General features: G+C 67.3%; 42 protein-coding genes, 1 tRNA gene and 1 other RNA gene (1 of these 44 only partly in view). 23 read left to right on the plus strand and 21 right to left on the minus strand.

Annotation, left to right across the window (positions count from 1 at the left end; genetic code table 11):
- The 4 genes from DGN21_RS02005 to bioB all read right to left on the minus strand — a co-directional run.
- Nucleotides 1-170, minus strand: the 5' portion of a protein-coding gene (locus DGN21_RS02005) for an SDR family oxidoreductase (protein ID WP_046346173.1). It extends 613 nt beyond the left edge of the window; 170 of the gene's 783 nt are visible here — the first part of the coding sequence; its start codon is at nucleotides 168-170; its stop codon lies beyond the left edge, outside the window.
- 43 nt (nucleotides 171-213) lie between these two features.
- Entirely contained in the window at nucleotides 214-975 is a 762-nt protein-coding gene (gene bioH / locus DGN21_RS02010) for a pimeloyl-ACP methyl ester esterase BioH (RefSeq protein ID WP_160955112.1), read from the minus strand.
- A gap of 235 nt (nucleotides 976-1,210) precedes the next feature.
- Entirely contained in the window at nucleotides 1,211-2,416 is a 1,206-nt protein-coding gene (gene bioF, locus DGN21_RS02015) for an 8-amino-7-oxononanoate synthase (RefSeq protein WP_016903255.1), read from the minus strand.
- 97 nt (nucleotides 2,417-2,513) lie between these two features.
- A complete protein-coding gene (gene bioB / locus DGN21_RS02020; RefSeq protein ID WP_154831294.1) occupies nucleotides 2,514-3,548 on the minus strand; it encodes a biotin synthase BioB in 1,035 nt (344 codons plus the stop codon).
- A gap of 49 nt (nucleotides 3,549-3,597) precedes the next feature.
- On the opposite strand from bioB, the gene DGN21_RS02025 reads away from it, so the two are divergent.
- Nucleotides 3,598-4,323 carry a ComF family protein gene (locus DGN21_RS02025; protein WP_184428944.1) on the plus strand — a complete coding sequence of 242 codons (726 nt, stop codon included), beginning with the start codon at nucleotides 3,598-3,600 and terminating at the stop codon, nucleotides 4,321-4,323.
- 115 nt (nucleotides 4,324-4,438) lie between these two features.
- Here DGN21_RS02025 and ubiA read toward each other — a convergent pair whose 3' ends face one another.
- A complete protein-coding gene (gene ubiA, locus DGN21_RS02030) occupies nucleotides 4,439-5,344 on the minus strand; it encodes a 4-hydroxybenzoate octaprenyltransferase (RefSeq protein ID WP_102255503.1) in 906 nt (301 codons plus the stop codon).
- 228 nt (nucleotides 5,345-5,572) lie between these two features.
- On the opposite strand from ubiA, the gene DGN21_RS02035 reads away from it, so the two are divergent.
- Nucleotides 5,573-5,649, plus strand: a tRNA-Arg gene (locus tag DGN21_RS02035).
- Between the two features lie 163 nt (nucleotides 5,650-5,812).
- On the opposite strand, the gene DGN21_RS02040 is transcribed toward DGN21_RS02035, so the two are convergent.
- Nucleotides 5,813-6,154: an HPF/RaiA family ribosome-associated protein gene (locus tag DGN21_RS02040; RefSeq protein ID WP_024938247.1), complete on the minus strand. Its 342-nt coding sequence runs from the start codon at nucleotides 6,152-6,154 to the stop codon at nucleotides 5,813-5,815.
- 350 nt (nucleotides 6,155-6,504) lie between these two features.
- Between DGN21_RS02040 and DGN21_RS02045 the strand changes: the two genes are divergently transcribed.
- Nucleotides 6,505-8,928, plus strand: a complete 2,424-nt coding sequence (locus DGN21_RS02045) for a DUF3772 domain-containing protein (RefSeq protein ID WP_160955114.1) — start codon at nucleotides 6,505-6,507, stop codon at nucleotides 8,926-8,928.
- A gap of 300 nt (nucleotides 8,929-9,228) precedes the next feature.
- Here the strand turns inward: DGN21_RS02045 and DGN21_RS02050 are convergent, their stop codons facing one another.
- Nucleotides 9,229-11,337, minus strand: coding sequence for a phosphoglycerol transferase I (locus DGN21_RS02050; protein WP_160955109.1), 2,109 nt, complete (start codon nucleotides 11,335-11,337; stop codon nucleotides 9,229-9,231).
- A gap of 472 nt (nucleotides 11,338-11,809) precedes the next feature.
- Nucleotides 11,810-13,534: an AarF/UbiB family protein gene (locus DGN21_RS02055; protein WP_024938244.1), complete on the minus strand. Its 1,725-nt coding sequence runs from the start codon at nucleotides 13,532-13,534 to the stop codon at nucleotides 11,810-11,812.
- Nucleotides 13,535-13,772: 238 nt separating this feature from the next.
- Between DGN21_RS02055 and DGN21_RS02060 the strand changes: the two genes are divergently transcribed.
- Complete coding sequence (locus DGN21_RS02060; RefSeq protein WP_053046019.1) at nucleotides 13,773-14,714, plus strand: DUF808 domain-containing protein; 942 nt, start codon at nucleotides 13,773-13,775, stop codon at nucleotides 14,712-14,714.
- A gap of 154 nt (nucleotides 14,715-14,868) precedes the next feature.
- Here the strand turns inward: DGN21_RS02060 and DGN21_RS02065 are convergent, their stop codons facing one another.
- The gene (locus tag DGN21_RS02065; RefSeq protein ID WP_024938243.1) at nucleotides 14,869-16,488 is read right to left on the minus strand and encodes a GGDEF domain-containing protein; all 1,620 of its coding nucleotides are present in this window, start codon (nucleotides 16,486-16,488) and stop codon (nucleotides 14,869-14,871) included.
- A gap of 486 nt (nucleotides 16,489-16,974) precedes the next feature.
- Here DGN21_RS02065 and glgA point away from each other — a divergent pair, with 486 nt between their 5' ends.
- From glgA to DGN21_RS02105, 8 genes are all read left to right on the plus strand, one after another.
- Nucleotides 16,975-18,558 (plus strand): glycogen synthase GlgA, encoded by a 1,584-nt coding sequence (gene glgA, locus DGN21_RS02070; protein ID WP_047127915.1) that lies wholly within the window; start codon nucleotides 16,975-16,977, stop codon nucleotides 18,556-18,558.
- Nucleotides 18,555-20,786, plus strand: a complete 2,232-nt coding sequence (locus DGN21_RS02075) for a 1,4-alpha-glucan branching enzyme (protein WP_215825100.1) — start codon at nucleotides 18,555-18,557, stop codon at nucleotides 20,784-20,786. Before glgA ends, DGN21_RS02075 begins: the two co-directional genes overlap by 4 nt.
- 2 nt (nucleotides 20,787-20,788) lie before the next feature.
- The gene (gene treZ / locus DGN21_RS02080) at nucleotides 20,789-22,546 is read left to right on the plus strand and encodes a malto-oligosyltrehalose trehalohydrolase (protein WP_215825101.1); all 1,758 of its coding nucleotides are present in this window, start codon (nucleotides 20,789-20,791) and stop codon (nucleotides 22,544-22,546) included.
- Nucleotides 22,543-24,492, plus strand: a complete 1,950-nt coding sequence (malQ, locus tag DGN21_RS02085; RefSeq protein ID WP_160955105.1) for a 4-alpha-glucanotransferase — start codon at nucleotides 22,543-22,545, stop codon at nucleotides 24,490-24,492. Before treZ ends, malQ begins: the two co-directional genes overlap by 4 nt.
- Nucleotides 24,489-27,092, plus strand: coding sequence for a malto-oligosyltrehalose synthase (gene treY, locus DGN21_RS02090; protein WP_215825102.1), 2,604 nt, complete (start codon nucleotides 24,489-24,491; stop codon nucleotides 27,090-27,092). Before malQ ends, treY begins: the two co-directional genes overlap by 4 nt.
- A 13-nt stretch (nucleotides 27,093-27,105) precedes the next feature.
- Nucleotides 27,106-27,279 (plus strand): DUF2934 domain-containing protein, encoded by a 174-nt coding sequence (locus tag DGN21_RS02095; protein WP_160955103.1) that lies wholly within the window; start codon nucleotides 27,106-27,108, stop codon nucleotides 27,277-27,279.
- A gap of 124 nt (nucleotides 27,280-27,403) precedes the next feature.
- Nucleotides 27,404-29,566 (plus strand): glycogen debranching protein GlgX, encoded by a 2,163-nt coding sequence (gene glgX / locus DGN21_RS02100; RefSeq protein WP_016901662.1) that lies wholly within the window; start codon nucleotides 27,404-27,406, stop codon nucleotides 29,564-29,566.
- A 16-nt stretch (nucleotides 29,567-29,582) separates the two neighbouring features.
- Nucleotides 29,583-30,215: an NAD(P)H-binding protein gene (locus DGN21_RS02105; protein ID WP_184578088.1), complete on the plus strand. Its 633-nt coding sequence runs from the start codon at nucleotides 29,583-29,585 to the stop codon at nucleotides 30,213-30,215.
- A 381-nt stretch (nucleotides 30,216-30,596) separates the two neighbouring features.
- Here the strand turns inward: DGN21_RS02105 and DGN21_RS02110 are convergent, their stop codons facing one another.
- Entirely contained in the window at nucleotides 30,597-31,373 is a 777-nt protein-coding gene (locus tag DGN21_RS02110; protein WP_126965375.1) for an SDR family NAD(P)-dependent oxidoreductase, read from the minus strand.
- Nucleotides 31,374-31,585: 212 nt separating this feature from the next.
- Here DGN21_RS02110 and DGN21_RS02115 point away from each other — a divergent pair.
- Both DGN21_RS02115 and DGN21_RS02120 read left to right on the plus strand, forming a co-directional pair.
- Nucleotides 31,586-31,662, plus strand: a non-coding RNA gene (locus DGN21_RS02115) — sX9 sRNA.
- 243 nt (nucleotides 31,663-31,905) lie between these two features.
- Nucleotides 31,906-33,315 (plus strand): FAD/NAD(P)-binding protein, encoded by a 1,410-nt coding sequence (locus DGN21_RS02120; RefSeq protein WP_104543873.1) that lies wholly within the window; start codon nucleotides 31,906-31,908, stop codon nucleotides 33,313-33,315.
- Nucleotides 33,316-33,392: 77 nt separating this feature from the next.
- Here DGN21_RS02120 and DGN21_RS02125 read toward each other — a convergent pair whose 3' ends face one another.
- Nucleotides 33,393-33,743, minus strand: coding sequence for a hypothetical protein (locus DGN21_RS02125; RefSeq protein WP_215825103.1), 351 nt, complete (start codon nucleotides 33,741-33,743; stop codon nucleotides 33,393-33,395).
- Between the two features lie 110 nt (nucleotides 33,744-33,853).
- On the opposite strand from DGN21_RS02125, the gene DGN21_RS02130 reads away from it, so the two are divergent.
- A complete protein-coding gene (locus DGN21_RS02130) occupies nucleotides 33,854-34,285 on the plus strand; it encodes a VirK family protein (RefSeq protein WP_126965374.1) in 432 nt (143 codons plus the stop codon).
- Nucleotides 34,286-34,487: 202 nt separating this feature from the next.
- Here the strand turns inward: DGN21_RS02130 and DGN21_RS02135 are convergent, their stop codons facing one another.
- Nucleotides 34,488-35,963: a TolC family protein gene (locus DGN21_RS02135; protein ID WP_215825104.1), complete on the minus strand. Its 1,476-nt coding sequence runs from the start codon at nucleotides 35,961-35,963 to the stop codon at nucleotides 34,488-34,490.
- Between the two features lie 88 nt (nucleotides 35,964-36,051).
- On the opposite strand from DGN21_RS02135, the gene DGN21_RS02140 reads away from it, so the two are divergent.
- The 3 genes from DGN21_RS02140 (at nucleotide 36,052) to DGN21_RS02150 (ending at nucleotide 40,978) form a co-directional block, all read left to right on the plus strand.
- Nucleotides 36,052-36,669: a TetR/AcrR family transcriptional regulator gene (locus tag DGN21_RS02140; RefSeq protein WP_039517156.1), complete on the plus strand. Its 618-nt coding sequence runs from the start codon at nucleotides 36,052-36,054 to the stop codon at nucleotides 36,667-36,669.
- Nucleotides 36,670-36,746: 77 nt separating this feature from the next.
- The gene (locus DGN21_RS02145) at nucleotides 36,747-37,892 is read left to right on the plus strand and encodes an efflux RND transporter periplasmic adaptor subunit (RefSeq protein WP_126965372.1); all 1,146 of its coding nucleotides are present in this window, start codon (nucleotides 36,747-36,749) and stop codon (nucleotides 37,890-37,892) included.
- Nucleotides 37,889-40,978, plus strand: a complete 3,090-nt coding sequence (locus DGN21_RS02150; protein WP_160955101.1) for an efflux RND transporter permease subunit — start codon at nucleotides 37,889-37,891, stop codon at nucleotides 40,976-40,978. The genes DGN21_RS02145 and DGN21_RS02150 overlap by 4 nt, the downstream gene beginning before the upstream one ends.
- Before the next feature lie 195 nt (nucleotides 40,979-41,173).
- Here the strand turns inward: DGN21_RS02150 and DGN21_RS20270 are convergent, their stop codons facing one another.
- Nucleotides 41,174-41,308: a hypothetical protein gene (locus DGN21_RS20270; RefSeq protein WP_255419557.1), complete on the minus strand. Its 135-nt coding sequence runs from the start codon at nucleotides 41,306-41,308 to the stop codon at nucleotides 41,174-41,176.
- Nucleotides 41,305-41,739 (minus strand): SDR family NAD(P)-dependent oxidoreductase, encoded by a 435-nt coding sequence (locus tag DGN21_RS02155; RefSeq protein ID WP_202397561.1) that lies wholly within the window; start codon nucleotides 41,737-41,739, stop codon nucleotides 41,305-41,307. Before DGN21_RS02155 ends, DGN21_RS20270 begins: the two co-directional genes overlap by 4 nt.
- Before the next feature lie 113 nt (nucleotides 41,740-41,852).
- Between DGN21_RS02155 and DGN21_RS02160 the strand changes: the two genes are divergently transcribed.
- Nucleotides 41,853-42,185, plus strand: a complete 333-nt coding sequence (locus DGN21_RS02160; RefSeq protein ID WP_046345437.1) for a DUF6172 family protein — start codon at nucleotides 41,853-41,855, stop codon at nucleotides 42,183-42,185.
- Nucleotides 42,186-42,244: 59 nt separating this feature from the next.
- On the opposite strand, the gene DGN21_RS02165 is transcribed toward DGN21_RS02160, so the two are convergent.
- The 6 genes from DGN21_RS02165 to DGN21_RS02190 all read right to left on the minus strand — a co-directional run bounded on the left by DGN21_RS02165 (nucleotide 42,245) and on the right by DGN21_RS02190 (nucleotide 52,097).
- Nucleotides 42,245-43,537, minus strand: coding sequence for a DEAD/DEAH box helicase (locus tag DGN21_RS02165; protein WP_126965370.1), 1,293 nt, complete (start codon nucleotides 43,535-43,537; stop codon nucleotides 42,245-42,247).
- Between the two features lie 816 nt (nucleotides 43,538-44,353).
- Nucleotides 44,354-45,802, minus strand: coding sequence for a dihydrolipoamide acetyltransferase family protein (locus DGN21_RS02170; RefSeq protein WP_126965369.1), 1,449 nt, complete (start codon nucleotides 45,800-45,802; stop codon nucleotides 44,354-44,356).
- Nucleotides 45,799-46,182: an SH3 domain-containing protein gene (locus DGN21_RS02175; RefSeq protein WP_016901649.1), complete on the minus strand. Its 384-nt coding sequence runs from the start codon at nucleotides 46,180-46,182 to the stop codon at nucleotides 45,799-45,801. Before DGN21_RS02175 ends, DGN21_RS02170 begins: the two co-directional genes overlap by 4 nt.
- A 1-nt stretch (nucleotide 46,183) precedes the next feature.
- Nucleotides 46,184-47,257: an alpha-ketoacid dehydrogenase subunit beta gene (locus tag DGN21_RS02180; RefSeq protein ID WP_039515775.1), complete on the minus strand. Its 1,074-nt coding sequence runs from the start codon at nucleotides 47,255-47,257 to the stop codon at nucleotides 46,184-46,186.
- Nucleotides 47,250-48,338 carry a pyruvate dehydrogenase (acetyl-transferring) E1 component subunit alpha gene (gene pdhA, locus DGN21_RS02185; RefSeq protein ID WP_016901647.1) on the minus strand — a complete coding sequence of 363 codons (1,089 nt, stop codon included), beginning with the start codon at nucleotides 48,336-48,338 and terminating at the stop codon, nucleotides 47,250-47,252. The genes DGN21_RS02180 and pdhA overlap by 8 nt, the downstream gene beginning before the upstream one ends.
- Before the next feature lie 177 nt (nucleotides 48,339-48,515).
- Complete coding sequence (locus DGN21_RS02190) at nucleotides 48,516-52,097, minus strand: lamin tail domain-containing protein (protein ID WP_126965368.1); 3,582 nt, start codon at nucleotides 52,095-52,097, stop codon at nucleotides 48,516-48,518.
- Nucleotides 52,098-52,496: 399 nt separating this feature from the next.
- On the opposite strand from DGN21_RS02190, the gene DGN21_RS02195 reads away from it, so the two are divergent.
- The 3 genes from DGN21_RS02195 (at nucleotide 52,497) to DGN21_RS02205 (ending at nucleotide 55,674) form a co-directional block, all read left to right on the plus strand.
- Nucleotides 52,497-53,399: a tryptophan 2,3-dioxygenase family protein gene (locus DGN21_RS02195; RefSeq protein ID WP_047126213.1), complete on the plus strand. Its 903-nt coding sequence runs from the start codon at nucleotides 52,497-52,499 to the stop codon at nucleotides 53,397-53,399.
- A gap of 155 nt (nucleotides 53,400-53,554) precedes the next feature.
- Nucleotides 53,555-55,072: an oligopeptide:H+ symporter gene (locus DGN21_RS02200; RefSeq protein WP_046345443.1), complete on the plus strand. Its 1,518-nt coding sequence runs from the start codon at nucleotides 53,555-53,557 to the stop codon at nucleotides 55,070-55,072.
- 11 nt (nucleotides 55,073-55,083) lie between these two features.
- Nucleotides 55,084-55,674, plus strand: a complete 591-nt coding sequence (locus DGN21_RS02205) for a thioredoxin family protein (protein ID WP_054592411.1) — start codon at nucleotides 55,084-55,086, stop codon at nucleotides 55,672-55,674.
- A 51-nt stretch (nucleotides 55,675-55,725) separates the two neighbouring features.
- Here DGN21_RS02205 and DGN21_RS02210 read toward each other — a convergent pair whose 3' ends face one another.
- Nucleotides 55,726-56,214, minus strand: a complete 489-nt coding sequence (locus DGN21_RS02210; RefSeq protein WP_016905082.1) for a MarR family transcriptional regulator — start codon at nucleotides 56,212-56,214, stop codon at nucleotides 55,726-55,728.
- 122 nt (nucleotides 56,215-56,336) lie between these two features.
- On the opposite strand from DGN21_RS02210, the gene hppD reads away from it, so the two are divergent.
- Complete coding sequence (gene hppD, locus DGN21_RS02215; RefSeq protein WP_046345445.1) at nucleotides 56,337-57,452, plus strand: 4-hydroxyphenylpyruvate dioxygenase; 1,116 nt, start codon at nucleotides 56,337-56,339, stop codon at nucleotides 57,450-57,452.
- The last annotated feature ends 219 nt before the right edge of the window (nucleotides 57,453-57,671 follow it).

Genomic DNA, 57,671 nt, shown 5'->3' on the forward strand with positions numbered 1-57,671 from the left:
GCGCCCGGCAGTGCGCGCAATGCCTGGGCTGACTGCTCCAGGGCAGCGCGGCCGCGCGCGACGATCACCACGTTGACGCCTTCGCTGGCCAGTGCGCGTGCGCAGCCCAGCCCGAGGCCCTTGCTGGCGGCGCAGACCAGTGCCCAGCGCCCGGCGATTCCCAGATCCATGCGTGTGTCCTCGATCAGCGATGCCGCATGATCGACGATCCGCTCATGGCACGGACACAACGAAGCGTTGCAGCGCCTCGGCGACCTGATCGGCATGGCCAAGAAACGGTGCGTGCCCGCCACCGGCAATGGTCAGGGCCTGCGCGTGCGGCGTCAGCGCGGCGGCAGCCTGCATGCCGGCCGCCGGCACCAGCCGGTCGCGCTGGCCGGCGATCCACAGGCTGGGGCGCGCGAGTTGCGGCAGCGCGCGGCGCAGGTCGCTGCGTTCCAGCAGCTGCAGGCCTTGCTGCAGTGCTTCGGCGGCCGGTTCGCCGCGTGCCACCAGCGTCTCGCGCAGGCTGCGCAACTCGCTGCGGGCATGCGCAGAGCCCAGCGTATCCAGCGCCAGAAATCGCTCCAGCGTGCCGCGGTAGTCGCGCGCCAGGTCCTGGCCGAATTGCACGAACACCTCGCGCTCGACGGCGTCGGACCAATCGTTGCCACGCACGAAACGCGGCGTGGCCGCGATCATCGCCAGCCCGCGTACCTTGGGCTGGGTGGCCGCGGCATGCAGCGCGAACAGCCCGCCCAACGACCAGCCGACCCACACCGCCGGCGGCGTGGCGGCGGCAATGCCGGCGACCACGTCCGGCAGCGCCAGCGGCGTGCTGTCGCCACGGCTGAAACCGTGCCCGGGCAGATCCACCAGATGCAGTTGATGCTGCGCGGCCAGGCGTTCCACCAACGGCGCGAACACACCGCCGTGCAACGCCCAACCGTGCAGAAGAACCAGCGCAGGCCCGTGGCCGATGACATCGATATGCATGCGGGGATTGTCGCTGATGGCGCTGACCGGCGCATGGGTCGGCGTGTGCGGCGCAAGGTGTCTTGCGTCAGCCTGCGCTGCGCGTGGAGCCGATCTGCGCGGCACGCCAAGCCGGTTGCGGACACGCAGGACCGCACCGACAGCAGCGATCCGGCAACATCAGCGACGCGACACTGCCACGTCGAGCACCGGCCGCCACCGCGCGGCTATTGCGCAATCGTCTGGATCGTCGCCCTCAGGCAGACGCACGCAGCGGTTGCCGGCTGACCACATCGCGCGCCTGCACGATGGCCTCGATCAATGCCTGCACCTGCTGCGGCGTATGCAGCGCGGACAGGGTCACACGCAGACGCGCCTTGCCTTCCGGCACGGTGGGCGGGCGGATCGCGCCGACCAGGAAGCCGGCCTGTTCCAGCGCGGCGGACATCGCCATCACCGTGGCTTCTTCGCCGCATAGCAGGGGCTGGATCGGCGTATCCGAGGCCATCAGCTCGAAGCCATGCCGGCGTGCGCCATCGCGGAAACTGCCGATCGACTCGACCAGCTTGGCGCGCCGCCAATCGTCGCGACGCGCCAGTCGCACGGCCGCCAACGTCGCAGCGACCTGCGCCGGCGGCAACGCGGTGGTGTAGATGTAAGGGCGCGCGGTTTCGGCCAGATGGCGCACCAGCGCCGCATCGCCGACCACCACCGCGCCATAGCCGCCGAGCGCCTTGCCCAGCGTCACCAGCTGCAGTGGCACTTCGGCCACGCCCAGTCCGGCATCGGCAACGCAACCGCGCCCCTGCGGGCCGAGCACGCCCACGCCATGTGCGTCGTCGACGTAGAACAGCGCCTGCTGCATGCGCGCCACCAGGCTCAACGCACGCAGCGGCGCGACATCGCCATCCATGCTGAAGACGCCATCGCTGGCCAGCATCGCCGCGCCCTCGGGCGAGCCCTTGAGCTGACGCATCGCGCCTTCCACATCCAGGTGCGGATAACGGCGCAACCGGCAGCCGGCCAGGCGTGTGGCATCGAGCAGGCTGGCGTGGTTGAGCCGGTCCTGCACGCAGACATCGTCGTCCTCGCTGAGCAAGGCCTGCTGCACTGCCAGGTTGGCGATGAAGCCGCTGCCGAACAGCAGCGCCGATGGATAGCCGAGCCACTCGGCGATCTCGCGCTCCAGCGTTTCGTGCGCGGTGTGGTGGCCGCAGATCAGATGCGAGGCGGTGGCGCCGGCACCATCGCGCGCGGCGGCGTCCTGCAACGCGGCGACCACTTCGAACTGCTGCGACAGGCCCAGATAGTCGTTGGAGCAGAAACCGGTCAGCCAGCGGCCATCGACTTCCAGCCGCACGCCATCGCGACGGCCCACCAGCCGCCGCACCCGCACCCGTTCCTGGGCCACGCGCAAGGTGCGCAGCGACGAAATCCGTTCGTGCAGATCGGGGCGGGCCATGGGGGCGTTCAACGGCTGAAGGGGGCGTTAGCGTAGCCTGCCGCGCCCGGCACGCCCAGCCGGCACCGACGACCGGTGCCGGACGTTCGATTCGCGGTTAGGCGGCGTGCTCGCAGGCCGTGCTGCGGGTGATTTCCGCATGCACGGTGCCGGGGTGGTCGTGGTCGGCGGCGTCGACGGTGATCTGCATCGGGCGCAGGCCCAGGCGCTGGAACAGAGCCTGGTCGCGTTCGGTGTCCGGGTTGCCGGTGGTGAGCAGTTTTTCGCCGTAGAAGATCGAGTTGGCACCGGCCAGGAAGCACAGCGCCTGCAGTTCGTCGCTCATCGCCTCGCGGCCGGCGGACAGGCGCACCATCGAACGCGGCATCGTGATGCGGGCGACCGCGATCATGCGCACGAACTCGAACGGGTCCAGTTGCTGGGTGCCGTGCAGCGGGGTGCCGGCCACCTGGACCAACTGGTTGATCGGGACCGAATCCGGATGCGCCGGCAGCGTGGCCAGCGCCAGCAGCAGGCCGATGCGGTGCTCGCGGGTTTCGCCCATGCCGACGATGCCGCCGCAGCAGGTCTTCAAGCCGACATCGCGCACGTGCTCCAGCGTGTTCAGGCGGTCCTGATACTGGCGGGTGTGGATGATCGAGTCGTAGTAATCCGGCGCGGTGTCCAGATTGTGGTTGTAGTAGTCCAGCCCGGCGTCCTTGAGCGCGCGTGCCTGGCCGGCGTCGAGCATGCCGAGCGTGGCGCAGGTTTCCAGGCCCATCGCCTTGACCTCGCGGATCATCGCCGCGACCTTGGGGATGTCGCGCTCCTTGGGCGAGCGCCAGGCCGCGCCCATGCAGAAGCGCGAGGCGCCGGCGGCCTTGGCCTGGCGTGCCTTGGCGACGACCTCTTCGGTCTCCATCAGCTTCTGCGCGGTCACGCCGGTGTCGTAGCGCTGCGCCTGCGGGCAGTACGCGCAGTCTTCCGGGCAGCCGCCGGTCTTGACCGACAGCAGCGTGGACACCTGCACCTGCGCCGGATCGAAATGGGCGCGATGCACGCTGGCGGCGCGGTGCAGCAGCTCCGGAAACGGCAGATCGAACAGCGCCTGCAGCTCGTTGCGATCCCAGTCATGGCGTACGACAACAGACATCGGGGTTTCCTGACAGTCAGCGGCTTGGAAGCCAGGCAGTCTGGTGAGCATGGAAGAGGCTGTCAACTTCGAAGAAGCCAACTCGGTTTACAGGTGGCCGCGCCGGGTGTTGCGGTTGCTGCTGCCGAGCCGGTGCCTGGTGTGCGCGGAACCCGGCAGCGCCGATTGCGATCTGTGCCCGTCGTGTCGCGCCGCGTTGCCGGATCACGGGCACGCCTGCCTGTGTTGCGCAACGCAGCTGTACGCCTGCGGTGGCGCGCTGCTGTGCGGGCAATGCCTGCAGCACCCGCCACCGCTGCAACGCGTGCATGCGTGTTTCACCTATCGCTGGCCGGTGGATGGGCTGCTGCGGCGCTTCAAGTTTCATCAGGACCTGGCTGCCGGGCGTTTGCTCAGCGAGTTGATGGTCAGGCGTTGCGCAGGCCTGCCGCGTCCGCAGGCGCTGGTGCCGGTGAGTCTGCACCGGCAGCGCTTGCGCCAGCGTGGTTACGATCAGGCGCTGGAGCTGGCCAGACCGCTCGGCCGCGCGCTGCGGCTGCCCTGCCTGCCATTGCTGCACCGGGTCCGCGCGACCGCGCCGCAATCGGAGCTGGATGCGGCCGAGCGTCAGCGCAATCTGCGCCAGGCCTTTGTCGCGCGTGGCGCCTTGCCCGCGCATGTGGCCCTGGTGGATGACGTGATGACCACCGGTGCGACGCTGCATGCGGCGGCGCAGGCCTTGCAGCGGGCCGGTGTGCAGCGGGTGGATGCGTGGGTATGCGCGCGGGTGCCGTGAGGCTTGGTGGGCTGGGGGTTGTGAGCTGCAGCATGGGGCTTCGCCCCTACCCTCACCCCAATCCCTCTCCTGCTGGGGGAGGGGCTTAAGCCGAGGCGATTGACCTGTCTGCGCGTCAGCGCAATCCCAGCGCCGCGGCGATGCCGACGAAGATCGCCAGGCCCACCCAGTTGTTGTGCAGGAAGGCGCGGAAGCACGGGCCGCGTTCGCGGTGGCGGGCGAGGCGGAATTCGTAGGCCACCAGCAGTGCGGCCACGCCCAGCCCCGCCCAGTACGCGATACCGAGACCGGCGCGCAGGCCGACCAGCGCCAATGCCGCAAACATCGATGCATACAGCAGGCCCTGCGCGATCAGGTCGAACCTGCCGAACAGGATGGCGGTGGACTTGCTGCCCATGCGGATGTCGTCCTCGCGGTCGACCATTGCATACCAGGTGTCGTAGGCCGTGGCCCAGAGGATGTTGGCCGCATACAGCAGCCAGCCCAGCAAAGGCACGCTGCCCTGCACCGCGGCGAAGGCCATCGGGATGCCCCAGCCGAAGGCCATGCCAAGATAGACTTGGGGCAGGTGGGTGTGGCGCTTGAGATAGGGATAGCTGGCGGCCAGGAACACGCCCGGCACGCTCAGGGCCACGGTCAGCCAGTTGAGCGTGAGCACCAGCGCGAATGCCACCAGCATCAGCACCACGAACACCCACAGCGCCTCGCGCCCGGACACCGCCCCGGTGGCCAGCGGGCGCGACTTGGTGCGCTCCACGTGCGGGTCCAGCCAGCGGTCGGCATAGTCGTTGATCACGCAGCCGGCCGAGCGGGTCAGCCAGACCCCGGCGGTGAACACGAACAGTGTCCACAGCGGCGGCAGGCCACCGGCGGCCAGCCACAACGCCCACCAGGTGGGCCACAGCAACAGCAGGCTGCCGATCGGACGATCGCCGCGGACCAACGTCCAGTACTGCCCCAGTCGCTGTGGCCAGGTCAGCGCGGGCGCTGTGGGCAGCTGTTCAACACCATGCTTGCTCATGCTGCAAAGGGTAGCAGCGCGACTTGGCTGCGGTCATGCGCTGGGTGACGATCGAGCCCAGCATCGTCCAGCCTTCCGGACGGCTGCGCGAGCTCGCGCCAGGTGCCTACTCGCCGGCGCTGGCTCCGGACTGGGCTCCATCGGCAATGCAGCGGTGTCCGGCCATTCGGCACTCCCTGTCGCCGGTGTCACGCGCGCGGCGGCGGTTCTGGCATAATGCCCGGCCAGGCGCTCGTAGCTCAGCCGGATAGAGTAGTGGCTTCCGAAGCCATTGGTCGGGGGTTCGAATCCCTCCGGGCGCACCAGATCAAAACGCCATCGGCCCGCTGCAGTGACACTGCAGCGGGCCGATGGCGTTTCTGGATCAGGAGTTGGTGCCGGCTGATGTATCAATGCGTCATTGCGCTGCGGTGCCAACGATGCAGCGGCTGGCAGGGGGCGCCTGGCGCCACCCTGCCCAGGCGCGGATCAGAGCGCTTCCGGCGGCGGTGTGGTGGCCTTGGCGTGCTGCTTGCCACGTGCGTGTTCGATAGCGGTGCGCAGCTTGCGTGCGGCGCCGGTGACGGCCGAGGCGGTGGTTTCGGCGCTATTGGTGGCTGCGATCGGCGGCAGGCCGGCGACGTGCGCCTCGATGCTGCAGGTTCGATCCGCTGCGCCGCCGCGCTGGCCGTTTTCATCGCGCAAATGCACTTCCACGCGGGTGATGTCGTTGGCAAAATGCGCCAGCTGGGCGGAGCAGGTCTTCTCGACATGCTGCACGACTGAGGGGTCATGCGGCACGTGCTTGTCGGTCTGGATCTGAATCTGCATAGAGTGTCTCCTTCGCGGTCATCCGCTGCGTCTGCCGTAGCGGTGACTCGATTCTGCGACAGCGCACCGTTGCCGCGAGGTGACAAGCTGCACCGCGTTCATGCTCAGGTTGGGATGACCGGACGGTGCATCCACTGCGACGGGCAGCGCTGTCACCGCATCGCGAAAGAACCTGCGATCGCGCAGTAACAGCCGCTGCTGGCGAGCTCTGCCAGGCTGAACCCGCACGGCAGCGTCGATCCGCCTGGCTGGAAGCAGTGGATTAAGATGCCGGCACCGCGCTGGTTGCGCCTGTCCGATCTCTGCCTGTGTCCGAATTCCGAGTTGCCCTGGGTGCCCGTCGCGGCGTGTTGCAGCGTGTGCTGCTGCTGGTCGCGTTGTGGATGGTGTGCGTGGGCGCCGCCGTGGCGCAGGACGACGACACGCTGCTGGAGACCGCACAGACTCAGCTCGACAACATGCAGAAGGTGCTGACCCAGGCCGACGCGGGCATGGAGAAGGCCGATACCGAGCAGCTCGGCAAGCTCACCGACGATGTCGCCGGCGCGCAGCGGCAGGCGCAGGATCTGGTGCGCACGCTGGAGCAACCGCTCAAGGAGCTCAACGGGCGACTGGAGGGGCTCGGTGTCGCCGCGCCGAACGAACCGGCCGACCTGGTAAAACAGCGCAAGGCGCTGACCAAGGAGCGCGATCAGCTCAATGCCGAGTTCATCCGGGCCACGCTGCTGGTCTCCAATGCCAAGGACCTGGCCGACCGGCTCGAACGCGAGCGCGTGCAACGCTTCAGCGTGAAGCTCTCCACGCGGGTCGCCTCGCCGCTGTCGCCGACCTTGTGGAAACAGATCGCGCAGCAATGGCCCGACGATCGTGCCCGCCTGCAGGCCTTGTCCGACAAGACGGTGCAGATGGTGCAGGCCGGCATCGCCGCCAGCGGCGTGGGCGGGCTGATGACCGCTGCCGTCATCGCGTTGCTGCTGGCGCTTCCGCTGCGCATCTTCCTGCGCCACCTGGGGCGTCGCTACGCGGCCTCACGTGCGCCCGGCGGACGCCTGCGGCGCTCGGGGCTGGCACTGTGGTTTCTGCTGGTCGGCACGCTGACTCTGGGGATTGCGGCATTCGTGCTGGTCGAGGGCATCCGCGCGCTCGGCGAGCTGCCGGACGATCTGGACCAGTTGCTGACCGGATTCGTCGCCATCAGTGTGGTGGCTGCCTTCGTCGGTTCGCTCAGTGCCAGCCTGTTGATGAAACACCAGCCAAGCTGGCGCCTGTTCCCGTTGGACGATGCCACTGTCGACCGCCTGCGCGTGCATTGCCTGGCCACCGCGGCGGTGATCTGGTTCAGCGGCATGGCGATGAAGATCAACGAGGTGGCCGGCAGCAGCCCCGCACTGACCACCGCCACCGATGCGCTGGCCGCGTTGCTGTACGCGGGGTTGATCCTGTCGGCGTTGGCCGGGCTGAGCCTGTCCTTGCGCGCGCATGCGGCAAATGCCGGGGTGGCCGATCCGGACAGCGATGCGCCGCCGCCGGTGGTCTCGCGCGGTGGCGGCTTCATCGTGCTGATCCGCCTGCTGGGCCATCTGGCGGTGATCTTTGCGCTGATCGCGGCCTTGTTCGGCTATCTCAATCTGGCGTTGTTCGTGGAGCGGCAGATCATCTGGATCACCCTGGTGTGCAGCCTGCTCGGCCTGCTGGTGGTCTTTGCCGACGACCTGATGACCTGGCTGTTCAAGCCCGACGGCCGATTCAGCCGGGCCTTGTCGCACGCGCTCAGCATCGGCAGCGGACGCCTGGTGCAGCTCGGGCTGCTGATATCGGCGGCAACCCGTGTGCTACTGGTGCTGCTGGGCATCGCGGTACTGCTGACGCCGTATGGCGCCAACATCAGCGTGGTCACCGACTGGGCGGAGAACATCGCGCACGGCATCACCATCGGCAAGGAACTGGTGATCACCCCGGGCGATGTGTTCAGGGCGCTATGCGTGTTCCTGCTCGGCATGGGGCTGGTGCACGTGGTGCAGCAGTGGTTGCTCAACACCTATCTGCCCAAGACCGAGCTCGATGACGGTGCGCGCAATTCGATCAGTACGGTGGCGCGCTATCTGGGCTGGCTGATCGTAGTGGTGTGGGGCCTGACTGCATTGGGCCTGGATCTGAAGCGGCTTGCGCTGGTGTTGAGCGCGCTGTCGGTGGGTATCGGTTTCGGTCTGCAGGCGATCACGCAGAACTTCGTGTCGGGCCTGATCCTGCTGGCCGAGCGGCCGGTGAAGATCGGCGATTGGGTGCGTATCGGCGACCAGGAGGGCGACGTACGCAAGATCAGCGTGCGTGCGACCGAGATCCAGGTCGGCGACCGCTCCACCCTGATCGTGCCCAACTCGGAATTGATCACCAAGAGCGTGCGCAACATGACCCTGTCCAACCCGATGGGGCGGGTGCAACTGCAGTTCTCGGTGCCGTTGGAAACCGACGTGGCAAAGGTGCGCAACATGCTGCTGGAGCTGTTTGCCGAGCACACCAAGGTGCTGGCCGATCCGGCTCCCTCGGTATTCATCGATTCGCTGGCCGGCGGGCACGTCAACTTCAATTCGTTCGCCTATGTGCGCAGCCCGCGCGATTCGTACGGGGTGCGCAGCGAGCTGTTCTTCGCGTTGTTGCAGCGGATGGAAACGGCGGGGATTGCGCTGCAATCGCCGCAGGAAATTCGCTTCAGCCGTGCAGGTGCCGCGGTGGCGCGCGATCCGGCCGATGGCACGCCTGCATCGGAAGATTGAGTCGACACGTGGATGCAGTGCGCGGTAAAGGATGCTGGTCGCACCCACAGTGATCGAACAACGTACGTCTTGCTTTGCCTGCACCACACACACCGACCATCCCGACAGGTCCTTGCCCGCTCACCGTCGCGGGACCTTACGCGGCATGGATGCCGCGTAAGAGCCTACAGGGACGTACTTGCGGCGTGTCCTGCGAGGGTGGGCGGGCAAGGGCCCGCAGCCAGGCCACAGATCGCATGCTTCGACGTTGGCTCTTGAGCTTTGACTTCGCCGTTGCTTCATACAGGGCGACAGCCAGACTCAGGAGCGATCCGCGACCTGGGTCTGCTTCACCAGGGCCAGGTCGTCCACGCTGACGTCTTCGGTGTAGTCCAGCCAGGCGCGGATTTCCAGATCGTCCACCGCATGTTCCAGGCCTACCGGCATGCGGATGCGACCGGCCGCATCGGGCACCACCCATTGCTGGGCCAGCACCACCTTGCGCTCCGACGAGACTGCCTCCACCCAGAATGCACGCGTCGGCCGGCGCTTGGCGTACAGCTCCAGCATGTAACGACCGGCTTCGGTCTTGCGCGCGGCCTGCGTGAGCATGATTGGCTGGCGCACGCGTGGGCGCGGGCCTTGCTGGCTGGCCTCCAGCGGCGCATCCACGGCGATGCCGCGGGTCAGGTCCGGGTCGCGGTACAGCTTCATGCTCTGGTGGCGGTCGACCACCAGCGCGCACCAGTCGCCATCGGCCGAGCCGTCCTCGAACGCCGTGCAGCGATCCACATAGGCCAGCGTGCCCTCGGTGTGGGTGCGGTCGAACTGGCGCGAGGTGTTTTCCAGATAGACGGTTTTGAGGTTGGTGTCGTCGTCGTATTCCAGCAGCACCGGCGGGCGCACCTGCTGCACGCCCACCACCACATCGCCATTGCCGTTGATGCGCAGCATGCGGGTGCTGCGCCCGGTCCACAGCGTGCGTGCGTAAGCGAGATAGCGCGGGTAGTCCTTGCCGCTGTCGCGGCTGGCCGCAACGCTGGCGCTGGGGGGCGCATCGTTGGCCAGCAGCGAGCGGCCGAAGCCCAGCGTGCGCATGCCCGGCTCCAGCAACTGCAGCAGCGTCGCCCCTGAATCCAGCGTGCTGCCGGCGCGTGTGACCACTTGCTGCGGGGCGATGTCCTTGCCCAGGAACAGCAGCAGGTTTTCGCGCTTCTGCTTGGCCAGGACATCGCTGAGATCGTTGGGCATCGCCAGGTGGTCGGAGGCGATCACGATGATGGTGTTCTTGCCGTAGCGGCTGTTGCGAATGCGTGCGACCAGCTCGCCGATCAGCCGGTCGCTGCACTTGAGCGCATGCAGCAGCCCGATGTCGCCCAACGCGCTGTCGTAGTGCTGGCCCTTGCACGCCAGCGGCAGATGGCCGGCAGGGTGGTGGGTGTCCATGGTCAGCGTGGTGAGCATGAACGGCTGGCCGGCGCGCGACAGCGTCTGGAAGCTGTCCCAGGCATCGTCCAGCAGCACGTCGTCATGCACGCCCCAGGCGGAAAAGTGGTTCGGCGCCACGCCTTTGTCGCGGAAGTAGCGGACGTCGTGCACCACATCGAAGCCATGGCTGGACAGGAAACTGCCCTTGCCGGCAAAGCTGGCATCGGCGCCGCCGACATAGTGATTGCGGTAGCCCTGATCCTTGAGATAGTCGCCCAGGCAGCGCGCTTCGGGCAGGAACAGGCCCATGCGGCCCATGCTGTTTTCATCGCCGGGCGCGGTGGTCAGCGGCACGCCGCACATCGAGGCGACCATGCCGGCGATGGTCCAGCCGCTGCCTTCGGTGGAGGTGAGGTTGCGCACGTCCACCGCCTCGCTGGCCAGCGCGCGCAGGTTTGGCATCAGGCCGGGAAACACGTCTTCGTCGAAGTAAGTGCGTTCCAGGCTCTCGCCGTAGATCCACACGATGTTCTTGCGCTTTTGCAAGGGCTGCTGCGGCACCAGGTATTCCGGTACCACGGTGGCGTAATCCACCGGGCGCAGCTGGTAGTACAGGCGCTTGCCGTCGCGGTACAAGGGGCTGACCGCGATGCTCACCAACAACATCACCACGAAGCCGCCGAATACCGCATTGCCTCCACGCGGGCGACGGAAACGCCGCACCCTGAGCAACACCAACGGGCTGAGCGACAGCAGCACCATGCCGATAAACACGGCGATATAGCCGGAGAAATCGCTGACGCCGGCACCGTCCATGTCCGCGCGCAGGTGATACAGCGTGGCAGCATTGATGCCGTCGCCGCTGAGCCGATCCACCAGGCCCCAGGCACTGAGCAACAGCAGCAGCAATGACAACAATCCGGCCTTCAGCCACGCCAGACGCGGCGAGGCGACCAAGAGCCAAAGCAGGAGCAACAGCGAAAACAACAACATCCAATGCATGCGGCAGCGTCCGTGGGGGAATGATGCGAGCGCGTACCGGACGCCTTGCTCGCCATGTCCTGCGCCACACCCAATGTGACACCCGGATGACGGACTATGCCGCGCTGAAGCTGACTGAAATGTTTGTTGGAGTTGCGTGCTTGACGTAGCGCGGCACAGGGTGCGCGGTGAGGATTAGCTGGTCGCGGTGGCGCTCGCTAAGGGAGCCACGGTTTCTGCACTCCGCATCTGCGCGGCTCTTGCACATCGGCGACGTCTCGATAACGCCACATCGCCCGATCCACTTTGATCGCTGGACGCGGCGGTCTTTGCATGCGACGCCGGTTAAGCCGCGTCGCGCCCGGGTGCGCTCCTACGCATGTGTGTGGCGCTATCGATGCCCGCGTTCTTCGCGTGGACGCGGCGGTCTTGGCAGGCGACACCGGGTAACGCGATGTCGCGCCCGGGTGTGCTCCTACGCGGGGGTGTGGCGCTATCGGTGCCCGCGTTCTTCGCGTGCACGCACGCGGCGGTCGAACAGCAGCGCGCTGAGTACGATGCCCAGGCCCAGCACGACGCCGAGCAGGAACAGCACCATCGCGATCGCCGGATAGCCCCACAGCTTCAAGCCGGTTTCGATACGCATCATCTGCGCCGAGGCCATGATCAGCGCCGCAGTCACGATGCCGGCCGCCACGCGGTTGGCGATCTTCTGCAGGCTTTCCATCAGATGCGATTCTTCCAGCCCGGTGACGCGCATCTGCAGGCGGTTTTCCGCCGCCAACGACAGGATCTCGGACATGCGGCGCGGTCCTTCGCGCACCAGATGCTGCAGTTCCATCGCCTCGCTGGCCAGATTGGCCGCCGACAGGGATTTTTTCAGGCGCGCGCGCATCACATGCTGCAGGTGGCGCTCGACGATGCGCCGAGTGTCCAGGTGCGGCGACAGCGTGCGGCACACGCCTTCCAGGTTCAACAAGGTCTTGCCGAGCAGGCTCAGCTCCGGCGGCGTGCGCAAGCCGTTGGCGGTGGCGATGCGCACCAGATCCAGTACCACACGGCCCTCGGAGGTGGTGTCGTGCGCGGCGTAGCGGGCGATCATCTGCCCGGTTTCGCGCTGGTAGCGGTCTTCGTCGTAATCCTCCAGGCGCGTGCTCAGCGCGATGGTCTCTTCGGCGACCTCTTCGCCACGGCCGTCGACGGCGGCGAACAGCAGCTTGAGCAAGCGCTCGCGCAGGCGCGGTGGCACGTGCGCGACCATGCCCAGGTCGAAGATCGCCAGGCGCCCGTCCTGCAGCACGCGCAGGTTGCCCGGATGCGGGTCGGCATGGATCTCGCCATGCACGAACATCTGATCCAGGTAACCCTTGACCAGTTCTGCGGCCAGCTTGTCCATTGGCTGCTCGGTGCGGCGCAGGCCGGAGATCTTGTCCACGCGCACGCCTTCGGCCAGCTGCATGGTCAGCACCTTGCGGCTGCTCAGGTCCCACACGGGTTGCGGAATCCACAACAGCGGAAACGGCTTGAGATGCTTGCCGAAGCGCACCAGCGTCTCGGCCTCGTCCTCGTAATTGAGCTCGGCGCGCAGGGTCTTGCCGAATTCGCCCAGCCAGTCGGCAAAGCGTACGCGCCGGCCGATGCCGGTCAGGCGGTCGGCGGCGGTGGCAAAACTCTTGAGCACGTCCAGATCCGAGCGTACCTGGGCGGCGACTTCGGGCTTTTGCACCTTGACTGCCACCGGGGTGCCGTCGCGCAGGGCGGCGCGGTGCACCTGCGCCAGCGAGGCGCAGCCCAGCGGCACCGGATCGAAAAACGAGAACGCCTTGTTGACCGACACGCCGAGTTCTTCTTCGATGATCTGGCGGATGCGCTCCACCGGCACCGAACTGGTGTTCTCCTGCATGCGCTCCAGCGCCGTGGCGAACTCCGGCGGCACGATGTCCGGCCGCGTGGACAGCATCTGGCCGAGCTTGACGAAGGTGGGACCGAGCGCTTCCAGGTCGGAGACGAACTGGTCGGGCGTGCCTTCGGCGGGCACTTCGTACTCGTTGATCGCAGCCGGATCCAGGTTCATGCCGGCAAACACGCCCGACCCGCGATACCGCAGCAACAGGCGCAGGATCTGCGTGCGACGGCTCATGCCGCCCACCACGCCGGTGTCGGCGGGGATCGCGGCCTGGGCCGGTGTGCGGTACGGGTCGTTCGGACTCAAGGCCATCTCCGGCGGTCGTGCAAGAGCGCGAGTGTGGCTAGCGGCGGGTCGTCGGGCGGTGAATCCAGACAAGCGGCTACGGCGCGGTCGTGTGCGGCGCGGCCGACGGGAATGGCCGAATCGTGCGGTCGGCGGGCGTCGGGATCGCGCACCAATGGTCGGCAACGGCGTGCAACCGCCTGCCATCACCCCATACGGGCGCAGGATCGGCGAGAATCCACCGCCACTCACGAAGGACCCCCGCATGGCCGGTGCCAGCCTGTTCACCCTGCTCGACGACATCGCCACGCTGCTGGACGACGTTTCCATCCTGACCAAGGTCGCGGCCAAGAAGACCGCCGGCGTCCTGGGCGACGACCTGGCGCTCAATGCGCAGCAGGTCACCGGCGTCACCGCCGACCGCGAGTTGCCGGTGGTGTGGGCGGTGGCCAAGGGCTCGCTGATGAACAAGGTGATCCTGGTGCCGGCGGCACTGGCGATCAGCGCCCTGGAGGCCTGGCTGCGCGGGCGCGGCTACAACGTTCCTCTGGTGATGCCGCTGATGATGATCGGCGGTGCCTACCTGTGCTTCGAGGGCGTGGAGAAGCTGGCGCACAAGTTCCTGCACAACCAGGACGAGGAAGCGCAGCGGCATGCCGAGCGCACCCGCGCGCTGGCCGACCAGAACGTGGACGTGGTGGCGCTGGAAAAGGACAAGGTCAAGGGCGCGATCCGCACCGACTTCATCCTGTCGGCGGAGATCATCGTGCTGTCGCTGGGCGTGGTGGCGGGGGTGTCGTTCGGCCAGCAGGTCGCGGTGCTGGTGGCGATCGCGCTGGCGATGACCATCGGCGTGTACGGTCTGGTCGCGGCCATCGTCAAGCTGGACGACCTGGGCCTATACCTGAGCAAGAAGGGCGCGGCGTTGGCGGCGCTGGGCCGCGGCATCCTGGTGGCTGCGCCGTGGCTGATGAAGTTCCTGTCGGTGGCCGGCACGCTGGCGATGTTCCTGGTCGGCGGCGGCATCCTGGTGCACAACATCCCGGCACTGCATCACCTGGTTCAGGACCTGGCCAAGTCGGCCGGCGGCATGGGCTGGTTGGTCGATGCACTGGGCAACATGCTGGTCGGCGTGATTGCCGGTGCGATCGTGCTGGGCGCGGTGATGCTGTTCCAGAAGCTGCGCGGGAAGCCGGCGGCGCACTGACGCCGTCCCGCGGCGGGCCAGGGGAGCCCCTGGTCGCCGCACGGAAGCGGTTGGTCGTAGTGGGGCCCGGCGGCAACCGAAAGACCGGCGGCGCCTCTGCGTCGTGCGTCGGTGATCCGGTCCGACCGGTCGATGCGGCAGGCCGCGTTCGCGGCTAGTCGGCGCTGATCACCCGATTCTTGCCGGCTGCCTTGGCGTCGTACATGGCGCGGTCGGCACGGCGGATCACATCGTCCTGGGCCTCGTCGAGATGGCGTAGTGCCACGCCGCCGCTGAAGCTGACGAACACGCGCACGTCCTCGTGCAGCAACGAGCGCTGGGCCAGTGCGCGCTGCAGGCGGATCACCGCCGCGCTGGCTTCGAAGATGGTGGAGTCCGGCAACAGCAGCACGAACTCCTCGCCGCCGAAGCGGGCGATGGCGTCGGTGGTGCGCAGCACCGACTTGGCCACGTCCACGGTGTGGCGCAGCGCGGCGTCGCCACCGGCGTGGCCGTGGGTCTCGTTGAGGCGGCGGAAATCGTCCAGATCCAGCATCGCCACGCACAAGGGTTGCCCGCCGCGCTGGGTGCGTGCGGCCTCACGCTGGAACAGTTCCTCGAAGCCACGGCGGTTCAGCGCGCCGGTCAGTTGGTCTTCGCGCACCAGCCCGGCCACGTCCTTGAGTTCCTGTTCGAGCGAGGCGATGCGCTGCTCGGCGTCCTCGACCTGGCGGCGTGCGGCCAGCAGCTCGTCGCGCGCGGCCAGCGCCTGCGCCTGCACGCCGGCGGTGTCCTGCAGCACGTCCTGCAACAGCCGGTTGAGGTCGGGAATGCTGCGAGCGTCGCCGATCGCCTGCGAATAGCCGGCAACGCGATCGTGGTACTCGCCGGTGCTGGTGGCCATGCCGTCGAGCCGGTCGACGAAGGACACCATCATCTCGCGCATCGCGGTCTTGGAGTCGGCAATGCCTTGCTTGAGCAGGCCCTGCTTGTAGATGACCTCACGCAAGGTGCCGCGTGCCTGTTCGATCGAGCTGACATCCAGCGGCCCGGAGATCAACTGCCGCACCACCGAGATCTGGCCCTGCAGCCAGCTGCGATCGTCGAGCAGTTCGCCGACGTTCTCCAACAGCAGGTCGAACAGGCCGAGCAGCAGGTTCTGCTGCTCGCTGGCATCTTCGGCACGCAGGCCGATCTGATGACTGAGTTCGCGCAGGCGCTGTTCCAGCGTGATCAGCTCATGGCCGGGGCGCCAGTGGCGCAGTGCCGATGCCAGGGTCTGCGCTTCCTCGGCCAGTTCCGGGCTGCGTTGCAGCAGCGTGGCCAGGGCATTGCCCAGCGCGTGCCGCAGCAGGTCGCGCAGTTGTTCGGCTTCGGTGCGTCCTTCGGCCAGCGAGTCGCCGGTATCGATGGTGCGGATGTACTTGTCGATCAGTTGCCGCAGGGTGCGGCCGTAGCCGGGCCAGTCGCCGGCCGCATAGGCTGCGCTCAGGCGCACGCCCATGTCGCCGAGTTCGCCATGCAGGCTGGTGATGCCTTCGGCGAAGGCCAGCAGCAAGGCCTCCGGATGCGCGGCATGCGAGAACAGGCGCATCAACAGGGCGGTGGCGGCCGCCGGGTCGTGCGCGCCGGACTTGTTCTTGGCCGGCACCAGCTGATGCGCGGCCAGGCCGTGCCCGCCGCCGATCACGCTGGGCAGGGCGGCGGCCGGGCGCGCGCTGTCCGCGCCGCCCCAGGGCAACAGGCGGCGCAGCCCGCCACGTGGGCGGCTTGGGAGTTCAGGCTGGTCTGCCATGCGCCGGGGTCTCGGAAAGTCGTGGTGCCATTGCGGGTTATCGGCGCGCGGGCGTCGCGCTTAAGCGGTCTGGGCAGGTCTGCGCAGTTCCGGCAGGCAGCCCCGATGCCAGGCAGTGCACGACAGCGGTCCCGCGTGCGCGGCTGAACAAGTCATGCGGGTGATGGCGGGCGCCGCCGTCGTTGCCCGCTTTCGGTGCGTTTCAACAACCGCGCACCACGGCAGGGATGTCATCGCACTGCAATGCGCCGCTTATGCCTTTAGAGCTACGCAACCATGCGCAAGGGAATGTAGATGTCGCAGAAAAGTCAGCACGTATTCACGCATATTTTATTTGCCTGGGGTGTAGATTCGTCCCAAGGACAACGTGGAGTACGCGCGTTGGCCCCGCTCCTCATTCGTAGCAGGTCGTCTGGCTGAATCGGCAGATGATGGTTGTCGCTTCGCTGTTTTTCCGTCTCCACCCACTTTACGACGGACGTTTAGATGGTTGCCATGATGCCGCTTCACGCTACTACCGCACGCTTAGAGCGCAGCACGATGCTCCCGACTCTGAAGAAGAGCGGGCGACCGCGTGATGCGCGTGGCCGCTTCATTCGCCATCACGAGCGCCTGCCGGTGTCGCCGGCCGATACCCGCGGCGCCTTGTTCGTGGTGTCGGAGATGGCGGACTTCATCAAGGCGGGCGGTCTGGGCGATGTGGCCGCTGCGCTGCCACGCGCGCTGCGCCATCGCTACGACGTCCGTGTGCTGATCCCCGGCTATCGCGCGGTGCTGGCACGCGCGGGCAAGGTGGAGATCGTCGGCCGGGTGCTGGCGCATGCCGCACTGCCGGCCTGCGACATCGGCCGTATCGTGCAATCGGACGGGCTGCCGATCTACATCCTGCTGTCCAAGGAATTGTTCGAACGCGACGGCTCGCCCTATGTGAGCACCAGCGGCTCGGAATTCGAAGACAACGCGATCCGCTTTGCCACCTTGTCGCATGCCGCTGCGCAGATCGCCGCCGGCCATGCCGGACTGGGCTGGAAGCCGCGGCTGCTGCACCTCAACGACTGGCCGTGCGCACTGGCTGCCGCCTATGTGCGCTGGTCCGGCGGCACCACGCCGTGCCTGTTGACCATCCATAACCTGGCCTACCAGGGCCTGGTGCCGTATTCGATGGCCGCCGCGCTGGGCATCCCGGCCGAGCGTGTGGCCGAGCTGGAGTTCTACGGGCAGATGTCGTTCCTGCGCGGCGGCATCGTGCATGCCGACCACGTCAACACGGTCAGTGTCAGCTATGCCCAGCAGATCACCGGTCCGGCGCAGGGCTGTGGCCTGGACCGCCTGCTGGCCGGCCGCGCCGCCAAGGGCGCGCTGACCGGCATCGTCAACGGCATCGACGCCAGCTGGGACCCGCGTACCGACGAATATCTGGACACGCACTTCAGCGTCAATCAGTGGCAGGGCCGCCAGGCCAACGCCGCGCAGGTGCGCAAGGCCTTCGGGCTGCGCGAGAGCACCGGCCCGCTGTTTGCGGTGGTGTCGCGGCTGGTACATCAGAAGGGCCTGGACCTGATCTGCGAGGTCGCCCCGCAGATCGTGGCGGCCGGCGGCCAGATCGCGGTGATCGGCGGTGGCGAGCCGGAGATCGAGCAACAGGTCGCCGAGCTGACCCGGCGCTATCCGGGCCAGGTCGGTGCCTTCATCGGCTTTGAAGAGGGCTTGGCGCGGCGCATGTTCGCCGGTGCCGACTTCCTGCTGATGCCATCGCGCTTCGAGCCGTGCGGCTTGAGCCAGATGTATGCACAACGCTTTGGGTGCCTGCCGATCGCGCACGCCACCGGTGGTCTGATCGACACGGTGGATGACGGCGTCACCGGCTTTTTGTTCCAGCACGCCAGCGTGGAAGCGTTGCGCCGCTGCCTGGAGCGCGCATTCCGCACCTTCCGCCTGCCCAGCCTGCTGTCGGCGATGCGCCGCGCGGCGATGCTGCGTCCCAGTGGTTGGGATGTGGCGGGCAAGAAATACCTCTCGCTGTACGAACGCACCGCCGCAACCGCCCCCGCGCTTGCGACGGTGTCATGAGCGAACGGCTGGGCGTGCAGGGGCAGGAGACGGAAGCGACGGCGGTGACCATGGATGGGATGTCGGATCTGGTGCAGAGCGTGCAGGCGCTGGCCGATGGCCTGCCTGCCGATGCATTCGCGGTATTGGGCCCGCATTCCCAGGTTGATGGCCGCCGGCTGGTGCGCGTGCTGGCGCCCGGTGCCGAGGCGATGGGCCTGATCGACCCGCGTGGCAAGTTGCTGGCGCGCATGCAGTCCGGCCCGGTCGATGGCGTGTTCGAGGGCACGCTGGCGGTCGAAGGCCCGTATCGGCTGCGCATCGTCTGGCCGGACGTGGTGCAGGAGATCGAAGACCCCTACGCCTTTGCCGCCACGCTGGACGAATCCACCCTGCTGCAGATCGCTGCCGGCGACGGCCAGGCGCTGCGCCGTGCCCTGGGTGCCCAGCACCTGCACTGCGACGACGTGCCCGGGGTGCGCTTTGCGGTGTGGGCGCCGCATGCGCAACGCGTGGCGGTGGTGGGCGATTTCAATGGCTGGGACGTGCGCCGGCACCCGATGCGCCCGCGCATCGGCGGGTTCTGGGAGCTGTTCCTGCCGCGCGTGGAAGCCGGCACGCGCTACAAGTACGCCATCACCGCTGCCGATGGCCGCGTATTGCTCAAGGCAGACCCGGTGGCGCGCCAGAGCGAATTGCCGCCGGCCACCGCCTCGGTGGTGCCGGGCGCGGCTGCGTTTGCCTGGACCGATGCCGCCTGGATGGCCGCGCGCGATGCCAATGCCGCGCCGGCGCCACTGTCGATCTATGAAGTGCATGCCGCGTCCTGGCGGCGCGATGGGCACAACCAGCCGCTGGACTGGCCAGGGCTGGCCGCACAGCTGATCCCCTATGTGCAGCAGCTCGGTTTCACCCATATCGAGTTGCTGCCGATCACCGAACATCCGTTTGGCGGCTCCTGGGGCTATCAACCTTTGGGGCTGTACGCACCGACCGCGCGCCACGGCAGCCCGGATGGCTTTGCCCAGTTCGTCGATGCCTGTCATCGCGCCGGCATCGGCGTGATCCTGGACTGGGTCAGCGCACACTTTCCCGATGATGCACACGGCCTGGCGCAGTTCGACGGCGCCGCGGTGTACGAGCATGCCGACCCGCGCGAAGGCATGCATCGCGACTGGAACACGCTGATCTACAACTACGGCCGGCCCGAAGTGACCGCCTACCTGCTGGGCAGCGCGCTGGAGTGGATCGACCACTACCACCTCGACGGCCTGCGCGTGGATGCGGTGGCCTCGATGCTGTATCGCGACTATGGCCGTGCCGAAGGCGAGTGGGTGCCCAACGCGCATGGCGGCCGCGAGAATCTGGAAGCGGTCGCCTTCCTGCGCCAGCTCAACAGCGAGATCGCCACGCGCTTTCCCGGCGTGCTGAGCATCGCCGAAGAGTCCACCGCCTGGCCGGGCGTGACCGCGCCGATCAGCGAGGGCGGCCTGGGCTTCACCCACAAATGGAACATGGGCTGGATGCACGACACGCTGGGCTACATGCAGCGCGATCCGGCCGAGCGCGCGCAGCACCATAGCCAGCTCACCTTCGGCCTGGTGTACGCGTTCTCCGAGCGTTTTGTGCTGCCGCTCTCGCACGACGAAGTGGTGCACGGCAGCGGTGGCCTGCTCGGGCAGATGCCCGGCGACGACTGGCGGCGCTTTGCCAATCTGCGCGCCTACCTGGCGTTGATGTGGGCGCATCCGGGCGACAAGCTGCTGTTCATGGGCGCCGAGTTCGGCCAGTGGAACGACTGGAATCACGATCAATCGCTGGACTGGCATCTGCTCGACGGCGCCGCGCATCGCGGCGTGCAGCAACTGGTCGGCGATCTCAACGCCGCATTGCGACGGGTGCCGGCGCTGTACCGCGGCACGCATCGTGCCGACGGCTTCGACTGGAGCGTGGCCGACGATGCGCGCAACAGCGTACTGGCATTCATCCGCCACGATCCCGATGGCGGCGCACCCTTGCTGGCGGTGAGCAACCTCACCCCGCAACCGCACCACGACTATCGCGTTGGCGTGCCGCGTGCCGGCGGCTGGCGCGAAATCCTCAATACCGACAGTGCCCATTACGGTGGCAGCAACCTCGGCAACAGCGGTCGCCTGGCGACCGAGCCGATGGGCATGCACGGGCACGCACAACGCCTGCGCCTGACCCTACCGCCGCTGGCCACGATCTATCTGCAAGCGGAGAAATAAGAATGAACGAGCGCAACGACACCACGCCGGCATGGGGTGCATGGCCAGCGGGTGAGGGACAGGTGCGCTTCGCGCTCTGGGCACCGGACGCCAACAGCGTGGAAGTGGTCTTCGACGACGGCGCGCGCATCGCGTTGCAGGCCGCGCAGGATGGTTTCTTCAGCGCGGTGATCGCCTGCGCGGCGGATGCGCGCTATCGCTACAGCGTCGATGGCGGCGAACCGGTGCCGGATCCGGCCTCGCGCTGGCAGCCCGAGGGCGTGCACGGCCCCAGCGCCGTGCAGCGCAGCGATGGCTACGCCTGGCAGAACACCCAGTGGCAGGGACGGCCGTGGGACGAGGCGGTGATCTACGAACTGCATGTCGGCACCTGTGGCGGCTATGCCGGGGTGCAGGCGCAACTGCCGCAGCTGGCGGCGATGGGCATCACCGCGATCGAGCTGATGCCGCTGAGCGCATTTCCGGGCGCGCACAACTGGGGCTACGACGGCGTGCTGCCGTATGCACCGGTAGACGCCTATGGCACGCCGGACCAATTGAAGGCGCTGATCGACGCCGCGCACGGACACGGCCTGATGGTGTTGCTGGACGTGGTCTATAACCACTTCGGCCCGGACGGCAATTACCTGCACAGCTATGCCGCCCCGTTCTTCAACGAGGACAAGCCCACCCCGTGGGGCGCGGCGATCGATTTCCGCAAGCCGCAGGTGCAGCGTTACTTTCTCGACAATGCGCTGATGTGGCTGCACGAATACGGCTTCGACGGCCTGCGCCTGGATGCGGTGCATGCGATCACCCCGAACGCCTTCCTGGATACCTTGCGGCAGACCGTGCAGGCCAGCCTGCCGGCCGGCCGCCATGTGCATCTGGTGCTGGAAAACGAGGCCAACCAGGCGTCGCAGCTGCAACGCGGCTACACCGCGCAGTGGGACGACGATTTCCACAACGCCCTGCATGTGCTGCTGACCGGCGAAGAGGAAGGCTATTACGCCGCCTTTGCCGACAAGCCCACCGAACACCTGGCGCGCGTGCTCGGCGAAGGTTTCGCCTACCAGGGCGAGCCGGACCCGCGCGGGCATGTGCGCGGCGAGCCCAGTGGGGCGCTGCCGCCGCACAAGTTCGTGGTCTTCGCGCAGAACCACGACCAGATCGGCAACCGTGCGCGCGGCGAGCGGCTGAGCGTGCTGGTGTCGCCGCAACGCCTGCGTGCTGCGCTGGCGCTGACCACGCTGACGCCGATGATTCCGCTGTTCTTCATGGGCGAGCCGTGGGGCGCCACGCAGCCGTTCCTGTTCTTCACCGACTTCGGCCCGCCGCTGGACGATGCAGTGCGCGAAGGGCGCCGTCGCGAATTCGCCCACTTCGCCGCATTCGCCGACGAAGCGCAGCGCGCCACCATTCCCGATCCGAACAGCCACGACACCTTCGCCGCCTCGCGCTCGCCGATCGAAGACGCCGCGCAGGGCGAAGGCGTGCAGTGGACAGCCTGGTTCAAGGCGCTGCTGGGCGTGCGTCGCCAGTGGCTGGTGCCGGGGCTTGCACAGGCGCGCGCGGTGGGCGCCAGCGTGCTGGCCGACGGTGCAGTGACCGCCAGCTGGGAGTTGCCCGACGGGCTGTGGCATATCGCCTTCAACGTCGGCGCCTCGGCGGTGCCGATGCCGCCGTTGCGTGGCCGCGTGGCGCATGTCGAAAACGTCGCTGCCGATGCGCAGCAGTTGCCGGTCGATGGCTTCATCGCCTGGCACGAGGCGCGCGCATGAGTACCCGCGATCTGAGCAGGAGCGATCTGCATGCGCTGGCCGGCGCGGCCGGGGTGATGGTGGACTGGGTGGATGCCAGCGACCAGCCACGGCAGGTGTCCGACCAATCGCTGCATGCGGTGCTCACCGCGCTGGAACTGCCTGCCGGCACCGCTGCGCAGCGCGAAGACAGCCTGCGTCGCTGCAAGGCGCAAGCCACCGAGCCGGCGCCGCTGCTGACCGTGCAGGTGGCCGGGTTGCTGCCGGTGTCGGTTTCCGCCAATGCCAGCGGCCGCTGGCTGGACGACAGCGGCGCCAGCGAGCCGGCGCATGCCGATGCGCAGGGGCAGGTGCGTGCGCCGCAGCGTTTCGGCTACTGGACGCTGCAGATCGGCAGCCTGACCCAGCAGGTTGCGGTCGCCCCGCAACGCTGCTTCAGCGTGGCCGATGCCTGTGGCCTGCCGGCACCGCGTGCCTGGGGCATGGCGCTGCAGGTGTATTCGGCACGCAGCATCGACGACGCCGGCATCGGCGACGCATCCGGCACGGTGGAATGGGTGCGGCATGCCGCACTGGCCGGTGCCGATGCCCTGGCCCTGAGCCCGGTGCATGCCGCGCGCCCGGTCACCGGCGGCTACAGCCCGTATTCGCCCAGCGACCGGCGTTTTCTCGATCCCCTGCATGCCGCACCGGTGCGCGTATTGGGCGAGCTCGCACTGGAGGCGATCAACGAGGTGCCCGGCCTGCGCGAGCGCTTCGATACGCTGCACCACAGCGCCCTGATCGACTGGCCGGCCTCGGCGCAGGCCAAGTGGCAGCTGCTGCGCCATCTCTACACCCGCGTGCCCGCCGATCACCCCGATCTGGCTGCCTTCCGCAGCGAGGGGGGCGAGGCGCTGGAGGGCTTTGCACGGTTTGCCGCGCAGGATTTCGGCGACGGCGATCCGCAGCTGCACGTGTTCACGCAATGGCTGGCGGCGCGCAGCTGGTCCGATGCGCAACGCGAGGCGCACGAGCGCGGCATGAAGATCGGTTTGATCGCCGATCTGGCCGTGGGCTTCGATCCCAATGGCGCCGAAGCCGCGGCAGCCGCCGACACCGTGCTGCGCGGCCTGGTGCTGGGCGCGCCGCCGGACGCCTTCAATGCCGACGGCCAGCACTGGGGCATCGGTGCGTATTCGCCCACCGCATTGCGGCGTAGCGGCTATGCGCCGTATATCGCGCTGCTGCGCGCAGTGCTGCGCGACCGCGGCGGCATCCGCATCGACCATATCCTGGGGTTGTTGCGGCTGTGGGTGGTGCCGGAAGGTGCCAGCTCCAACGAAGGCGCGTATCTGGCCTATCCGCTGCACGATCTGCTCAACCTGCTCGCGCTGGAATCGTGGCGGCACCGGGCGATCGTGATCGGCGAAGACCTCGGCGTGGTGCCGCCGGGCATCCGCGAGGAACTGTCCCGGCGCGGGGTGATGGGCATCGATGTGCTGATGTTCACCCGCGACGACGATGGCGCCTTCGTCTCGCCGGCGCTGTGGCGGCCGGATGCGGTGGCCACCACCACCACGCACGATCTGCCCACCCTGACCGGCTGGCGCGAAGGCCGCGATATCGACTGGCGACGCAAGCTGGAACTGATCCAGCCCGCGCAGGCCAGCGATGACGCCACCGCGCGCAGCAAGGATCTGGCACGCCTGGATGCGGCGGTCGAACACGCCGGCCTGACCGCGGCGGACGACCCGCTGCTGGGCGCGCTGCGCTTCACCGCCACCAGCGTCTCGCCCCTGGCCTTGCTGCCGGTGGAAGACGCGCTGGCGCTGGAAGAACAACCCAATCTGCCGGGCACCGTCGAGGTCCATCCCAACTGGCGTCGACGCCTGCCCGATCCCTTGCCGCATGCGCGCCTGAGTACGGCGCTGCAGGGCTTTGCCGAGGCGCGTCGCGTCGCGGCTGTTTCGGAACCGCATCCATGATCGAACTTCGCGCCACCGCCCGCCTGCAGCTGCATGTCGGCTTCACCCTGCACGATGCGCTCGCGCAGGTGCCGTATTACGCCGGCCTCGGCATCAGCCATCTGTACCTGTCGCCGATCGGCACTGCGGTGCCGGGCTCGACGCACGGCTATGACAATATCGACCCGACCGTGGTCAATCCCGAACTCGGCGGCGAAGACGCGCTGATCGCCCTGTCGCAGGCCGCGCGCGAGCACGGCATGGGCCTGATCGCCGACATCGTGCCCAACCACATGGCCACGCATGCGGACAACGCATGGTGGTGGGATGTGCTGCGCAATGGCCGCAGCGCCAAGCATGCCGACTGGTTCGACATCGATTGGCGCGCCCCCGGGCGCGACGGCAAGTTGTGGCTGGCGGTGCTGGACCGCCCGTATGCCACCGCACTGGCCGAAGGCCTGATCACGCTGGTGGTGGAGGACGACGGCAGCGCGGCACTGGCGCATTACGACCAGCGTTACCCGATCCGTCCGCAGACGCTGGAGGTGCCGGAAAAGACCGCCCGCGCGCAATGGCTGCGCGACTACAACGACGGCGCCAAGCGTGGCGATGGCCGTCTGCACAAGCTGATCGAGCGCCAGCCGTACCGCCTGAACTGGTGGCGCGTGGGCAACGACATGCTCAACTACCGTCGTTTCTTCGATATCACCTCGTTGGTGGCATTGCGCGTGGAGCTGCCGGCGGTGTTCGACGCGGTGCATGCGCTGCCGCTGCGGCTGGTGGCCGAAGGTCACCTGGATGGCTTGCGCATCGACCATGTGGACGGGCTCACCGACCCCACCGGCTATGTGCGCAAGCTGCGCAGCCGGCTGGATGCGGCCGGCCGCACGCGTGGCCTCAAGCCCGGCACGCTGGGGTTGTATCTGGAAAAGATCCTGGCGCCCGGCGAAGCCTTGCCGGCCGACTGGCCCTGCGATGGCACCACCGGCTACGACTTCATGGACCAGGTCGGCGGCGTGCTGCATGACCCGGCCGGCTTCAAGCCATTGGCGCGTGCCTGGCAAAAGGTGAGCGGACGCAGTGGCGATTTCGCACAGGAAGAGCGCAGCGCACGCGACGAGATCCTGCGCGGCCCGCTGCAGACCGAATTCAATCGCGCCGTCGGTGCGTTGTCGGCACTGGCGCGACTGGACCCGCCCACGCGCGAGTTCAGCCCGCAGATGCTGGCGCGCGGCCTGTGCGTGTTGCTACGCTGGTTTCCGGTGTACCGCACCTACGCCGGTGCCAAGGGCGTGACCGGCAGCGAAGCCGAGCGCCTGCGCGCCACTGCCGCGCGTGCGCGCGAGGGCATGCCGGAGTCGATCGTTGCGGCTGTCGACGCGATCGAGCGCTGGCTGCTCGACGATGCCGGCGCCGACCGCGCGCAGGTCGCCTTGCGGCGCATCCTGCGTCGTCGCGTGGAGCAGTTGTCCGCACCGCTCAATGCCAAGTCGGTGGAAGACACCGCGTTCTACCGGCATGGCGTGCTGCTGTCGCGCAACGAGGTCGGCAGCCATCCGACCCACTTCGCCAACGACGCGGCCGAGTTCCACGCGCAGAATCTCGAACGCGCCAAGCACGTCCCGCGCGCGTTGCTGGCCACCGCCACGCACGACCACAAGCGCGGCGAAGATCTGCGCATGCGGCTGGCGGTGCTGTCCGAGCAACCGCGCTGGTGGATCGAGCAGAGCAGCCAGTTCGATGCCTTGACCGAGACGCTGGACTCGCCGGCCTTGGCCGGTGGCGACCAGCAGATGCTCTGGCAGACCCTGGTGGCCGCCTGGCCGATCGGCCTGGGCGCTGACCAGACCGAACCGCTGGCCGAGTACGCCGAGCGCATTGCGCAGTGGCTGCTCAAGGCGGTGCGCGAAGCCAAGCTGCACACCAGCTGGACCGATGGCTCGCCGGCCTACGAGCAGGCCGTGCAGGCCACCGTGGAGCAGGTGCTGTGCAGCCGCGCCGGGTTGCCGCTGCGGCGGGCGCTGCTGCGCGCCAGCAACCACATCGCCGCCGCCGGTGCGCGCAACGCGCTGGTGCAGACCACGTTGCGTCTGACCGTGCCGGGCGTGCCCGACCTGTACCAGGGCACCGAAGGCTGGGATCTGTCGCTGGTGGACCCGGACAACCGCCGCCCGGTCGACTACGCGCAGCGCCAGCAGTGGCTGGCGCAGGCGCGCGACTGGAACACGCTGCTGCGCAGCTGGCGCGATGGCGCGGTCAAGGCACGTCTCACCGCACTGCTGTTGCAGCTGCGTGCCGATCATCCGTCGCTGTTTGCGAAGGGCGATTATCAGCCCTTGACCGTGGCGGTCAGCGGCGATGCGCAGGTGCTGGCGTTCCGCCGCCAGTACCGCGGCCAGTCGCTGGTGGTGGCAGTGACGCGGCTGGGTGCCGGCAACCAGGGCGATGGCGACCTGCCGCTGCTGGTGCCGCCGGCCAACTGGGGTCAGGCGTCGTTGGCATTGCCGCCCGCCACGTATCGTAATGTGCTCGATGGCAGCACACTGCAGCCGCAAGGCGGCCGCGTGGCGATATCCACGCTGTTTGCACGTGCGCCAGTGGCAGTGTTGTTGACCCCCTAAGAGAACGTAAGCAATGAACGACATGGAACGGCAAGCGCGGCTTCGCCAGTTGGCACAGGAGATCTGGGAGGCCGAAGGCCGCCCGGACGGCCACGCAGATCGGCATTGGGCCATGGCCGAACGGCTGGTGGATGCCGAAGAGCGCGCCGCCGAACAGGCCGGCCCGCCGGTAACTGCACGCCAGTAACGGTGCCTCTGTCACCTTGCATGGTTCACCCTGCAGGCTGTGCCGTGCCAGGGTGAGCGTGCCCAGGCACGCAGGCGCCCGCATTCGCTCAGCGTTTTGAGTTCACCGTTCTCAGGAGTTACCGATGGCCACCCGCAAGTTCACTCAGCGCTCGCGCATTCGCGAAGGCCGTCCCAACCCGCTCGGCGCCACCTGGGATGGCCTGGGGGTCAATTTCGCGCTGTACTCGCGCAACGCCACCCGGGTGGAACTGTGCCTGTTCGACGAGCGTGGCCGCGAGCAGGAGCGCCTGGCGCTGCCCGAATACACCGACGAGGTCTGGCACGGCTATTTGCCCGACGCACGCCCCGGCCAGCTGTACGGCTACCGCGTGCATGGACCTTATGCGCCCGAGGCCGGGCATCGCTTCAACCACAACAAGCTGCTGCTGGACCCGTATGCCAAGCAGATCGTCGGCGAGCTCAAATGGGCGCCGCATCTGTTCGGCTACACCATCGGCCACCGCGACAAGGATCTGAGCTTCGACCGTCGCGACAGCGCCGCGTTCATGCCCAAATCCGCAGTGATCGACCCGGCCTTCACCTGGGGCCAGGACCGCCCGCCGCAAACGCCGTGGAACCGTACGGTGATCTACGAAGCGCACGTGCGCGGGCTGAGCATGCTGCATCCGGCAGTGCCGCCGGAAAATCGCGGCACCTTCTCGGCCCTGAAGACCGACGAGCTGATCGACCACATCAGCTCGCTCGGCGTCACCGCGGTGGAGCTGCTCCCGGTTCACGCCTTCGTCGACGACCAATACCTGCTGGAAAAAGGCCTGCGCAATTACTGGGGCTACAACACGCTGGGGTTCTTCGCGCCGCAGGCGCGCTACATGTCCACGCGCACCGTGGCCGAGTTCAAGCAGATGGTGGCGCGCCTGCATCACGCCGGGCTGGAAGTGCTGCTGGACGTGGTCTACAACCACACCGCCGAAGGCAACGAGCTGGGGCCGACGCTGTCGTTCAAGGGCATCGACAATGCCAGCTACTACCGCCTGGCCGACGATCGCCGCTTCTACATCAACGACACCGGCACCGGCAACACCTTCGACCTGACCAACGTCGGCGCGTTGCGCATGGTGATGGACTCGCTGCGCTACTGGGTGCAGGAAATGCATGTCGACGGCTTCCGCTTCGACCTGGCCAGCATCCTCGGCCGCGAGCGCTATGGCTTCGATCCGTCGGGCAGCTTTCTCGATGCGGTGCGCCAGGATCCAGTACTGAGCCAGACCAAGCTGATCGCCGAGCCGTGGGATATCGGCCCGGGCGGTTACCAGGTCGGCAACTTCCCGCCGGGCTGGGTGGAATGGAACGACAAGTTCCGCGACAACGTGCGCGCGTTCTGGCGTGGCGACGGTGGTCAGCTGGCCGAACTGGCCACGCGCCTGACCGGCTCGGCCGACCTGTTCAACCATAGCGGCCGCCGCCCCACTGCGTCGGTCAACTTCGTCACCGCGCATGACGGCTTCACCCTGCGCGATCTGGTCAGCTACGAAGGCAAGCACAACTTCGCCAACGGCGAAGAGGGCAGGGACGGCAGCGACCACAACATCTCGGCCAATTACGGCGTCGAAGGCGACACCAACGACCCGGCCATCAAGCAGCTGCGCCGCCAACAGATGCGCAACCTGCTGGCCACGTTGTTGCTGTCGCAGGGCACGCCGATGCTGCTGGCCGGTGACGAGTTCGGCCACAGCCAGAACGGCAACAACAACGCGTATTGCCAGGACAACGAACTGACCTGGATCGACTGGACTGCCGCCACTAAAGCCGCCGCCGCCGATCAGGCTGCATTCGTGCGGCGGTTGATCCGCATCCGCCAGCGTTACCCGCTGCTGCATCGCGCCCGCTTCTTCGATGGCAAGTTCGACGAAGCGCTGGGTTTGAAGGATCTCACCTGGCTGGCACCGGACGGCCACGAGATGGACGAAGCCGGCTGGCACGACCCGGAAGCACGCGCGCTGATGCTGCGCCTGGATGGCCGCTCGCCGACCACCGGCTTGCGCGAGATCGCTGCCAACGTGACCTTGCTGATGCTGATCAATGCCGCCTCTACCAGCGTTTCGTTCACGCTGCCGGCGATGCACGACGAACATTGGCGCGTACTGGTCGACACCGCACGCCATGGCGGCCGCGTGGTGGCCGGCGGCAGCGAATGGAAGGCGCCGGCGCATTCGCTGACCTTGCTGGCGGTGGAGCGCGATCGCATCGCCAGCAGCGCACGCATCGTCTCCGAGGGCGCACGCTGATGGCAGGGGCGGTCTGATGGACGTGCTGCTGGCAGGGGCCACCGGTCTGGTCGGCGGACATGTTTTGCAACAGCTGCTGGCCGACGCGCGCTGTACCGGCGTGGTGGCGATCACGCGCCGGCCGCTGTCGCAGATCCATCCCAAGCTGCGCAACCAGGTGATCGATTTCGAGCGCCTGGATCACTGGACCGCGCCGCGCATGGAAGCGGCCATCTGCGCCCTGGGCAGCACGATGAAACAGGCCGGCTCGCGCGAGGCGTTCTACCGCATCGATCACGACTACCCGATGGCGCTGGCACGCGCCGTCTGCGCGCAGGGCACCTCGGTGTTCGTGCTGAATTCGGCGGCCGGTGCCGATGCGCACTCGCGCATCTTCTACAACCGCGTCAAGGGCGAATTGGAACGCGACCTGCGCGCGGTCGGCTTCCCCTCGCTCACCTTCGTGCGCCCGGGCCTGATCGGCGGCGAACGCGAGCAGCGGCGCACCGGCGAACACATCGGCAGCCTCGTGCTGGGCGCGCTCGGCCCACTGCTACCACGCCGCTTCCGCATCAACCCGGCCGAACGCATCGCCGCCGCCATGGTGAGCGCCGCGCTGGCACCGGCGCGTGGCGAGCACAGCGTCGAGGCGGCGGAGTTGGTTGGCTAACGCCGCCTCATCGCCTCGTCGCGAGGCAGCCGGATAGAGGTGAGGCGCCGCCGTATTGTAGGAGCGTGCCTGCGCGCGACGGGGCATTACCAGTAGCTTCATCGCGCGCAGGCACGCTCCTACAGGTTCACGCGCAGCAGACTGGCATCTCCGCCAGCACAAATCCCCGCTCACACTCCCAACGACTGTCCATCATCCATCATCCATCAGCACCCGCCCGTCGTCGCGAAGGTGTCGCGGATAAAGGAACCGGTCGCCGGCTGTTCGTAGGAGCGTGCCTGCGCGCGACGGGGCGTTACCGATAGAGCTTCGTCGCGCGCAGGCACGCTCCTACCGGTTGGCCGACAGCGGATCGGCGTGTTCGCCAGCACAAATCCCCGCTCACACCCCCAACGACTGCCCGCCATCCACCGCCAGTACCTGTCCGGTGATCCAGCGCGCCTGCGGCGATGCAAGAAACAACGCCGCATCGGCGATGTGCTGCACTTGACCGAATCCGCCGAACGGGATGCTGTCGCGGATGCGGGCATACAGCTCCGGTTCTTCATCGCGGCGGCGGGCCCATAGCCCGTCCGGAAACTCGATAGAGCCTGGAGCGATCGCGTTGACGCGGATGCGCTCGCGGGCGAGCTCGGCGGCCAGCGTGGTGGTGTAGTAATTGAGCGCCGCCTTGGCGGTGGAATAGGCGATCGCACGTGGTGTGGGGCGTTGCGCATTGATCGAGCTGATATTGAGGATCACTGCCGCGTCGCTGTTGCGCAGGTGCGGTAGCGCGGCGCGATTGCAGCGCACTGCGGCCATCAGATCCACGTCCAGGCCGGCTTGCCAGCTCGAATCGTCGTTGCCATGTCCATAGCCGGAGGCGTTGTTGATCACCACGTCCAGACCATTCAGTGCCTGCGCTGCGGCCTGCACATAGGCCTCGATTTGCGCAGCGTCCGACAGGTCGCAGGCGAAGGTGTGTACCGGGGCTCCATGAGGCGCCAACGCGTGGGCGGCCTGTGCCAGGCCATCGGCATTGCGTGCGCACAGCGAGACCTGCGCGCCGTTGCGGACGAACGCTTCGGCAATCGCCAGGCCGATGCCACGGCTGCCGCCGGCGATCAGCACGCGTTGATTGCGCGGCGAGATTTGCGTGGGTGCTGCGGAAATGGACATGGCGGACACTCGATCGGAAACCGACATTATCGAGCAGCCCGGTCATGACGCGGTGCTCGGCGCCGTTGCAGTGTTGAACGCAGCATCGCAATGTCTGCTCTCCGTTCCACAACTTCCACCGCTTCTGCCAACGACGCGCCGGCCACCGCGCGTAACGGGGCATGCGATCTACTGCGCTCATCCTCAGGCGTGCGGCGGTGCTCGGAATTGCCATGTGCTACACGTACCCTCAGGTTTTGAGCGCGCCGTCCACACGCCCCGAGCGATTGCTCGCTACGTGTTGTCAGCCACCCTAAATCGCGGTGCGCAGCGCTGCGCTGCGAGCCAGGTTGGGGGCCATGCACCGACACCTGGCTGCGGCCGCGTGCGCTGTCATCTTTGTGCAATACCGTGCGCACGCAGCTTGCAACGCAAGCCTCATCACCAAGCATGATCAGCTCATGCGTTTTCGATTGCTCGCCGCTAACCATTTGTTTACACGTTTGCGCCGCGCTGCGGGCACAACGTGCGGGTCATTCAGTGGGAGTTGCACATGGAAACCCATATCACCGTCATCGGTGCCGGCTTCTGCGGCACCGCGCTGGTCCGTGCGCTGGCGCAGACGGCCGATGCGCAGGTGCGTATCACCCTGGTCGGCGTGACCGAGACCTTCGGCAGCGGCATCGCCTATGGTGCCGCCCGGCCGGAGCACCTGCTCAACGTGCGTGCCAAGGACCTGGGCATCGATGCGCAGGCGCCAGGCGCCTTCGCCGATACCCTGCATCTGGGCGACAGCGGGCGACTGGAATTCCTGCCGCGCCTTGCCTATGGCGATTATCTGCGCAGCGAGCTGGATACCGCGGTCAGTGGCGCGCAGGCGTCGATCGTGCGGCTGTCGCAGGAAGCGGTGGCGGTGGAGCGTGCGCGCAAGGGCTTTCGCGTGTTCCTGGCCAATGGCGATGCCTTCCACAGCGATCGGGTGGTGCTGGCGGTGGGCGCACTGCAGCCGCAGGCGTTGGCCGGGATCGGCCCGCGCCTGAGCGTGCATCCGCGCTACATCGGCTGGCCGTGGCAGGGCGATGCCCTGGCGCGCCTGTCGCCGGACGACGATGTGCTGATCGTCGGCACCGGGCTGACCATGGTGGATGTGGCATTGACCCTGCACACGCGCGGGCATCGTGGCCGCCTGCTGGCGATCTCGCGACGCGGCCTTGCGCCGCAGGCGCATCTGCGCCAGCCGGGTGCAGCGCTGGAATTGCCGCCGCATCTGCAGCGCGCACTCAAGGATGCCGACCTGCGTGGCCTGCTGCGCGGCGTACGGCAATTGAGTGCAGTGGTCGACGACTGGCGACGCGTGGTGGATGCCTTGCGCCCGCATCTGCAACCGCTGTGGCAGCGGCTGGAGTTGCCGCAGCGTGCGCGTTTCCTGCGCCATCTGCGCCCGTATTGGGAGGTGGCGCGGCACCGCGTTGCGCCGGGCGCAGCGGAACAGCTGGCGCAATTGCAGCAATCGGGGCAACTGCAGATCGTCGCAGCGCGCCTGCTGCGTGCGCGTTGGGTGCCCGATGGCGTGGAAGCGGTGATTCGCCCGCGTGGATCGGCCGACGCGCAGACCGATCATTACGATGCGGTGATCCGCGCCACAGGGTTGGACACCGATATCGACCGCACCAGCGACCCGTTGATCGCCGGCATGCGCGAGGCTGGGCTGTTGCGTGCCGATCCGCTGGGCCTGGGCGTGGACACCGATGCGCAACTGCGCGTGCGCGATGGTGCCGGACAGATCGTGCCGGGGCTGTATTGCGTGGGCCCGCTGCTACGCGGACGCTATTGGGAAATCACCGCCGTGCCGGAGTTGCGTGTGGCCACACGTGCCCTGGCAGACCGTCTGTTGCTGGGCGCGATGCCGGCGTTACAGCCGGAGCCGGAACAGGTGCGGCGCGAGGTCAATGCGCGCTTGTAGCTGGGTGGATTTGCATTGCAGCTTTTTGATGGTTGTATGAAGTTGAAGCTGTGACGAGTGCGAGTTTGGGCCTTCTCTCATCGAGAGAGTGCCTCATCACCCTGCATCTTGAACCCTTCTCCCATCGGGAGAAGGTGGCGCGCCAGCGCCGGATGAGGGTAGGCGCGCAGCCCCGTGGGGTTGGATGATGCCGCTTTGAAAAAGTTGCTTCCGGTCGACGCTCGCCAGTAGCAGCATTTTTTTGTGTGTGCATCAGACGTTTGCGTAATGCTCGTGTCGTCTGTCGTCTGTCGTCTGTCGTCGACCGACATTCCTTCGTCTTTTTCTGGCGATAGAAGCGCCCGATCACGCAACAAACGGCCTCTGCGCGCGCAGGCATAGCCCGCACGGCGCAATCTCGCGCGGACATCGCCAAACAGCGCAATCATGCCGCGTGATGCGTAGCGCAGTGCGCCGTTGCAGACAGGACTGGGTCATGTTGACGGCCCTGGGCTGATTACAGTCCAGGTCGCTTCCTTCCCTCATCCTGGAGTTCGCCATGCCCCGTCTTGCTCCCGCTGCCCTGCTCGCCACGCTGTGCGCCTGCGCGCTGCCCGCCTGGGCCAGCGAATCGCTCAATACCCGTGCGGAAGTGCTCGCAGCCCTGGAATCCGGTTACGACGTCAGCCTGACCACCGATCTTGGCCGCTGCACACCCGAACAAGGCACGCCGGTCACCCAGACCCGTGGCGGCCGCCATATCGATGCGTACCGCATCACCGAGGACGGCACTGCCGCGTTCTCTGGTTCGCACTTCACCGTGGCCAACGACGGCAAGCCGATTCAGCAGTTCATGCGCTACCAGCTGCGCCCGGATGGCAGCGTGCGTTTCACCACCTACATGTACGACCTGCCGGGTCTGCAGCAACGCGGGCCAGTGCTGGCGTATCAATGCACGATCAATCAAGGCATCCGTTTCCACGCCGGTTGACCACATGACGACTGCGCGGGCTGCAGCAGCCATCGCGTGCACGGCGACGCGCAGTCGTTATCTGCACCCGGGTCGCGGAGAGGACAGCGAGTTTTCTTCCGCCAAGGATGCAGGACCCGCTTGGCGCACAGACGACGCCCACCGATATGAGGCAAGCGCCGCAGTTTGCGGTTGCCCGTTAGCGACCTTGTCCGTGCTTGCGTCAGCGCGGTGACGACTGCTGCAGCGCAACTGCGTCGGCGGTGCTGGATTGCCAGCCGCCACCCAGCGCCCTGAAGGTGGCCACCGCACTGCGCGCGGCATCCGTGCGCGCCTGCACCTGCGCATCGGACGCGCGAAGCAGCTGCTCGTCGGCATTCAACACTTCGATCAGGCTGACCACGCCCTTTTCGTAGGCCAGCGCCGACGCGGTGCGCGCCTTGCCCAGTGCGTCCACGCCTTGCGCGAGCACGCTGGCTTGTTGTTCGCGTTTGACCAGTGCGGTGAATGCATTTTCGACGTCCTCGGTGGCGCGCAGGACCGCCAGGCGATACGCCGCCAGCTGCTCGGCTTCCTGGCCCTTGGCCTGGGCGATCTGCGCATTGATGCGGCCGAAGTCGAACAGCCGCCAGCGCAGGCCCAGCACGCCGGCGGACTGGCTGGCATCGCCGGTGAACAGGTTGGCGCCGGAGATCGCGGTGGCGCTGCCGAGCAGTCCACTGAGCGAGAATTTGGGGTAGTACTCGGCCATCGCCACGCCGATGCGCGCGTTCGACGCTGCCAGCCTGCGCTCGGCCGCGATCAGATCGGGGCGGCGCCGCAGCAGGTCGCCGGGCGTGCCCGTCTCGGCGATCCGCGGCGCAAGCGGAATCGGTTTGGTGGCGGCCAGTTCCGCGCGGTGCGTGCCAGGCGGCACACCCAGCATCACGTCCAGGGCGTTCATCGCCGCGACCAGGGCGCTTTCGATGCCGGGCACCGAGGCCTGCGCCTGTGCCAGCGCGCCTTGCGCCTGGTGCAGTTGCAACTCCGGCGCGAGCCCCTTGCCATGCAACAGCGTCACCATCGACAGCAGGCCCTGCTGGGTGGCGACCTGGCGCTGCACCACCTCCAGCCGTGCCTGCAGGCCGCGGATGCTGATGTAGATATCGGCGGTCTGCGCCGCCACCGCCAGGCGGGTGGCGGCGGCGCCGGCTTCGCTGGCCTGGTAGTCGGCCAGTGCGGCCTGGCGCCCGCGACGCAGGCCGCCGAACAGATCCAGCTCCCAGCTCGCGCCCAGGTTGGCTTCGTAGCTGCTGGCGTAGCGGTCGAAGTTGGGCGTGCTGTTGAGCACCTGGCCGAGCGGCGTTTCCAATGACTGGTAGGCGCGGGTCGCGTTGCCGCTGATGTTGCCTGAAGGCAGCAGCGCAGCAGTGGCGGCGGTCAGGCCGGCGCGGGCCTGGGTGACGCGCGCGGTGGCCTGGGCCAGGTCCAGGTTCTGCGCCAGCGCTTGGGCGACGTAGCGGCTCAGGTCGGCGTCGTCGAAGCCGGTCCACCAGGTCGAAAGCTCGGCCGGTCGCGCTGCCGGGCGCACTTCGACTGCCGCCTGGCCTGCATAACGGTCTGGCAGGGGCGCTGCGGGGCGGGTGTAGGTCGGACCGACTGCGCAGCCCGTGGCAAGGCTGGCAACGACAAGCAGGGCAACAGGACGGAACGGGGACATGGCAGACCGGGCGGGCAGGGATAAGGTGTGACTATAATACGAAATGGTCACTTTTGTATGTGGGGCGCTGGGGCGCTAAGCTGGCGGCATGAGCAAGACATCCAGCTATCCGGTTTCGGGCCGCGGCCCGGCCGACCATGACGTGCGCGATCAGATCGTGATTGCGGCCACCGAGCATTTCAGCCGCTACGGCTACGAGAAGACTGCGGTTTCGGACCTGGCCAAGGCGATCGGGTTCTCCAAGGCCTATATCTACAAGTTCTTCGAATCCAAGCAGGCCATCGGCGAGATGATCTGCAGCAACTGCCTGCGCGAAATCGAGACCGAGGTGCGTGCCGCGGTCGACGAGGCGGAGCAGCCGCCGGAAAAATTACGCAGGCTTTTCAAGGTGATGATCGAGGCGAGCCTCCGGCTGTTCTTCCAGGATCGCAAGCTGTACGAGATCGCCACCTCGGCGGCCACCGAGCGCTGGCAATCGGTCCGCGCCTATGAAGTGCGCATCCAGACGCTGCTGCAGGATGTGCTGCAGCAAGGCCGGCAAAGTGGTGATTTCGAGCGCAAGACGCCACTGGACGAGGCCACGCAGGCGATTTACATGGTGCTGCGCCCCTACATGAACCCGCTGCTGCTGCAGCACAGCCTGGAGCAGGCCGACGAGGTGCCGGTGCTGTTGTCGAGCCTGGTGCTGCGCAGCCTATCGCCCTAAATTCGTTTGTGACTATTGACTGATTTAGTCACAAGTCTCAGGATGCGAGCCTTCATCAGCTCGCTCCTGGATTTGCCATGCATCGGCGCCTCGTTACCTCTGCCGCTTTCTGTGTGCTGCCGCTGGCATTGATTGCCTGCGGCAAGGCGCCCCCCTCCGACCCGCGTACCGCGGCTCCGCTGGTGCGGGTGGCCATCGTCGAAGAAGCTGGTGCAGCGGCGCGCAGCTTCTCCGGCACGGTCGCGGCCCGTGTACAGAGCGACCTGGGGTTCCGGGTCGCCGGTAAGGTGCAGGAGCGTCTGGTCGATGCCGGCCAGCGCGTGAAACGTGGCCAGCCGCTGCTGCGGATCGACCCGGTCGACCTCAAGCTCGCCGCGCGGGCGCAGCAGGACGCGGTGGCGGCCGCGCAGGCGCGCGCCCAGCAGGCGGGTGAGGATGAAGCGCGCTACCGCGATCTGCGTGGCACCGGCGCCATCTCGGCTTCGGCCTACGACCAGATCAAGGCCGCCGCCGACGCCGCCAGGGCGCAGCTGAGCGCCGCCCAAGCGCAGGCCGAAGTAGCCCGCAACGCCAACCGCTACACCGACCTGCTGGCCGACGCCGATGGCGTGGTGATGGAGACGCTGGTCGAACCGGGCCAGGTCGTCGCGGCCGGGCAGCCGGTGGTGCGGCTGGCGCATGCCGGCCGCCGCGAGGCGGTGATCCAGTTGCCGGAAACCCTGCGCCCGCAGGTCGGCTCGGTGGCGCAGGCCACCTTGTTCGGCAATGCCGCTGTCACCGTGCCGGCGACCTTGCGCCAGCTGTCCGAAAGCGCCGACCGGCTGACCCGCACCTTCGAGGCACGTTACGTGCTCGATGGCGCACTGGGCGATGCGCCGCTGGGCACCACCGTCAGCCTGCGCATCGCCGATGGCACGGCCGCCGGCCCGCAGGCCGGGCTGCAGGTGCCGCTGGCCGCGCTGTTCGATGCCGGCAAGGGGCCGGGCGTGTGGGTGATTGCCGGCAATCCGGCCAAGGTGCGCTGGCGGCCGGTGACGGTGCTGGGCCTGGACGACGACCATGCCACGGTTGCCGGCAAGCTGGCGCGCGGTGAGCGCATCGTGGCACTGGGTGCGCACCTGTTGCGCGACGGCGAGCAGGTGCGGGTGGTCAACACGATTGCGCCTGCCGCCGGCGCCACGACCGGCGCCAAGGCCGCGGCCGCGGCAGGAGCGCAGCCGTGAGCGAAGGCCGGTTCAATCTTTCCGCGCTGGCGGTGCGCGAGCGCTCGATCACGCTGTTCCTGATCGTCCTGATTTCGCTGGCCGGCCTGGTCGCCTTCCTCAAGCTTGGCCGGGCCGAAGACCCGGCCTTCACCGTCAAGGTCATGACCATCGTGACCGCCTGGCCCGGCGCCACGCCGCAGGAAATGCAGGACCAGGTCGCCGAGAAACTCGAAAAGCGCCTGCAGGAGCTGCGCTGGTACGACCGCAGCGAAACCTATACGCGCCCCGGGCTTGCGTTCACGACCTTGACCTTGCTGGACAGCACACCACCCAGCCAGGTGCAGGAGCAGTTCTATCAGGCGCGCAAGAAGGTGGGCGACGAAGTCGGCAACCTGCCGGCCGGCGTGATCGGGCCGATGGTCAACGACGAATATGCCGACGTCACCTTCGCGCTGTTCGCGCTCAAGGCCAAGGGCGAGCCGCAACGTTTGCTTGCGCGCGATGCGGAAAGCCTGCGCCAGCGCCTGTTGCACGTGCCGGGCGTCAAGAAGGTCAACATCATCGGAGAACAGCCCGAGCGCATCTTTGTCGAGTTCTCGCACGAGCGCCTGGCCACGCTGGGCGTGGATCCGCAGGAGGTGTTTGCCGCGCTCAATGCGCAGAACACCTTGAATGCGGCAGGTTCGGTGGAGACGCGCGGGCCGCAGGTGTTCATTCGCCTGGACGGTGCGCTCGACAGCCTGCAGAAGATCCGCGACACCCCGCTGGTGGTGCAGGGCCGCACCCTGAAACTGTCGGATATCGCCACGGTCAAACGCGGCTACGAAGATCCGTCCACCTTCATGATCCGCAGTGGCGGCGAGCCGGCGTTGCTGCTGGGCATCATCATGCGCGATGGCTGGAACGGGCTGGATCTGGGCAAGTCGCTGGACAGCGAAGTGGGCGCAATCAATGCCGAGCTGCCGCTGGGCATGACCCTGAGCAAGGTCACCGATCAGGCGGTCAACATCGACGCGTCGGTGGGCGAGTTCATGACCAAGTTCTTCGTCGCACTGCTGGTGGTGATGCTGGTGTGCTTCGTCAGCATGGGCTGGCGCGTGGGTATCGTGGTGGCGGCCGCGGTGCCGCTGACGCTGGCGGCGGTGTTCGTGGTGATGCTGGCCACCGGCAAGAACTTCGACCGCATCACGCTGGGGTCGTTGATCCTGGCGCTGGGATTGCTGGTGGACGACGCCATCATCGCGATCGAGATGATGGTGGTGAAGATGGAGGAAGGCTATAGCCGCGTCGCCGCATCGGCCTATGCGTGGAGCCATACCGCCGCGCCGATGCTGTCCGGCACGCTGGTGACCGCGGTCGGCTTCATGCCGAACGGCTTTGCCGCCTCCACTGCCGGCGAATACACCAGCAACATGTTCTGGATCGTGGGGATCGCGCTGATTGTGTCGTGGGTGGTGGCAGTGGTGTTCACGCCTTATCTGGGCGTCAAGATGCTGCCGGATCTGAAGAAGATCGAAGGCGGCCACGCCGCGCTGTACGACACGCCGCGCTACAACCGCTTCCGCAATGCGCTGGCACGCGTCATCGCGCGCAAGTGGTTGGTGGCCGGCTCGGTGGTGGGCCTGTTCGTGCTTGCGATCCTGGGCATGGGCATCGTCAAGAAGCAGTTCTTCCCGATCTCCGATCGCCCTGAAGTGCTGGTCGAAGTGCAACTGCCGTACGGCAGCTCGATCACCCAGACCAGCGCGGCCACGGCCAAGCTGGAAGCCTGGCTGGCCAAACAGGACGAAGCGAAGATTGTCACCGCGTATATCGGCCAGGGCGCGCCGCGTTTCTTCCTGGCGATGGGCCCGGAGTTGCCGGATCCGTCGTTCGCCAAGATCGTGGTGCGCACCGACAACCAGCACAAGCGCGACGCATTGAAGCTGCGCATGCGCAAGGCCGTTGCCGAAGGCTTGGCCCCCGAAGCACGCGTGCGCGTGACCCAACTCACCTTCGGCCCGTACTCGCAGTTTCCGGTGGCCTACCGGGTCAGCGGCGCCGACCCGCAGGTGGTGCGTGGCATCGCCGCGCAGGTCAGGCAGGTCATGCAGGACAGCCCGATGCTGCGCACCGTCAACACCGACTGGGGCACGCGCACGCCCACGTTGCATTTCACCCTAGACCAGGACCGCCTGCAGGCGTTGGGGCTGACCTCGACCGCGGTGGCGCAGCAACTGCAGTTCCTGCTCAGCGGCGTGCCGGTCACGTTGGTGCGCGAGGATATCCGCAGCGTGCAGGTGATGGCGCGCTCGGCTGGCGATACGCGCTTCGATCCGGCACGCATCGCCGACTTCACCCTGGCCGGTGCCAACGGCCAGCGCGTGCCGCTGTCGCAGGTGGGCAAGGTGGATGTGCGGATGGAAGAGCCGATCATGCGCCGCCGTGATCGGGTGCCGACGATCACCGTGGGCGGAGATGTCGACGACCAACTGCAGCCGCCGGATGTCTCGGCGGCGATCACCAGGCAGCTGCAGCCGATCATCGACACATTGCCCAGCGGTTACCAGATCAAGGAGGCCGGTTCGATCGAGGAATCCGGCAAGGCAACCACCGCGATGCTGCCGCTGTTCCCGATCATGCTGGCGGCCACCTTGCTGATCATCATCCTGCAGGTGCGTTCGATCTCGGCGATGGTGATGGTGTTTCTGACCAGCCCGCTCGGCCTGATCGGCGTGGTGCCGACCCTGATCCTGTTCCAGCAACCGTTCGGCATCAATGCGCTGGTGGGCCTGATCGCGTTGTCGGGCATTTTGATGCGCAACACGCTGATCCTGATCGGGCAGATCCATCACAACGAGGCCGAAGGGCTGGACCCGTTCCATGCGCTGGTGGAAGCCACCGTGCAGCGTGCGCGCCCTGTGATCCTGACCGCGCTGGCGGCGATCCTGGCGTTCATCCCGCTCACGCATTCGGTGTTCTGGGGCACGCTGGCCTATACGCTGATCGGCGGCACCCTGGCCGGCACGATCCTGACGCTGGTGTTCCTGCCGGCGATGTATTCGATCTGGTTCAAGATCCGGCCCGATTCCGGTAGCACCCGGGCAGCGACGCAGCACGTTTGATGCCGCCCGGCCAGGGCGGCCAAGCCGCCATTATCGAAGGCGGCGGCGCGAGGTCGTTCACCCGCGTGGGCCGCCGCCGCGGCCTGCGAGGAACTGGCAGCCGGCCGGCAGGCCGGCGTGCGGGAACCGTGGCGCCGCGCAGGGCACAGACGACAGCGCGTCCGTGCCTTGCGGTTTGCCTGGTGAGGCGGAGACTCAGACCTGGTCGGTCGGAAGCACGAAGACTTCGGCGATGTTGACGTTGGACGGTGCGTGCGCCGCGAACAGGATAGTGTCGGCACTATCCATCGGGTCCAGCATGCGAACCGTGCCGGCATAACCGGGCATCATGGCCTGATATTCCGCGCCGGTGGTCTGTGCCGGAAGCTCGGTTGCGACGATGCCCGGTTGACGCGGATGTTGTGCTTCTTGCCGACTTCCATCCGCAGGCCTTCGGTGAATGCGGTCACTGCAAACTTGCTTGCCGAGGACACCGCAAATCCCTGGCCAAACACCTTGCGCCCGGCGATCGAGGAAGTATTGAAGACGTGGCCGGACTGTTGCTTGATCATCTGCGGCAGCACCGCTGCGGCCACGTTGAGCACGCCTTTCACATTGACATCGGCAGCCAGGTGGCAGGCCGAGGTGTGCGACACGCCATCGTCGTGCATGAGGCGGCGGCGGCCTGCCCGCCTGTGCCAGCCTGCATCGACGGGCCGCCCGTCGCGCCGTAGCGGCGGCGTGTATCTATGCTGGCGCAGGGCGCGCGTTGCGTTCTCCACGCCGAGGCAGGCAAACGCTTGCGCCCATGCCGCCGGCCACCGAATCCCCGGCCATTCACCCAGAATGCCCGTGTGGCCTCACAATAGGCGGCCAGCTCCCAACCGATGTCGCCATGCGCAAGACCTACCAGCTCAACCTCGAAGGCAAGAACCGCGACCGTCTGCTGGAATCCAGCAAGCACGATATCCGCAAGTACATCCGCCGCGAGCGTCGCAAGGACTTGCCGGAAGGAGCGGATTATTGGGATTTCGACATGCGCTTCGGGGTGGACGAGGCCAGTGCTGCGCCGCTGCCGCCGGCCGAGCTGATCCGCTCGATCAATGCGCTCACCAGCGAAGGTGGCGGGCAGTTCTTCGTGGAAATCCTGCGCAAGCCCGGCAAGCGGACTCCGCGTGCCGATGGCGACAGCGCCGCGGGCGGCGAACTGGATTTCGAGCAGGACTGAGTCTTCGCGTGGTGTCCGCCTCGGCGTGACGACAGCGCGTCAGGTGTCACGCACCGCCTTCAGTCGGGCTTGCCTGCCTGTGTCGCCGCTGCGGCGCGTTGCTTGTCCTTCTTGCTCGGCCGCCTGCCCTTGATGCCGCCGTTGTCGTCCGCAGCGCGCGTGCCGTTGTTCGGCATCTGTGTTGCAGGCGCCGCGGTCGCCGGGCTCGGCTCGAACCCGGCGACCACGCTGGTCGGTACGCGCAGGCCCTGGCGTTTTTCGATCAAACGCCATTGCGGCTGGCTCTCTGCCGTGACGAAGCTGATCGCAAGGCCGCTGGCGCCGGCGCGTGCGGTGCGGCCGATGCGGTGGGTGTAATCCACTGTTGAACGCGGCAGGTCGTAATTGATCACGGCCGGCAGCGCATCGATATCGATGCCGCGTCCGGCCAGGTCGGTGGCTACCAGCACCTGCAGCTCGCGCTGTTTGAAGGCGTGCAACGTACGCTCGCGGCGGCCCTGGCTCAGTTCGCCGTGCAGCGGCTGCGCGTTGATGCCGGTCTTGCCGAGTTTTTCGGCGATTTTTTCGGCGGTGTGCCGGCTGGCGACGAACACCAGCACATGCGACCAACCATGCTCCTGCAGCAGGTGGCGCAGCAGTTGCGTGCGCTGGCCGGCATCGACGGCGATCGCGCGTTGTTCGATCGCAGGCGCAGCCTCCGGGGTGGCGGCAACGGTGATGCGCAGCGGGTCGCGCAGGCGGCGCTTGGCCAGCGAGGCGATGCCGGGCGGAAACGTGGCCGAAAACAGCACGCTCTGGCGCTGCGTCGGCAGCAAGGCCAGGATGCGATCGAGCTCGGCGCCGAAGCCCAGCTCGAGCAGACGGTCGGCTTCATCCAGCACGAGTGTGGCGACCTCGCTCAGGCGCAGCGCGTTGTGGTCGACCAGATCCAGCAGCCGCCCGGGCGTGGCGACCACGATATCGGCACCACCACGCAGGGCGAGTAGCTGCGGATTGATCGAACTGCCGCCGGTGGCCGCCACGATCTTGAGCCGCCGCGGCAGATGCGCGGCCAGTTGGCGCAAGGTGTCTTCCACCTGCGCAGCGAGTTCGCGCGTGGGCACCAGCACCAGCGCACCGAGCACGCGCGGCGCGGTGTCGGGCGCCAGGCAACGTTGCTGCAGCAGCGGCAGCGCATAGGCCAGCGTCTTGCCCGAGCCGGTCTGCGCCATCGCGATCAGGTCGCGCCCCTGCAGCATCGGCGCAATGGCCTGCTGCTGGATTGGCGTGGGTGTGTGGTGACCGGCGCGTGCCAGTGCAGTGTCGAAGAATGGCTGCAGCTGTGGCGACAGCGAGAGATGGGCAAATGACATGGGCCGATTATCCAGGCATTTGCGCTGCAATGGTCGGTGGGACGTCATGCGGGGTTGCCGCTGGGCAATGCATCGATGGGCGGGCAGGGCGCCGCAACCAGAGCGCAGCGCCGCCGCTCGGCAGCGCATCTCTCCATATCGTCCAAGTCCATCGCGGCACAATGCGTAACGCAGTCAAGACTTCGACCCATAGATTCTTAGGGGCGATCAGATGTTTGAATCAAAAGACTGGTCCGTCGAGTGCGCGGTGCCCTCACCGCTTGCGGGACACGCCGTGAATCCGTCCGTGGAGGCTCCTCGGCGGCATCCATGCCGCCGAGGGTCCCGCAACCGGCGAGGGCACCGCACCAGAAAGTTACTAGGTTGCTTCAATGAAAGCCTGCTTGTTGCTTGGCTCGTCTTGGATAACCGATTGGCCTTGCTATAGAAACAACCCATCTCATGCGCTGCTTGTAACCGCGCACACCGACCAGCTCGACTGGTCCTTGCCCGCCCACCGTCGCGGGACCTTATGCGGCATGGATGCCGCGTAAGAGCCTACAAGGACGTACTTGCGGCGTGTCCTGCGAGGGTGGGCGGGCAAGGACCCTGCAGCCAGGCCGCAGGTCAGCCGCTCTACGAGTGATCTGTCCGCAATATTCAAGCTCGCAAGACACGGAATCCGAAGCAATAAAGGCTCTACTGCGGTCTCCATGCCGCCACGGGTTCCGCAAGCGGCGAACTTATCGAACCGCGGGTCCGGTCGCGCGTGGTTGGATGCGACAAGGCGAGCCGCACCCACCAAGCGGTGGGCGCGGCCGTTCTGCTATCCGTGCCTCAGTTGGCCAGCGCCAGATCGTCCAGCAGTGCGCGCAGGAAGCGCGCGGCTTCGCCGCCGGTGGCGGCGCGGTGGTCGAAGGTCAGCGACAGCGGCATCACCTTGTGGGTTTCCACCCCGCCCATCACCGGAGTGAGTTGGTAGCGTGCGCGGCCGGCGGCGACGATGGCCACGCATGGTGGCACCACCACCGGGGTGGCGTAGCGGCCGGCGAACATGCCGAAGTTGGACAGCGAGATGGTGTAGCCGCTGAGTTCGGAGGCGGCGATGCTGCGGTTTTCCACCTGCTGGCGCAGCCGGTTGACGCTTTCGCGAATGCCGTGCGCGTCGAGCATGTCGGCATTGCGCAATGCGGGCACGAACAGGCCTTCTTCGGTATCCACTGCAATGCCGATATCCACCTGCGTGTGCAGGGTGCGGCTGAGTGCCTCGCCGTCGAACCAGGCATTGAGCGCCGGCACCGCCTGGCACGCCCGCACGATGCCGCGCACCAGCCGCACGGTGACATCGTTGCCGGGCTGCCAGGCGTGGATGTCGGCATCGTCGTTGAGCGTGGTCGGCACCACCTTGCTGTGCGCATCGGCCATGACGCGCGCCATGTTGCGACGCACGCCCTTGAGCTGCTCCGGCTGGCCTTTGGCGACCACGCCTGGCGACTGGGTGCGCATCGGTTTGCCGCTGGCAGACAGCGCTGCACGTGGTTGCGCGTTGCCGGCTGCGCTGGTTGCCGATTGCGTGCCGGCAGCGGCGTGCGAGGCGGCTGCCGGCGCGTTGTTGCCGTTGCTCGGGGTGACCGAGGCGCCGGCGCGCGCTGCAGACAGCGGCGCGCTGCCGGCCGCGGCGGCCTGCTTCACATCCGCCATCGTCACCGTGCCATCCGGGCCGCTTGCGCGGATCTGGGCCAGATCCACGCGCAGCTTGCGCGCCAGCGCGCGCACGGCCGGCATCGCGCGCACGCCGCCCACGGCGATCGCCTGTTCGCTCTGCACTGCGTTGGAGCTCTGCATCGCACCGACCACGGTACCGGCGTCGTCGCGCTCGCTCTCGCCACTGGAATCGGCATCGGCAATCTCGCCGCCGTTGTCGGAGGCGACCACGCGCGCGGTCGGGCCGGCCGCGCTATCGCCGGTGCTGGGCGTGTGCGTGGGTGCAGGGCCATGCGAGTGGCCGGTGTCCTGACCATCGGCGCGCTGCGGCTGCGAGGCGTCCAGCGCGAACTGCGCCAGCATCGCACCGGTGACGATGATGTCGCCGGCGGCACCGGCGAGCTTGGTCACGGTGCCGGAAAACGGCGAGGGCACCTCGACCACCGCCTTGGCGGTCTCCATCGAGACCAGCGGATCGTCCAGGCGGACGCTGTCGCCCTCCTTGACGAACCATTCGACGATGGTGGCGTCGGGCAGGCCTTCGCCCAGGTCGGGCAGGTGGAAATTCTTGGCTTCGCTCATGGCAGGTTCTCTTGCGCCGCAGGCAGCGGCGGCGTGGTGTCGTCGAGGAGTTCGAGGTCGGCGGCCGGCAGCCAGCCCTGCATGCCATCGGCACGCTCGGACCACCACCAACCGCCATGTTCGTAATGCAGCAGCACGTCCTCGCCCTGGTGGGCATCGAGTTCGCGTGCGTCGTAGTCGCGCAGGGCTTCGGCCTGGCCGTCGCCCAGCGGGCGCAGCCAGGCCACCGGGGCCCAGCCGGCATGGCCGTCGCCGGTGTTGACCCAGGCGAAGGCCGGCCATTCCTCATCGCGCACGCCGATGGTCACCTGCTGGCCAGCGCGGAAGCGGATCGGGTTGGCGTACGCGGCGCGGTAATCGCAGAGCAGACGGGCGCGCATGTCAGCCGGCGGCCACCGCGCGACGGGCGGCGGTGACGATGCGCTCCACGCTCGGCAGGTACTTCATTTCCAGACGGAACAGCGGGATATGCGTGTCGTAGCCGGTGACGCGTTCGACCGGTGCGAGCAGGTCGTACATCGATTTTTCCGCCAGCTGCGCGGCGATCTCCGCACCGAAGCCGGCGGTGCGCGGGGCTTCCTGCACGATCACGCAGCGGCCGGTCTTGGCCACCGATTCGGCGATGGTGTCGAAGTCCAGCGGGCGCAGCGTGGCCACGTCGATGACCTCGGCGCTGATGCCTTCGCCGGCGAGTTTGTCGGCCGCTTCCAGCGCTTCCTTGACCTGCGCGCCCCAGGTGACCAGGGTGACGTCGGTGCCGTCGCGCAGCACGAAGCACACGTCCAGCGGCAGCGCCTCGCCATCGTTGGCGACCACTTCCTTGTACTGGCGGTAGATGCGCTTGGGCTCCATGTAAATCACCGGATCCGGGTCGCGGATCGCGGCCAGCAACAGGCCATAGGCGCGCTGCGGCGAGGACGGCAGCACCACACGCAAGCCGGGCACGTTGGTGAAGATGGCCTCGTTGGCTTCGCTGTGATGTTCCGGCGCGCGGATGCCGCCGCCCCACGGCACGCGCAGCACCATCGGGCAATGCAGGCGGCCGCGGGTGCGGTTGCGCAGGCGTGCGGCGTGGCAGATCAGGTGATCGACCATGGGATACACGAAGCCGTCGAATTGCGCTTCGGCCACCGGCTTCATGCCCTGCGCGGCCAGGCCGACGCTCAGGCCGGCGATGGTGGTTTCATCCAGCGGCGTGTCCAGCACCCGCTCGCTGCCGAACCGCTGCTGCAGGCCGGCGGTGGCGCGGAACACGCCGCCGTTGACGCCGACATCCTCGCCCAGCACCAGCACCGCAGGGTCGTGTTCCAGCTCCCAGGCCAGCGCCTGGGTGATGGCTTCGATCAAGGTGATGGGCGAACTCATGGCGATCTCTCCGCGCGTGGCTGCGGCGTTGTAAGGGGCGCTGGCCTGCTGCTGTGTCGCAGCCAGGTGTGACTGGTTGAGCTCATCCATGACGGGCCTCCTGCGCCATCACCTCGGCGCGCTGGGCCAGCAACTCGGCCGGCGGGTCGCCATAGAGGTAATCGAACATCGCTTCGACCGGCTGTACCGGCGTGTTGAGGTAGGCATTGACTTCTTCGTCCACGCGCGCGCCGCATTCGGCCTTCCAGGCGGTTTCCTGCGCCTCGTCCCACAGGCCCTGCGCGGTGAGATAACGGCGCAGGCGCAGCAGCGGCTCGCGCGCCCAGCCCTGCTTGACCTCTTCTTCGCCGCGGTAGCGCCGCGCATCGTCGGCGGTGGTGTGATCGGACAGGCGGTAAGTCAGGAACTCGATCACCGTGCCGCCGTCGCCGGCCAGTGCACGCGCACGCGCCTGGCGCATCGCCTCGAGCACTGCGATCAGGTCGTTGCCGTCCACCTGCAGGCAATGCAGGCCGCCGGCCAGGCCCTTCTGCGCCAGCGTCTGCGCGCCGGTCTGCGCCGAGCGCGGCACCGAGATCGCCCAGCCGTTGTTGATCACGCACAGGATCAGCGGCAGCTTGTAGGCGCCGGCCGAATTGAGCGCGGCGTAGAAGTCGGTCTTGGAGCTGCCGCCATCGCCGCAGCAGGCCACAGCGACCTGCGGCTTGCCCTGCAGCTTGAACGACAGCGCCGAACCGGCCGCGTGCAGGCACTGGGTGGAGATCGGCACGCAGATCGGGAAGTCGATCGCCGCATCGGCATCGCGCGGATAGTCGCTGCCGCGTTCGTCGCCGCCCCAGTACAGCAGCACGTCGCGCGGGCGCACGCCGCGTTCGAACATGGTGCCGTACTCGCGATAGCTGGGCGCGAACACATCGCCGCTGCGCATCGATGCGCCGATGCCCACATGGGTGGCTTCGTGGCCGAGGCAGGCCGCATAGGTGCCCAGCTTGCCGGTGCGCTGCAGCGCGACCGACTTGCTGTCGAAGGTGCGCACGAACAGCATGCGCTTGAACAGCGCGAGCAACTGTTGCGGGTTGGCGGCGTCGGCCGGCAGGTCGTCGCGGACGATCTGGCCGTCCGCATCCATGTATTGCAGGTATTCGATCTCGAACTGCGCGGCTACGCTCATTGCGGCGACACCTTCACCAAGAAGTTTCAAATGATATGAGTTGCGATGTTAAGGACCACGCAGCAAAAAGCTGTCCTGCACCGCAGCACACAATGATGCTGGCTTGCACAAAAAAAAGGGCGCGGACCAGGCCGCGCCCTTTGTCGCAGTACAGAACTGCGACGTGTTGCACTGCGATCAGCGGCGGCCGGTACCTCCACCGATCGGGGTAACGATCAGCGCCGCGTTGTCGGCCGGGTTGGCATCGGGCGAGGTCGAGCTGGCGCTGGCCTGCACCCGCACCGCGCGTTCGGCCGGGATCGGCTTTGCCGCGACGGTCAGCTGGAACACGGCCTGCGCGCCCGGCTGCACTGCGGCGGCAGTGCTGCAGACAAACACTGCGTTGCGCAACGACGGCAGTTGCTTGGTGCAACGCCAGCCGCTGGGCGGCACCAGCAGCGACAAGGCCGATACCGTGTTGCCTTCGATCCGCACGCTGGCACCGGTGGCCGCTGCGTTGCCGCGGTTGTCCAGCAATACCCGGTAGGTGGCGTTGAAGGCGGTGGTGGGCAGCGTGGCAGGGCCTTCCAGGCGCACTGCCAGATCGCTGCGCAGCGCTGGCTGCACACTGACTGCGGCGGTGTCGGTGTTGTTGTCCGGCTGCGGGTCGGGCGTTTGCGAGGCGACCGAGGCGGCCAGGGTCAGCGTGCGTCCTGCCAGTTCCGCGCCAGCGTCGACCTGCACGGCAAAGCGCTGTGCGTTACCGGCTGCCAGCGAGGCGATGGTGCAGGTGACCACCGTCTGGGTCGCGGTTTCCGGCGCCTTGCAGCTCCAGCCCGGTGCCGCGGTGACCCGCGGGCTGACCGCGGTATCGAAGGCCAGTGCCACCGCGGCAAACGCCGCGCTGTCGGGCCCACGGTTGTCCACATCCACACTGAAGTCGATGCGCTCGCCTTCGGTGACCTGTGCGCGTGCCGCAGTGACCGTTGCGCCCAGGTCGGCACGCAACGCGGGCGCCATGCGCAACAGCACCACGGTGGGGTCGTGATCGGACAGGCGCGTGGGCGTATTGGCATCGTTGCGCGCAGTGCCGGGGAAGTCGGCATTGATGCGTGCGTGGCCCACCGACAGCGAGGCGATGCCGGGTGCGCGCATCAGCGCCTCGTTGGCCAGGATGTGATCCAGCGACTGCACGTTGCCGTCGAAGGCGTACGAGTAGCTCTGGTCGGGCGTGTTGAACCAGGTCAGATCGGTGTAGTCCGGGTTGACCAGGTCCGCGCCATCGCCATTCACCACGGTCTGCGCATCCGGCGCCGGCCGGCCGGTGACGGCGCCCATCGCATCCACATAGCCGTCGTTGAACTCGAAGGCGTTGAAGTCGCCCATCACCAGCACCTGCTCGGCCGGGTCGAGCTGCTGGCGCGTCTGCAGCAGGCGCGCCAGGTACTCGGCCTGGGCCTGGCGTTTGGCGCGGATGCGGGTGCCTGCGGCATCGTCGGTCTCGGCGCCGTTGAGCGAGCGTTGATGCACCACGATGGCGGTCAGCGGCAGCACGCGGCCATCGGCCTGATGCACCCTGGCGGTAAGCACCAGCGGCGGGCGATCGTTGAGCAGGCTCACGCCACCGCCCGGTTCGGTCCAGGTGGTGGTCTTGCCTTCCTGGGCGATGGACACCACTTCCACGCGCGGCATGCCGGCCGACACTGTACCGGTCTTGACCAGGAAGCCGACGTCGATGCCGCCGACGTCGTTGCCTTCCTGCAGGTAGGCCACGTACTGCGGGTTGGGCTGGCCGGAGGCGATGGCATCGGCGTTGATGCGCGCAGCCAGGGTCTGCAGCACGCTGATGTTTTCCACCTCCACGGTGCCCAGGATGTCGGGCGTGTGCAGGTAGTTGCGGATCGCCAGCGAGGCCTTGTTGAGGCGGGCCTGGAACGCGGCCGGAGTGAGCACCGGTTCGCCGATCGCCGGGTCGTTCTGGTCGTCGAAGAAGCGCTCCATGTTGTAGGTCGCCACGGCCACGTCGTCGGCCTGCGGTACCGGTGCGGGGCGCGGTTGGTCGGCACCGTTGCAGTTCACCTGCGGGGTGCGTTCCGGATACAGCGTGTAGCGGCGGAAGCTGTAATCCAGCGGGCCGGTGACATCCAGCACGACGCAGCCGGAGGCCAGATCCAGCCGTTCGGCGCCCACGCCGGCACTGCCGACGGCGATCACTTCCGGGTTGGTGTTCCAGCGCGGCACGCCGGCAGGCGAGCCAGCCGGCAGCGGGTCGGGCAACTGCACGCCGGGCTCGCGAAAGGCGCGCGGCAGGCCGGTGACCACCGCATGGAACACGCCATTGCTGGTGGCGCTGGCGTTGGTCTCGTTGACGCTGCCGCCGGTGGGGGCATTGACGGTGAGGCTGGCGGCGGTGACACGCATGCCTTCCAGCGCTTCGAGCTGATCAAAGGCGCCATTCGGGTTAGGGAAGTTCGCGCTCAACGCCACCGGCATCGGCAACGGGTTGCCGGTGGAATCCAGCAGCACGGTCAGGCTGCCGCCGATCTCGGTCAACGGCGGCTGGGTCGGGTCGGCGGTGGGCACGTACTCGAGCACCGTGCCCTGCACGCGCACCCGGTTGCCGATGGCAGCGGCATCCGGCGGTGCGCTGCCGGTGTAGACGTAGACGCCTTCGGAGGTGGCCGGATCGCCATCGGTTTCGGCATCCGGTGCCTGCAGGAAGAAGCCGGCGCTGCGACGGGCAGTGACGATGCCCGAGGTGGCGACCACCTGGCCTTCCAGCGGCGAGCGTGCGCCCTTGCCCTGGATGGCGTGGATCGGCAGCAGGCTGAAGTCGTCGTTGAGGATGGTGCCGGTGGCACTCAGCGTGGCCGGCAACGCGCCGGTGAGGCCGCTGATCTGCAGCGCGAAGGTCTCGTCGGGCTCGGGCGTGGTGTCGCCCAGCACCTCCACGGTGATGCTGGCGCTGCGCTCGCCGGCGGCGATGCGGACGCTGGAGGCGGGCAGGGCGACATAGTCGCTGCCGGCCGTGGCCGTGCCATCGGCGGTGGCGGCGGTGAAGCTCACCCCGCCTGCGCCGGCCGGCTGGCTCAGGCTCAGCGTGAACACGAAACTGCGGCTGCCGCTGTTGCCTTCGGCCTGGCTGACGTCGGCCAGCGTGGCGATCGGCTGGCCGCCGCCGCTGCACAGCCGTGCGGGGCTGGCGGCGTTGCGCGGCGCCGGCGCGCCGGTGGCGAAATCGGCCGCGTTGTTGTCGGTGTCGGTGCAGCCATCGCCGCCGCGCAGCACTGCCAGCGTATTGCTGGGCGCCGGCGTGGGCGCATTGCCTTCGGCGCAGCTGGCGGTGCTGCCATAGCCGACCAGGTCGGCATTGCCGGTGGGGCAGGCGCCGCTCAACGCGGAGGCGCTGTTGCTCAGCGCCACCTTGCCGGCGCCGCCGCCCATGGCGATGGTGCCGGTGGCATCGGGCGTGGGCAGCGCGACGCTGCCGCCGCTGCCATCGGCCTGCTTGACCAGGTAATAGCCGCCGGCCGGAACGCTGCCTGCCAACGGCGTGACCTGCCAGCTGCTGCCGGCGGCCGAGGCGTATTGCACCGACCAGCCGTCCAGGCTGACCGTGGTGCTGCCGATGTTGTGCAGCTCGACGAAATCGCTGCGGAAGGTGGCACCGCTGTTGCCGCCACCGCCGTAGACCTGGCTGATGACGACCTGGGCATTGGCGTGGCCGGCAACCGCCAGCGCACAGAGAAGTAAGGCTGCACGACGCTGCAACACATGCATGAGATGAGAGTCCCCTGATCCATGAGACGTGAAGCGCTCCCCTGGTCCGGCCACGTCCCTGGCCGGCAGCGCCGTTCGATTCTGCATGAATTTGCAGACCTTGGTTGACGATACGGTGACACCGGCGCAGCCGCCGCAGCATTTTTCAGGTGTGAAGTAATGGTCGCGTACGTCACGGCAGCCAGGCTGCCAAGCAGGCAGGCCAGCCAGACAAACCGGACGCTGCTACGGCAGCGCGCTGCCGCGACATGCATCAAGGCCGCGCGCTGCAACTCCTGCCTCCCGATTCCCGATTCCCGAATCCCGATTCCCCCCAATCCCCAATCCCCAATCCCCAATCCCCAATCCCCAATCCCCGCCACTGAGCTACCCTGACCGGCCCGATCCACCTGCACCGCCATGCCCGTCGACAAGAATCTGCGTGACCTGGAACCCGGCATCCACACCGATCTGGAGGGGCGGCTGACCTACGGCGGCTATCTGCGGCTGGACCAGTTGCTGTCGGCGCAGCAGCCCCTGTCCGAACCGGCGCACCACGACGAGATGCTGTTCATCATCCAGCACCAGACCTCCGAGCTGTGGCTGAAGCTGCTGGCGCACGAGCTGCGCGCGGCGATGGTGCACCTGCAGAACGACCAGGTCTGGCAGTGCCGCAAGGTGCTGGCGCGCAGCAAGCAGGTGCTGCGCCAGCTCACCGAACAGTGGTCGGTGCTGGAAACGCTGACGCCGAGCGAGTACATGGGATTCCGCGACGTGCTGGGCCCCTCGTCCGGCTTCCAGTCGCTGCAATACCGCTATATCGAGTTCCTGCTCGGCAACAAGAACCCGCAGATGCTGCAGGTGTTCGCGTACGACCCGCAGGGGCAGGCGCGGCTGCGCGAGGTGCTGGAAGCGCCCAGCCTGTACGAGGAGTTCCTGCGCTACCTGGCGCGCTTCGGCCATGCGATTCCGCCGCAATACCAGGCCCGCGACTGGACCTGCGCGCATGTGGCCGACGACAGCCTGCGCCCGGTGTTCGAGCGCATCTACGAAAACACCGACCGCTACTGGCGCGAGTACTCGCTGTGCGAGGACCTGGTCGATGTGGAAACCCAGTTCCAGCTCTGGCGCTTCCGCCATATGCGCACGGTGATGCGGGTGATCGGCTTCAAGCGCGGCACCGGCGGGTCCAGCGGCGTGGGCTTTCTGCAGCAGGCGCTGGCGCTGACGTTCTTCCCGGAGCTGTTCGACGTGCGCACCTCGGTGGGCGTGGAAGGTCGTGAGCCGGTGGGTGGTGGCCGCGGTGAGCCTGAAAAGGGCTGAGCGGGTCGCTACGGGCGTCATCCCCGCAGAGCGGCCGCGATCAGGCCGGCGAGTCCTGCGAATTTGACGCGTACATGACGTCTAAGTGATCCTCGCGCGTCTCCCGGGGTACGCTCCGGGCACCCAGCCATTACTGAATACGCAAGGGACATTCCATGAGCGTTGACGCTACCGCGCCGACTTCCGCCGCCACTCCGCCGCCGCCGGCACCGCCCGAGTTCCCCACGCTGCTCGGTCATCCCCGGCCGCTGTGGATGCTGTTCATGACCGAATTCTGGGAACGCTTCGCGTTCTACGGCATTCGTTGGGCGCTGGTGCTGTACATCGTGGCGCAGTTCTTCAACGGCGATGCCACCGGCCAGGCGCCGGCCGGACGCACCTATGGCGCCTATCTGGCGCTGGTGTATGCGGCAGCGATCTTCGGCGGCTACGTGGCCGACCGCGTGCTCGGCTACCAACGCTCGATCCTGGTCGGTGCGGCCGTGATGGCCACCGGCCTGTTCCTGATCGCCATTCCCGACCACACCATGTTCGAGATCGGCCTGGCCACCGTGGTGGTGGGCAACGGGCTGTTCAAACCGAACATCTCCACCATGGTCGGCAAGCTGTACTCGGTGGCCGATCCGCGCCGCGACAGCGGCTTCACCATCTTCTACATGGGCATCAACCTCGGCGCGATGATCTCGCCGGTGCTGACCCAGCTGCTGGCCGAAAAGGTGTTCGGCACCGACGCCATGCCGTCCTACAAGATGGTGTTCATGGCCTCCGGCGTGGGCATGCTGATCAGCCTGGTGTGGTTCTGGATCGGCCGCGCGCAGCTCAAGGGCATCGGTGCACCGGCGCCGAACGCGCAGGGCATTGGCCGCGTGCTGATGGTGCTGGTCGGCTGCGTGCTGGCGATCCCGGTGGTGTACTTCCTGCTCGCCGTCGGTGCGGACGTGCTGCAGATCGTGCTGACCGTGTTGTTCGTCGGCCTGTCGGTGATGCTGCTGGTCGAAGGCATCCGCGAAGGCAAGGTGCAGCGCGACAAGGTGATCGCAATGCTGATCATCTTCGCCTTCAACGTGCTGTTCTGGATGTTCTTCGAACAGGCCGGCAGCTCGTTCACCTTCCTGGCCGACAACATCGTCGACCGCAGTTTCGGCGACTGGACCTTCCCGACCGCCTGGTTCCAGTCGGTGAACTCGATTGCGATCATCACGCTGGCGCCGGTCATCGCCTGGATCTGGGTCAAGGCCGGCCGCTTCAACCCGTCGATTCCGCGCAAGTTCGGCCTGGGCCTGCTGTTCAACGGCCTGGCGTTCCTGCTGCTGATGTTTGCACTGTCGAGCCTGGTCAACGATGCTGGCAAGGTGCCGTTCTGGACCTTGTTCATGGTGTACGTGATCCAGTCGGTGGGCGAGCTGTGCCTGTCGCCGATCGGCCTGTCGATGGTGACCAAGCTGGCGCCAGTGCGCCTGGTCGGTTTCGGAATGGGCGGCTGGTTCCTGTCCACCGGCATCGGCAACAACCTGTCGGGCATTTTTGCCGGGCATGTCAGCGGAAGCGAAGGGATGAGCGTGTCTTCGGCCCTGAGCGGGTATACCTTCGGATTTTGGGCGCTCTTGGGCGCTGGCGCGGTGTTGTTCCTGATCGCGCCGTTGATCAACAAACTGATGCATGGTGTGAAGTGAGGAGAACAGCGATGCCGATCAAACCCACTGTCTGTGGCCTGCTGCTGGCAGGTCTGTTGAGCGCCTGCGGGCAGCCCACCGAGCAACAGGAGGCGCCACGGCCGCTGGATACCTCGATGCAGAAGCCGCCCAGCGCCGATCCCAGCCAGCCGGTGTCCTCGGGCAATACGCCCACCGCGGCGGACATCGCCGCGGCGGCGGCGCTCAATGCGCAGTACGACCCCTCGCGCGATCCGGCCGCCGATCTGGAGACCGCCAAGGTCGAGGCCAAGCGCGGCGGCAAGCGCATCGTGCTCAATGTCGGCAATGCGGCCTGCGAGCCGTGCAAGGCGCTGGACGAACTGATGGGCGGCGATGCGGAGCTGCGCAGCTTCCGCGACGCGCACTTCGTGGTGGTCAAGGTCAATCGCGATGCGGCCAACGAGAATGCCGCGTTCCTGTCGCAGTTCGCCCAGCTCAACGACTATCCGTCGCTGCTGGTGCTGGACAACGACGGCAAGCTGCTGACCACCCAGACCGGCCCGGACCTGCGCAAGGGCGAGCGCTTCGACCGCAGGAAGCTGTTCGACTTCCTCAAGCAGTGGGCGCCGCCGCAGGCCTGATCCGTCGTTGCCGTGGCATGCAAAAACCCCCGCACTGCGGGGGTTTTTTTATCAGTCCTTGCCGGCCATGCGCGGCAGCCCGTCCTTGGCCAGCCGGTCGATCAGCTTTTCCAGGACCTGCTGCTCCTCGGCACTGAACACCGACATCAGCCGCTGTTCCATCTCGTTGACCAGCGGGGCGACGGTCTCGTAGACCTGGCGGCCGGCCGGCGACAGTGCCAGCATCGAGCGGCGGCGGTCGTCGCCATGGGTTTCGCGGCGGATGAAGCCGCGCTCCAGCAGGCGCGCAACGGCGCGGCTGACTGCAACTTTATCCATCGCGGTGCGGTCGGAGACCTCGCTGGCCGAGGAACCCGGATACAGCGCCAGGATGGTGATCACCCGCCACTCGGGGATGGCCATGCCGTAACGATCGCCGTAGACCTTGGCGATGTTGCTGCTGATACGGTTGGACAGCACGCTCAGGCGATACGGCAGGAACTGCTCGAGGTTGAGCAGCACAGGATGCGGCGGCGGGGTGGGGGCGTCGAGATCGCTCATGTTGCACTGTGTCTTGATTTTGGTTTCATTTGCAACTACAAACCTTGGGTGGCCTGCGCATTCTCGCGGGTCTTCTGCCACCCCGCATAGCCCTGCGGACGGCCTAGCGTGGAGAAACGACGATGAGCGCACAACCGAGCAGTACCGCAACCCGCCCGAACCTGGGCATGCAGGTCACCACCTTCGACAATCCGATGGGGATCGACGGGTTCGAATTCGTCGAATTCGCCGCGCCGGCCGACCAGGCGGCGCAGCTGCACGACTATTTCCGCAAGATGGGCTTCAGCGCGGTGCTGCGCCACCGAAGCCGTGCCATTACCGTCTATCGCCAGGGCGGGGTCAACTTCCTGCTCAACGAAGAGCCCGATTCGTTTGCCGCCGATTTCGCCGCCGCGCACGGCCCGAGCGCCTGCGGCTTTGCGATCCGCTTCCGCACCCCGGCCGAGACCGTGTTGCAGACCGTGCTGGGCAACGGCGGCGAAGCGGTGCAGGACAAGGCCGACACCCGCGCCGTGCCGGCCCCGGTGGTCAAGGGCATTGGCGACTGCATGCTGTATCTGGTCGACCGCTACGGCGATGCGGGCAGCATCTACGACGCCGACTACGAGCCGATCGAAGGCGCCGACCAGCACCCGGCCGGCTTCGGGCTGACCTTCATCGACCACCTGACCCACAACCTGTACTTCGGCAACATGCAGCGCTGGTCGGACTATTACGAGCGCCTGTTCAACTTCCGCGAGATCCGCTACTTCGACATCAAGGGCGCCAAGACCGGCCTGGTGTCCAAGGCGATGACCGCCCCGGACGGCATCGTGCGCATTCCGCTCAACGAATCCTCCGACCCCAAGAGCCAGATCAACGAGTATCTGGACGCCTACCACGGCGAAGGCATCCAGCACATCGCCTGCTTCACCGACGACATCTACAGCTCGGTGGAAAAGATGCGCGAGGCCGGCGTGACATTCCTGGACACGCCCGACACCTATTTCGACGTGGTGGACCTGCGCATCCCCGATCACGGCGAGGATGTCGAACGCCTGCGCCGCAACAAGATCCTGATCGATGCCGACGTGGACACCAAGCAGCGCAAGCTGCTGCAGATCTTTACCCAGAACTGCATCGGCCCGATCTTCTTCGAGATCATCCAGCGCAAGGGCAACGAGGGCTTCGGCGAAGGCAATTTCCAGGCGCTGTTCGAGAGCATCGAGCGCGACCAGATGAAGCGTGGGGTGCTTTGAGGGCGGGGATTGGGGATTCGCTGTTCGGGATTCGGGATTTGCGGTTGGTGCGGTTAACTGGGTCGGTGCGGGTTTGAGTGGTGCAAAGTGTTGCGATGTCAGCCTGGCTGCCCGTCACGTCGGATGTGGCTCCGGTACGGATCCAACGAAGCGGGCGGCAAGTGGTCGCAATCAAGCGCGCTCAGGCAAGGTGTTTTCCGACAACACAAAGCAACGAAG

Origin of the sequence: Xanthomonas sp. MLO165, from assembly GCF_018831305.1 — a bacterium.
In the GTDB taxonomy this organism is placed as follows: domain Bacteria; phylum Pseudomonadota; class Gammaproteobacteria; order Xanthomonadales; family Xanthomonadaceae; genus Xanthomonas; species Xanthomonas arboricola.

Excerpts from the sequence above, each read along its gene's own strand:
- bioH (WP_160955112.1), bottom strand. The coding sequence starts at position 975 with ATGCATATCGATGTCATCGGCCACGGGCCTGCGCTGGTTCTTCTGCAC.
- bioF (WP_016903255.1), bottom strand. The coding sequence starts at position 2,416 with ATGGCCCGCCCCGATCTGCACGAACGGATTTCGTCGCTGCGCACCTTG.
- bioB (WP_154831294.1), bottom strand. The coding sequence starts at position 3,548 with ATGTCTGTTGTCGTACGCCATGACTGGGATCGCAACGAGCTGCAGGCG.
- DGN21_RS02025 (WP_184428944.1), top strand. The coding sequence starts at position 3,598 with ATGGAAGAGGCTGTCAACTTCGAAGAAGCCAACTCGGTTTACAGGTGG.
- ubiA (WP_102255503.1), bottom strand. The coding sequence starts at position 5,344 with ATGAGCAAGCATGGTGTTGAACAGCTGCCCACAGCGCCCGCGCTGACC.
- DGN21_RS02040 (WP_024938247.1), bottom strand. The coding sequence starts at position 6,154 with ATGCAGATTCAGATCCAGACCGACAAGCACGTGCCGCATGACCCCTCA.
- DGN21_RS02050 (WP_160955109.1), bottom strand. The coding sequence starts at position 11,337 with ATGCATTGGATGTTGTTGTTTTCGCTGTTGCTCCTGCTTTGGCTCTTG.
- DGN21_RS02055 (WP_024938244.1), bottom strand. The coding sequence starts at position 13,534 with ATGGCCTTGAGTCCGAACGACCCGTACCGCACACCGGCCCAGGCCGCG.
- DGN21_RS02060 (WP_053046019.1), top strand. The coding sequence starts at position 13,773 with ATGGCCGGTGCCAGCCTGTTCACCCTGCTCGACGACATCGCCACGCTG.
- DGN21_RS02065 (WP_024938243.1), bottom strand. The coding sequence starts at position 16,488 with ATGGCAGACCAGCCTGAACTCCCAAGCCGCCCACGTGGCGGGCTGCGC.
- glgA (WP_047127915.1), top strand. The coding sequence starts at position 16,975 with ATGGTTGCCATGATGCCGCTTCACGCTACTACCGCACGCTTAGAGCGC.
- DGN21_RS02075 (WP_215825100.1), top strand. The coding sequence starts at position 18,555 with ATGAGCGAACGGCTGGGCGTGCAGGGGCAGGAGACGGAAGCGACGGCG.
- treZ (WP_215825101.1), top strand. The coding sequence starts at position 20,789 with ATGAACGAGCGCAACGACACCACGCCGGCATGGGGTGCATGGCCAGCG.
- malQ (WP_160955105.1), top strand. The coding sequence starts at position 22,543 with ATGAGTACCCGCGATCTGAGCAGGAGCGATCTGCATGCGCTGGCCGGC.
- treY (WP_215825102.1), top strand. The coding sequence starts at position 24,489 with ATGATCGAACTTCGCGCCACCGCCCGCCTGCAGCTGCATGTCGGCTTC.
- DGN21_RS02095 (WP_160955103.1), top strand. The coding sequence starts at position 27,106 with ATGAACGACATGGAACGGCAAGCGCGGCTTCGCCAGTTGGCACAGGAG.
- glgX (WP_016901662.1), top strand. The coding sequence starts at position 27,404 with ATGGCCACCCGCAAGTTCACTCAGCGCTCGCGCATTCGCGAAGGCCGT.
- DGN21_RS02105 (WP_184578088.1), top strand. The coding sequence starts at position 29,583 with ATGGACGTGCTGCTGGCAGGGGCCACCGGTCTGGTCGGCGGACATGTT.
- DGN21_RS02110 (WP_126965375.1), bottom strand. The coding sequence starts at position 31,373 with ATGTCCATTTCCGCAGCACCCACGCAAATCTCGCCGCGCAATCAACGC.
- DGN21_RS02120 (WP_104543873.1), top strand. The coding sequence starts at position 31,906 with ATGGAAACCCATATCACCGTCATCGGTGCCGGCTTCTGCGGCACCGCG.
- DGN21_RS02125 (WP_215825103.1), bottom strand. The coding sequence starts at position 33,743 with ATGATTGCGCTGTTTGGCGATGTCCGCGCGAGATTGCGCCGTGCGGGC.
- DGN21_RS02130 (WP_126965374.1), top strand. The coding sequence starts at position 33,854 with ATGCCCCGTCTTGCTCCCGCTGCCCTGCTCGCCACGCTGTGCGCCTGC.
- DGN21_RS02135 (WP_215825104.1), bottom strand. The coding sequence starts at position 35,963 with ATGTCCCCGTTCCGTCCTGTTGCCCTGCTTGTCGTTGCCAGCCTTGCC.
- DGN21_RS02140 (WP_039517156.1), top strand. The coding sequence starts at position 36,052 with ATGAGCAAGACATCCAGCTATCCGGTTTCGGGCCGCGGCCCGGCCGAC.
- DGN21_RS02145 (WP_126965372.1), top strand. The coding sequence starts at position 36,747 with ATGCATCGGCGCCTCGTTACCTCTGCCGCTTTCTGTGTGCTGCCGCTG.
- DGN21_RS20270 (WP_255419557.1), bottom strand. The coding sequence starts at position 41,308 with ATGATGCCCGGTTATGCCGGCACGGTTCGCATGCTGGACCCGATGGAT.
- DGN21_RS02160 (WP_046345437.1), top strand. The coding sequence starts at position 41,853 with ATGCGCAAGACCTACCAGCTCAACCTCGAAGGCAAGAACCGCGACCGT.
- DGN21_RS02165 (WP_126965370.1), bottom strand. The coding sequence starts at position 43,537 with ATGTCATTTGCCCATCTCTCGCTGTCGCCACAGCTGCAGCCATTCTTC.
- DGN21_RS02170 (WP_126965369.1), bottom strand. The coding sequence starts at position 45,802 with ATGAGCGAAGCCAAGAATTTCCACCTGCCCGACCTGGGCGAAGGCCTG.
- DGN21_RS02175 (WP_016901649.1), bottom strand. The coding sequence starts at position 46,182 with ATGCGCGCCCGTCTGCTCTGCGATTACCGCGCCGCGTACGCCAACCCG.
- DGN21_RS02180 (WP_039515775.1), bottom strand. The coding sequence starts at position 47,257 with ATGGATGAGCTCAACCAGTCACACCTGGCTGCGACACAGCAGCAGGCC.
- pdhA (WP_016901647.1), bottom strand. The coding sequence starts at position 48,338 with ATGAGCGTAGCCGCGCAGTTCGAGATCGAATACCTGCAATACATGGAT.
- DGN21_RS02190 (WP_126965368.1), bottom strand. The coding sequence starts at position 52,097 with ATGCATGTGTTGCAGCGTCGTGCAGCCTTACTTCTCTGTGCGCTGGCG.
- DGN21_RS02195 (WP_047126213.1), top strand. The coding sequence starts at position 52,497 with ATGCCCGTCGACAAGAATCTGCGTGACCTGGAACCCGGCATCCACACC.
- DGN21_RS02200 (WP_046345443.1), top strand. The coding sequence starts at position 53,555 with ATGAGCGTTGACGCTACCGCGCCGACTTCCGCCGCCACTCCGCCGCCG.
- DGN21_RS02205 (WP_054592411.1), top strand. The coding sequence starts at position 55,084 with ATGCCGATCAAACCCACTGTCTGTGGCCTGCTGCTGGCAGGTCTGTTG.
- DGN21_RS02210 (WP_016905082.1), bottom strand. The coding sequence starts at position 56,214 with ATGAGCGATCTCGACGCCCCCACCCCGCCGCCGCATCCTGTGCTGCTC.
- hppD (WP_046345445.1), top strand. The coding sequence starts at position 56,337 with ATGAGCGCACAACCGAGCAGTACCGCAACCCGCCCGAACCTGGGCATG.